The following is a 57,323-nucleotide window of genomic DNA, read 5'->3' as shown; positions in this document are numbered from 1 at the left end:
GCGATCGTGCTGGCGGCGCAGACCCACGTCACGACGACGGGACAGCCCGGCCGCGGCCGTGGGATCAGCGAGGTCGTCGGCATCACCGGCACGCACGGCGGCACCGTGACGCTGGCCAGCGGCAGGGCGCGCGGGGTCTTCACCCGGGGGGATCTGCGCCCGCGACTGGAGGACCACATCCCGGCCCAGCCGGGTACGCTCGCGCACGTTCGACTCGGCCTGGAGGAGGCGCGCGGATGACCTCGGTACTCCCTCCGATCGCCGTCCCCCAGCTCAGCGGCGGACGTGAGCGCGCACGGGCCCTGCTGCGGGACGTCGCCGGGCGGCTCGCCGGGGCCACCGTCGTGGTGGACTTCCGGCAGATGGTCGCCGGCACCCCCTCCTTCGCCGACGAGCTCGTGGCGCGGGTGCTCGTCGCCGGCGGCGCCCGGCAGCTGCTCGCCGAGCACGTGAGCGCCGACTTCGGCGACTACCTGCTGCGGGCGGCGAAGGACCACGGCGTGTCCGAGCGCCTGTCACTCGGCTGACCGGCGCTCAGTCCGTCGCCCGCACCGCCAGCCCCACGGCCTCGACGGCCGCCGTCCAGGTCGTCGCCTCCCGGGCCGCGGTGCCGGCGTCGTCGTCCTGGAACCACCGCAGCGCCTCGACCTCCCACTGCTGCACCGCCGACCGGGCCGGCTCGTCCGACACCCGGTGCACCAGCGCCTCGTACTCGATCCGCGCCAGCGCCAGGGCGGTGTCGGACCGCCTCGACGGCAGCAGCTGCTCCCGGTCGCGTTCCAGCGCCTGCCGGTAGACCTTCATCGCGTCGGTCAGGGCCACCAGCGTCGCGCGCTGGTGCTCGCGCGCCAGCTGAGCCCTGCGCTCGTGCTGCTGCCGGGTGACCACCCGCGCCTTGATGAGCTCGGCGGTGGCCTGCCCGCCGATCGTCAGCACCCCGCCGACGACGACCCCCAGGAAGCCCCACCACCCCGCGTCCACGCCGCCTCCCCCTCGCCTCCCGCGAGGCTAGGCGAGGCGACCGACAGAGCCAGGCAGTGGCCGGCAGTGGCCGGCAGTGGCCGCGGACGGCGGGCCACCCGGGTCGGAGGGCCCTGGCCTTCCGACCCGGCCCGTGCCAGGGTCGGGCTCCGTCGCCGGTGCACCGCCCGGTCCGGGCCCGTCGTCGGCGCGACCGCCGGAGGTGGGCGATGGGATCGGTCGTGGTGTGCGGTGGCGGCGTCATCGGCCTGTCGGTCGCGATGATGCTGGCCCGGGACGGGCACGACGTCACCGTGCTGGAGGCCGACCCGGCGGGGGCTCCGCCGACCCCCGCGGAGGCGTGGACGTCGTGGCACCGCAAGGGCGTGCGGCAGTTCCGCCAGCCGCACACCCTGCTCTCGCGCTTCCGCGAGGTCTGCGACGCCGAGCTGCCGGGTCTCACCGGGCGGCTGGAGGACGGCGGCTGCGTGTGGGGGGACCCGCTGGCCACGCTGCCCCCGGGGATCACCGACCGGGAGCCGCGCCCGGGTGACGACCGGCTGCGGTTCGTCACCGGCCGGCGCCCCGTCGTCGAGGCCGTGGTCGCCGCCGCCGCCGAGGAGCAGCCCGGCGTGACGGTGCGCCGCGGGGTGCGGATCACCGGGCTGACGACCGGGGCACCGGCGGTCCCCGGCGTCCCGCACGTGACCGGCGTGCGGACCGACGCGGACGAGGAGATCCCGGCCGACCTCGTGGTGGACGCCCTGGGTCGCCACACGAGGACGCCGGACTGGCTGTCCGAGCTGGGGGCGCGCCCGCCGCTGCTGGAGGCAGAGGACGCCGGCTTCGTCTACTACACGCAGTACTTCACCGGGCCGGCCCGTCCGCGCGGGCTCGGCCCGAGGCTGATGCCGCTGGGCAGCTTCTCCGTCCTCACGCTGGACAGTGACAACGACACCTGGTCGGTGACCCTGTTCGGCCGGAGCACCGACGCGCCGCTCAAGGCACTGCGCGACGCCGGCACCTTCGCCCGGGTGGTGGGCGCCTGCCCGCTGCAGGCGCACTGGCTGGACGGCCGGCCGCTCACCGACGTCCTGCCCATGGCGGGGATCCTGGACTGCCACCGGCGCTACGTCGCCGACGGGCGACCGGTGGTCACCGGACTGGTCGCCGTCGGCGACGCCTGGGCGTGCACCAACCCCTCGGCGGGCCGCGGCCTGAGCATCGGGATGATCCACGCCCAGCTGCTGCGGGCGGTGGTGGCCGCCTCCCTGGACGACCCGGCCCAGCTGGCCGGCGCCTGGGACGAGCGCACCGAGCAGGTCGTGGGGCCCTACTACCGCAACCAGGTCGGCGCCGACCGGATCCGGTTCGCCGAGATGCGCGCGGCGGCCGACGGGGGCGAGCCGCCGCCCGCCGATCCGCTGATGTCCGGGCTGTTCGCCGCCGCGATGCACGACCCGGAGGTCTTCCGCGGGATGATCGAGGCGGTGGCCTGCCTCGCCCTGCCGCAGGAGGTGTTCAGCCGGCCCGGCATGCGCGAGCGGATCGAGGAGCACAGCGGCGCCGGTCCCCGCCCGGCTCCCGGCCCGGACCGCGCGCAGCTGCTCCAGCTGCTCGACGCCTGACGCGCTCGGCGGGCGGGCCGCAGCGCCCGCTAGCGTCCGGCGCATGACCTGGCCGACGGACCGCGGTGTGCTCGAGCTCGGCGACCTGCCGGTGGAGCGGGGCGGGACCATCCGGGACGCCCGGCTGTCCTGGCAGACGCACGGCACGCTGAACGCGGCCCGGGACAACGTGGTCGTGTACCCGTGCAGCTTCGGCGCGACCTCCGACGACCTCGCCTGGCTGATCGGCCCCGACGGGGTGCTGGACCCGACCCGCTGGTTCGTCGTCGTCCCGGACATGTTCTCCAACGGCCGCTCCAGCAGCGCCTCGCAGGCCGAGGACTTCCCCGCCGTCGTGACGGTCGCCGACAACGTGCGCGCCCAGCACCGGCTGCTCACCGAGCACTTCGGCGTCCCCTCGGTGGCCGCCGTCTACGGCTTCTCGATGGGCGGTCTGCAGGCCTATCAGTGGGCCGCGCTGTACCCCGACGAGGTGCAGCGGGCGATCGTCGTGTGCGGCAGCGCGCGCACGGCCGAGCACAACAAGGTCTTCCTCTCCGGCCTGCTGCGCGTCCTGGAGGCCGCACCCGAGCACCGGGGCCGCGGCCGCTTCTCCGCCGAGCCGCAGGCCGCGCTGCGCGCCTTCGCCCACGTGTACGCCGGCTGGGGATTGAGCCAGGACTTCTACCGGGAGGGGCTGCACCGCACCGCGCTGGGCGCCCCGGACCTGGAGACCTTCCTGCGGACCGACTGGGAGGGCCGGTTCACCCTGGCCGCGGCCGACCTGTACGCCGAGCTGCAGACCTGGACGCACGCCGACATCAGCGCCGGCGGCGACCTGGCCCGCGCGCTGCAGGCCATCCGCGCCCGCGTGCTGCTGCTGCCGGGCGAGACCGACCTGTACTTCCGGGTCGCCGACAACGCCGCCGAGCTGCCGCACCTCGCCGCGGCCGAGCTGCGCCCCATCCCCAGCGTGTGGGGGCACCGCGCGGGCAACCCGAGCACCAACCCGGCCGATCTGGCCTTCCTGCGCGCCGCCGTCCGGGAGTGGCTGGACAGCTGACCGGGGACCACCCGGACGGGTGAGCCGGGGTCAGGCCCGCGGCCGGGGGCGTCGACATCAGCACCAGTGCCGGCGGTCCGCCGGCCGTCGACGAGGGAGAGCCGATCGTGGCCAAGGTGCTGGTGGTGGAGGACGAGGACATCACCCGTCTCATGCTGGAGTCGCGGCTGCACATCGCCGGCCACAAAGTGCGCGCCGCCGCCTCGATGGACGAGGCGCAGGCCGTGCTGGAGCACACCTTCACCCCCGACGTGCTGGTGACCGACATGTTCATGCCCGGCGGCAGCGGCCTCTCCCTGGCCTCCGCCGTCCGGGACGACCCGCTGCACACGCACCTGCCGGTCATCTTCCTCAGCGGCCGGGCCCTGCCCGGCGACGTCGCCGCCGGCACCGCGCTGAACGCCACCTACCTGGCCAAGCCGGTCTCCATGCACGACCTCACCGAGGCCATCGACGCCGTCCTCGAGGAGCTGGCCGCCACCCGCGACGAGGCCGTCCGCGAGCACGCCGACACGCTGTGGGACACCGAGGACGACGCCCAGCGGGAGCTCTACGCCCGGCTGCTCACCGCCTTCGTGGAGTCCGCCCCCGACCTGCTGGCCGAGGTGTCCGGGTCGCTGACCGCGGACGCCCCGCTCGAGGTGGAGGCGGCCGCGCACAAGCTCGGTGGCGCCGCCGCCACGCTCGGCGCCGGCCCGCTGGCCGAGCTGTGCCGCCGTCTCGAGGACGCCGCCCGGGCCGAGCAGCTGCCGGCGCCGGCGCCGGTGCTCGCCGCCCTGCAGCGCGAGCTGGAGCTCACCGGCAAGGTCTTCACCGAGCTGGCCGCCGAGCTCGCCGCCTGAGCTGCCTCAGGAGGGTGCGCAGCCGTACCGGAACTGCGTAGTCTGTTTCCCACGTCACATCCGTCACCGAGCAGCGGGCGGACGACCCGGTTCCCTTCGAGCCGTCCGGTCGACCCCCGCCAGGAACGCCGCCCCGGACGCACCGAGGACGCCAGCCGTCCGGGATCCGCGGGGGGCAGCGCATGAGCGATCCCAGGGCAGCCGGCCGGACCGCGCCGACGGAGCTCGGCCCCCTACGCGCCGTGCCTGCCTGGGCACGATGGGCGCTCCTGCTGGTGCTCGTCCTCGTCGCCGCGTCGTCCTGGGTGCTCACCCGCCCCGACCGGTCGCCGGCCGCCGCGCCGTCCGGGCCCGGCGCTGCTCCCCAGCCGGTCAGCGAGGACCCCGGGCTCCCACCGGGACCCCTGGTGTCCCTGACCTTCGACAACGGCCTGGCCAGCCAGTACGCCTTCGCCCGGCCGCTCCTGCGCGACCACGGCGTGAACGGCACCTTCTACCTGGTCCCGGACCGGCTGCAGGCCGGCGAGTCGTGCTGTCTCAGCTGGGTGCAGGCGCAGCAGCTCTACCGCGAGGGCGACGAGATCGGCAGCTACTCCGCCGACGGTGTCGACCTCACCGTCCCCTGGTCCGCCGACCCCGCCGAGGACCACGCCCGCAAGCGCGAGCAGGTGTGCGCAGCCCATGACACCCTCGCCCGGTTGCAGCTGGACCCGCGCAGCTTCGCCTACCCGGCCGGCAAGCACACGTACGAGTTCCCCACCCTGGACCGCTCGCTGACCGACCTGGTGGCGTCCTGCGGGTACTCCTCCGGCCGCATCATCGGCGGGCTGGCGGGTGACGGCGCGCCGGTACCGGCGGCGTCCATCGCGCTGCCCCCTCCCGATCCGTTCGCCCTGCCGACCCCGGCCGAGGTGGACACCGCACCGATCACCCTGCCGCAGCTGCAGCAGCCGGTGACGGACGCCGGCGGCGCCGGCCACTGGGTCCCCCTGGTCTTCGGCGAGGTCTGCTCTGCCGCCGACCCCTCGTACGCGACGTGCATGGACTCGAGGAGACCCGTCGACGCCGCCGTCCTGTCCGAGTTCCTCACCTGGCTCGACGCGGCCGGGCAGCCCGGCGGGGCTCCCGCGGGCACGACCGTGCGGACGGTGCGGGACGTGGTGGGGGCGCCGCCGGCACCCCCTCTCCCCCCGGCCCGGACCATCGTGTCGCTGACGTTCGACGACGGCGACGCCACCCAGGCCCTGGCCGGGGACGTCCTCCGCGACCACGGGATGCTGGGCACCTTCTACGTGAACACGGGCTACATCGATGCCGAGGACCCCCGCCACCTGACCTGGGCACAGGTCCTCCGCCTCCGTCGGGACGGCAACGACATCGGCGGCCACACGGCCAGCCACATCGACCTCACCGACCCCACGATCCCGGAGCCGGTCAAACGCGACGAGGTCTGCCGGGACCGGACGCGCCTGCGGCAGATGGGGCTGGACCCCAGGAGCTTCGCCTATCCGTTCGGGGCGCTGGACGCCGCGGCGAAGGAGGTCGCGCGGTCCTGTGGCTACGAGTCGGCCCGGTCGGCCGGCAGCGTCTCACCCGACGGCCCGGTGTTCGCCGAGACGGTGCCGCCGCTGGACCCCTTCGACACCATGGCGCTCGACGGACCCGGTGGCGCCGAGGCCGAGTCGGCCAACAGCACGCCCCTGACCCTCGACTACCTCCAGCGTGCCGTCCGCGCGGCGTCGGAGAACGGCGGCGGGTGGGTACAGGTGGTCCTCCACCACGTGTGCACCTCGGGTGACCCGGAGCTGGCCGCCTGCACGTCCAGCACGGCACCCATCATGGACACCACCCTCGCCGAGTTCCTGGACTGGCTCCAGGACGGCGCCCCAGCCGGCACGACGGTGCGCACCGTGGCGCAGGTCATGGACGACGCCCGGTGAGCCGGACCCGCCCGCACCGGCCCGGACGCAGGGGACCGGTGTCCGCCACCTCCTCGGCCGCCCGCTGGGTCGTCGCCGCCTCGGTCCTGGTGACCGGCGTGGCACTCCTGGGACTCGGCCTCGCCCTGACCCGGACACCCGGGGACGGCTCGCCGGCAGAGCCTCCGGGGTCGGCGCAGGGTCCCACCCCGGCCGACCCGGACACCGGTGGAGGGCCCATCACGGCGCTGAGCGTCCAGGGCAACCAGGTCATCGACCAGGACGGCGACCCCGTCCGGCTGCTCGGCTTCAACGTGTCCGGCACCGAGTACGCCTGCATCGAGGGATGGGGGATCTTCGACGGGCCCGACTCCCGGGGCACCCGCGGGCTCCCGGCCATGGTCGACCGGATGGCCCGGTGGACCGGCGCCAACACCGTCCGCGTCCCCCTCAACGAGCAGTGCTGGCTGGGGATCGGCGTGCGGCAGGCGAACGGCGGGGCGCGGTACCAGGCCGCGATCCGCAACTACGTGCAGCTGCTCCGGGACCGCGGCTTCGTCGTCGTCCTCGACCTGCACCGCTCGGCCCCCGGCACGGCGCGCTCGGTGCAGCAGGAGCAGATGCCGGACCGGGACCACAGCCTGGACTTCTGGCGCGAGGTGGCCACCGCCTACCGCGAGGACACCGGCGTGGTCTTCGACGCGTTCAACGAGCCGTGGCCGTTCGGGGAGTCGAGCAGCCAACGGGCGTGGGAGTGCTGGCGTGACGGGGGCTGCGAGCTGACCTCCCAGAACGGTGGGCAGACCTACACCGCCGCCGGCATGGACGAGATCGTCCGGACGATCCGCAGCACCGGGGCGGCCAACGTCATCGCCCTGGGCGGCATCCACTGGGCGGAGGTGCTGGACCGGTGGCTGGAGTTCGTGCCCGACGACCCACGGGGCAACCTCATCGCCTCCTTCCACAACTACTCGTACAACCGCTACTGCAGGGACCTGGCGTGCTACGACACCGTGCTGGCCGAGGTGGTGGCGGAGGTCCCGCTCTTCGCCGGTGAGGTCGGCCCGGACACCGGGGACCGGGTCCGAGAGCCGGGTGAGGAGTGCCCGGCGGACGACATCCAGGGCACTGAGTTCTCCGACGAGATCCTGGACTGGCTGGACGCCCATGGCGCCGGCTACGCGGCCTGGTCCTGGAACGCCTGGGGGGACTGCTACGCGCTCATCTCCGACGCCCAGGGCACGCCCACCGCGATCTGGGGCGAGCAGGTGCAGGCCAGGCTCCGGCGCAACGGCCCCTGAGGGCCGCCGTCCCCCGTCTCACGCGCCGCGACGTCCCGTGGCCGCCCCGGAGGGCGTGGCCTCCGGCGCGGGCTGCGGCCGGCGGGCGTCCCTCCGCCGGCGTCCGCGGTCCCGGGCGCGGTCCCGCGCGCGGTCCACGACCGCCAGGTACCTCGTGGCCTGGTGCTCCCAGGCCAGCTCGTCCCGCACCCGTTCCCGCCCGGTCCGCGCCAGGGCGGCCCGGCGCTCCGGGTCGCCGAGCAGCGAGACCAGTGCCCGCGCCAGCGCGGCGACGTCCCCCGGGGGGACGAGGACGCCGGCACCGGCTCCGATCGCCGCGGTCTCCACCAGGTCGAACGACACGAAGGGGACGCCGAAGGCCATGTACTCCAGCACCTTGACCGGGGAGACCTCCTGCTGGAGCGAGGCGTCGATCCCGACGTCCGCCGTGGCCAGGTGCGTGAACACGTCGCGCTCGGGCAGCCAGCCGGGGAAGGACAGCCACGGGTCCAGCCCGCGCCCGGTCGCGGCACTGCGGGCCTCCTCCAGGCACTCCCCGTCGCCCAGGACGACGAACCGGACGTCGCGGACCCCCATCTGGTGGACGACGTGGTCCACCACGTCGACCACCAGGTCCAGCCGGTCCTGCCGGCCCATCTTCCCCACCCAGCAGCACAGGTGCGTGGCCCCGCCCCGCAGCGACCCGTCCGGGACGGCCGCGCGCACCCGGGCGAGGACGGGCCCGTTCCGCACGATCGTCACCCGCTCGGGACGGCCGCCGGCCCCGACCAACCGGTCGCGCAGGTAGTCGTTCACGCAGATGGTCTCCTCCGCCACCCGCTGGGTCCGTCGCTCCAGCCAGCGGAGGACGGCGGCCACCACGGGCAGGCTGCGTTCCACCCGCTTGCCCAGGAGCTCGGGCATCAGGTCCCGCTGGTCGACCACGACCGCCGCACCGAGGAGCTGGAGCAGCCGGGCCAGCGGGAAGTAGACGTCCGGCGGCTGGCAGAGCTGCAGCACGTCGACCGGGCCGCGCAGCCGGACCCGCAGCGAGTGGGCCGTGGCCCAGGCGAGGGACACCCCGTACTCCCGGACGTACCCGAGGAGCCCGCGGGGCTCGGCCGGGGACGGGTAGTCGTGGACCCGCAGCCCGGCCAGGCGCCGGTACTCCTCGTTCTCCGGGGCCGACCGGGTGATGACGGAGACCCGGTAGCCGGCGTCGAGCAGGTCCCGGACCTGCTTGCGGACCCGGATGTCGATGCCGAGGGCGACGTTCTCGACCACCACCAGCACGTGCGGAGCGGGGTCGCCGGCCGGCACGTCCGTGCTCACGACACCGCTCCCGGGACCCGCAGCGAGGCGCCGGGCACGGTGAGGCGGACCGTGGCGTCCGGCGCGGCCGGCCCGTCGACCCGCCAGCCGCTGCCGTCCGCGCGGACCGACGACGCGGCCCGCCGCCGCCACCAGTCGACGACCTCGCGCGGGAGGGCGTGCCACATCGTCGCGTCGTCCCGGAACTCCTCGAGGAGGGCGCACCAGGCGGACAGGACCCGCGGGTCCGACGCGTAGTCGGGATGGGCCAGGACGAGCGCCATCCCTCCCCGGTCGCGCAGGTGCCGGGCCTTGTCCAGCCACACCCGGCCGTCGGCGTGCTGGAGGACGGCGAAGAGGGTGTGGTCCTGCGGCAGGGTGATCGGCAGCTCGACCTGGTCCCCGTTGGGGAACGGGAGGTGGCTGCAGCAGCCGCCCGGCTGGGGCTCGTAGGGGTCGGTGTCGGTGTAGGAGGAGTCGTAGTCGAACCCCAGCCGGGGCATCCACTCCCAGACGCGCTGGGTGGCCGGGGAGCGGAACCCGACCGCCTGCCATCGGTCGGCGTACGAGCGGATGGCCGGCAGCCGTTGCTGCAACAACGTCTCCGACCCGAGGTCGCGCCCGTCGTGGCGCAGGCCGTGGACGCCCACCTCACACCCCTCGTCCCGGAGCCGCTGCAGCACGGACGGGTCGACGTCGTAGCGCTCGGGGACGAAGTTCCACGAGGAGCGGAACCCGGCCGCCCGCTCCGGGTCGCGCAGCAGGTGCAGAGTCCGGTACCCGGTCTCGGTCTCCACGTCGTGGGTGAGGACCAGCGCCCAGGACCGGCCGCCCGGCCACGGCGCGAGGGACGGGAGCGGAGCGCCGGAGACGTCGGCCAGGACGGAGAGCAGCCAGTCGTAGAGGTCGTGCAGGCTGTCCTCCACGGGCCACCGCGGGAAGTCCGCCTGCTCCTGGACCCGGGTGAAACCCCGCCGGAGGGCGAGCTGCGTCGAACGCGGGACCACCGGCTTGACCAGGTAGTACCCCCGCAGCAGCGCGGCCCTGGCCCCGGCTGCCGCGCGTGACCGCTCGACCTCCCGGTAGCGCTCGGACCACAGGGTCAGCATCACCTCGTCGATGTCGAAGGGGAGGAAGACGCTGCCGGTCTCGTCCCGCCACACCGAGGAGACGTGCGCTCCGCGGGGGTCGCGCACCTGGTGGACGGGTCGCCAGCCGCGGCCGATCCGCGCCAGCCAGCGGACAGCGGCGGCCTCGGGGACGACGTGGCCCACGAGCCACGAGTTCCCCAGGCGGTGTCTGCCCAGACGGGCCGTGCCGCGGAACTGGTCCTGGGCGTCGGCCCGGGGCCAGACGAGCGCCGGGGTGCCGTCGGCCGCACCGGCCGCCGCGGTCAGCCGCCCGAGGAAGGGCAGGGAGGCCGCCGTCGGCCCGACGGGGCCGGCCGACACCCGGTAGGGCACCCGGTGGTAGTCGAGGAAGAGGGAGCGGTGCGAGGCGTGCAGCACGGCGGACCTCCCGGCCGTCGGTGGTGATCGGTCACAGTCCCCGTCGGAGGGCCAGGTAGGGCAGCAGCGCCAGCTCGTGCAGGGCGGGCAGTGGGTCGCGCAGCGACAGGACGGCCTCGACGTCCACCCCGCGCAGGGAGGACAGGTACTGCCGCAGGTCGAGCCGCCCCCGCCGCAGGTCACGGACGGCGTTGGGCACGTCGGTCACCAGCCGGATCCACCGGACGCCTTCCCGGGCCCGGACGGGGGCCACCTGGTGCCCGAGCTGGTCCTGGTGGAGCAGGTACGGGAAGTCCACGCCCGCCGCCTGCCCCAGCGTGTGGTACCCCCACGTCCTGGCGTTGACGTCGAGGAGCTTGGGGACGCCGTCGCGCGGGTCGACCTTGTACTCGACCTCCACCAGCCCGTAGTAGCCGATGTGCGCGAGCAGCCGCACCGACGGCTCCGCCAGCTCCGGCGCGTCGACGGTCTCGACGTAGGTGCTGGCCCGGCCGAGGTCGCTCGGGTGCTGCCGGTGCCGTGCGACCGTCATGCTCGCCACCGCGGCACCGTCCTTGAAGAAGGCGCAGAACGCCCGCTGGCCGGCGTCGCCGGGGACCATCTCCTGGACCAGGAGCTCGCCGTCCGCGCCGACCACGGAGGTGCCGCGCCGGAAGGCGTCGACCAGTTCGGCCCGGCTGCCGACCCGCCACCCCTTCACGCCGGTGCTGTAGAAGAAGTGCTCCTTGATCGCCGGCTTCACCACCAGCGGCACGGTCGTGTCGACCTCCGCCAGGTCGGCCTCCGTGGCCGGGCACCAGGTGCGCGGGGCCGGGATCGACAGCTCCTGGGCGAGGCGGTGGGTGCGGCGCTTGTCCCAGGCCTGCTGGATGCAGGCCCACGGCGGCGTGGGCACCCGGAACCACCGGGCGAGCTCCTCGCGGTGGGCGGCGAGCGCGGCGACGGTCTCGTCCCGTGTCGGGTAGAGGACCCAGCCCTCCAGGCCGAACCGGTGCCGCGCCACCTCCAGCGCCTCGAGGGTCGCCTCGGGGGTGCGCAGGTCGTCCACCCGCACCCGGTGCGAGGTGTACCGGGAGCTCGTGGCGATGGACGGTTCGTCGTCGACCACGCACACCGGCACCCCGTGCCGCCCCAGGCTGCGGGCGACGCCGAGCCCCTGGTGGTCGCCGCCGATGACGACGGCCCCGGACCCGGGCGGGCGTCCCCCCGCCCTGCGCGGGGTGGCCGCTCGCCGGGCCAGGGCCGAGGTCACGGTCACGCCGCCTGGGTGCGGGCCGGAGGCCGCGTCGCGCGGACCGGCCGGCGCCCCCGGGTGTCCAGCTCGGTGACCCGGCGCGTCACGGCCTGCGCGCCGTACCACCCGCCGGCCACGAACCGCATGATCGGCCCGAAGCTCCAGGCGGCCGGCGCCCCGACGACGTGCAGCCGGGGCACCGACGACTCCAGCCCCCGGCGCAGCACCGGGTACCCGCCGACGCGCTCGAGCCGCTCCGCCAGGGCCGGGGCGAGGAAGGGGTAGCGGGTCACGTCGACCCGGTAGCCGGTGCCGAAGAGGACGTGGTCGACCGTCGGCCGGTCACCGGTGGACAGGTGCGCGCGCACCCGGTCCCCGACCGGGGTCAGCTCCTCCACGGTGGTGGACAGGCGGATCGGCACGTCCCGGAGCCGGGGCAGGAGCCAGGCGGCGCCCGCTGGACGGATCGCCCGGTGGGCGGCCGGGTCCTGGACCGACCGGGGCAGCCGGCGGAACAGGTCGGGGACGGCCACGACCCGGGACAGCCCCATCGGGCCGACGTCCGTCGGCGCGTAGACCAGCTTGGCCCCGCGGCCCAGCATGCGGTGGTACTTGCCGCCGTGCAGCCAGGTCAGGTGGTCCCGGCGGACGGCGACCTCGACGTCGGCTCCCGCCTCGTGCAGGAGGGCGGCGGACTCCAGCGCGCTCTGGCCGCCGCCCACCACCAGCACCCGGCGCCCGGCGAACCGGGACAGGTCCCGGTGGTCGGCGGTGTGCGACACCAGGTCCGCCGGCAGACCGTCGGCCACGGCCGGCCGGTGGACGAACGGCGCGATGCCGGCGGCGACCACCACCCGGCGGGCGCGGACCGGGTCACCCTCGGACGGGTGCAGCACGAACCCGTCGCCGTCGGGCTCGAGCCGCTGCACGACCCGGTCGTCGACGTCCGGGGCGACCTGCTGCTGCACCCAGACGCCGTAGTCCAGGAACTCCTGCAGCGGGACAGGGGTGCCGAACGAGGCGCCGGTGGCCGCGCAGTAGGAGTCCAGCGACAGCGGTCCCTGGTACTCGGCGATGCACGTCGCCGTCCAGTTGGAGCGCAGCACCATCCCCGCCGGCATCGTGCGCCAGAACGACATCGGGTCGCCCACGACGTGGACGTCGACCCCCGCGCGTCGCAGGTGTGCCGTCGCCGCCAGGCCGTGTGGCCCCGCGCCGAGCACCGCGACATCGACATCTGACATGGCTCTCTCTCCTGTTCGTGGTCGATCGTCGGACGGGATCAGTCACCCGAGGTCGCGACGGCCCCGGGGGCGGACTGGCGGTCACGCCGGGAGGGGCCCGGCAGCGGTGTGGACGGGCGCTCGCCGTCCGGGACGGCGGACCCCTCTCGCGGGTGGTCGACCGCCCCGGCCGGGACCCCGGGAGGCCGCCCGTCGCGGCCCCCGTCCCGTCGGGACCCGGGGACGGAGAGCACGGCACCCAGCACCGGGGCCCCGGCGTCCCGGAGCTCGTCCACCGCGGCGCGGAGGTCCCGGCGCCTGGTGCGCCCCGCGGTGGCCGCCACCACGACCCGGTGGGCGTGGTCGGCCATCGTCGCGGTCTCGGCGGCGGTCAGCAGGGGAGGTGTCCGGACGAGGACGTGCCCGACGTCGGGGGGGACCCGGTCGAGCAGCTCCCGCAGGGGGCGCTCGGTGAGGACGTCACCCGGGGCCTGCGCCAGGGCCTCCCCCGCCGGCAGCAGCCGCAGGCCCGGGACCGGTGTCCCCTGCACCGCATCGCCCAGCGGGACCGCCCCGGTCAGGACGCCGCCGAGGCCGGCGCCCGGTGCGACGTCGAGGAGCTCGGCCAGCCGCGGGTCGCGGAGGTCGCCGTCGACCAGCAGGACCGCCGTTCCGCCGAGCGCCAGGGCGATGCCGGTGCCGGCGACCACGGCCGCGGCGCCGTCGTCGCCGACGGCGCTGGTCACGACCGTGACCGAGGGAGCCCGGTGCTGGGGACCGGCCGCGCGGCTGAGCTTCCGGCCCAGCAGCCGGTACGCCTCGGCGCCCGGCGGGTCGGGGTGGTCGAGGACCGGGAGCCGCCCGCCGCCGGGACCCGGCGCCACGGGGACGGGGGCCAGCAACGCGAGACCCGCGTCGGCCAGGTCCCGTGTCCCGCGGACGGTGTCGTCGAGGCGGTCGCGCAGCAGCGCACTACCCAGGCCGACCAGCAGCCCGACCACGAGCCCGGCGCCGCCGTTGAGCAGGTAGTCCGGCCCGACCGCGGAGCGGGGCAGCGACGCGGGGCTGAGCAGGGCCGCCTGTGGGGCGCGGAAGGCGAGGTAGGCGTCGGCGACCGCCTGCGCCCGGTCCCGGGCCGTCTCGGCCGTGTCGTCGGTGTACTCCAGCACCAGCACCGTGCTGTCCGCCGGGACCGAGGTGCTCAGCCGCCGCTCGAGGTACCGGGGCGTCGTCCCCGTCCCCCCGGCCGCCTCGCCGGTGACCGCACGGGAGACGGCCACCTCGCGTTCGGTCTCCATGTCCGGCGGCAGGGGTGCCCCACCGGGGGTGAGGGCTGCGTTGACCAGCACCCGGGCCTCGGACCGGTAGACGGGGTCCGTGAGCGCCCACGACAGCGCGCACGCGCTCAGGACGGCCACCATCGTGACCGTGAGGACCCAGCGTGCGTGCACCGCCAGCAGGGAGCGGTCGTGCGGCGCCCCGAGCGGGGCGGGGTACGTCGGCACCTTCACATCAGCTCCTCACCCTGGGACTTCCGGAGACCCGCCGGGCACCGGCGACGCGGCCGGCCTGCGGCGGTGAGCGCGATCAACGCGAAGAACGCGTCGGCCGACCCGCGGTAGGTCACGTGCGGGTCGAAGGCCATCAGCAGGGCGATCACGACGACCCCGACGAAGACCGCGGTCGCGGCCGCGCCGACGGCGTCCGGGCGCGCCCGGGCGACCGTCCAGGCGCGCCGGACGACCACCCAGGTCAGGAACAGGAAGCTCCCGAGCAGCGGGACGCCGCCGCCCCACAGCAGCCAGGTGTAGCCGCTCTCGATCCACACCCAGCCGGTCGCCTGGCCCGCCACGGGCACCCGCGCACTCGGCCGGACCCCCAGCAGGACGTTGCCCGGCGAGGCCAGCTGGGGCCAGAAGTACGTCTCGAGGTTGTGCAGCCGGCCCACCCAGCTGGCCGGCATCCCCGAGGCGTGCGAGAAGCCCTCCAGCCGCTCGGCGATCACCGGCCACACCAGGACCGCCCCGGTCGCCACGAGCAGGCCGAAGAAGCCCAGCAGCGCGAGCGAGCCGGTGACGAGCGCCAGCGCGACCATGCCCACCACCAGGCCGATGGCGCTGGAGAACTCACCGGCCGCCAGGGTCCCCACCACGTACAGGCCCACGACGGCGCCGAACAGCAGGGGAGAGCGCCGCTCCCGGAGCCAGAGCGCCGTGACCACCGCCAGGTTCAGCACCATGAGGTCCGCGGTCGCGGCCGGCAGGGAGAGCGTGGACCCGCCGCGCGGGACGGCGATGATCGCCGCCGCGTCACCGAACGGGGCGTAGTACTCGGCCAGGAAGCCCCGGACGCCGAGCAGGTCCAGGCCCTGCAGGACGCCCACGACCGCGACCACGCAGGCGGCGCCGGCGGACACCAGCAGGCAGGTGCGGACCTCCCGCTCCCCCCGGACGGCGATCCGGACGACGAGGTAGACGCCGAGGAGCTTCCACAGCACCAGGCTGTGGAACAGGTCGTCGGCGGTGATGGTCTGCCCCCGGAGCGCCATGGTCGCCAGCGGGGTGACCGAGCTGGTGACGGCCAGCAGCAGGAGGGCCAGCTCGACGGTGTCCGGCCGCGCGGGCCGCACCTGCCCGGACCGGAGCCGGACCAGCCAGCGCAGCGCCAGGGTGGCGCCCAGGACCAGCTCCAGCGCCTCGTTGGGCCGCAGGAACGGGACGGCCACGCCCCGGTCGATGCCGGCGACCAGCGGGGTGACGCCGATGAGCAGGTACGCGGCCAGCGCCGGGCGCGCCCAGACCAGGGCGGCGAGCCCGGTCACCAGGCAGCCGGCCAGCACCGGGACCGGTCGGTACACCGCCGCCGCCCCCGCCAGGCCGGCCGCCACGAGGACGCCGGGCTCCACGGTGGCGCGCCACGGGGACCGGCCGGTCAGGACCCCGACATCCCACCCGCCGTCGGGCGGAGTGGCCGGTGCCACCAGCAGGCGCGACGTCACGGCGCACCGCCGATCGTCGCCGTCCGGCGCCGCGGGCCGAGCGTCCCCCGGGTCACCCAGGCCAGCTCGGGGGCCCGCCACCAGCCCTGCAGGAGCAGGAAGACGGCGGCGCCCAGGGTGGCCGCCGCGGCCGCGGCGAGCAGCGAACCGGCCCGACCGTCGACCCACCGCGGCACCAGCGTGGCGGCCGCCCACACCGGGGCGGCCATCAGCGCGGTGGCGGCGAGGACCCGCCGCAGGCAGGCGGACGGCTGCCCGCCCAGCGTCCCCAGCTCCCGCCGCAGGGCCAGGGCGAGGTGTCCCGCACCGACCAGGTGGGCCACCGCGAACGACGCACCCAGCACCAGCGGCACCCGTGGCGGGCCGACGACCAGGACGCTGCTGGCCAGGGTGAGGAAGGTGCCGGCCTGGACCACCATGGCCCGCAGCGGCGCCCGGGTGTCCCCGCGGGCGTAGCTGGCGAACGAGAGCACCTGGAAGAGGCCCTCGCCGACCGTGCCGGCCGCCAGGGCCGCCACGGTCGTCGCCACGAGCGCGACGGCGGCGGCCGAGCCCATCCGGCCCACCGCCAGCAGCTCGGCCAGGGGGCGGGCGAGCAGCGCACAGCCGGCCGCCGCGGGCACGGTCACGAACAGCACCAGGGCGACGCCGCGCCCCAGGACCTCCCGGAACGACTCCGCCGACGACAGCCGGCTCAGCCGTGGCAGCAGGGAGAGGGCGACCGGGGTCGCGCCGAGGGCGATGACGAAGTAGTGGACGTTCAGCGCCAGCTGGACCGCCACGACACCGCCGGCCACCCGGTTGGCCAGGACCAGCACGGTGAGCAGCTGCAGCGCCCCGACGGCGGCCAGGGCGATGGCCGGCAGCGCCCGGCGGACGAGGGCCGTCACGGCGGGGTCCCGCCACCCGGCCCGGGGCCGGAGGGTGGTGCCCGCCCGCCGGGCTCCCCACCACTGGACCCCGGCGTGCAGGGCGACGGCCGCCGTCGTCCCGGCGCCCAGCAGCACCAGCAGCGGACCGGGGACGGCACCGATGTCGCGCACCGCCGGGAACAGGAGCGCCGTCGCCCCCAGCACGGCCAGGATGCCCAGGTTCTCCAGGGCCGGGGCCGCGGCGGCCAGGGCGAAGCGCCGCCGGGCGTTCATGACCGCGGTGGAGGCGCCGATCAGCGCGTAGAGCACCACCTGCGGGATCAGCAGCAGGAGCAGCAGGCGCCCGACCCGCTCCTGCGCGGCGCCCACCGCCTCGGCCTGCGTCCCGAGTGCGCCCAGCCGCAGGAGCAGCGGGCCGGCCAGCACCGCCGCGCAGGCGGCCATCCCCACGGCTGCGACGGTGACGCCGAGGAAGGCACCGGCGATCCGCTCGGAGGCGAGCCGGTCACCGCTGTCCATCGGCCCGACCAGGGCGGGTACCAGGAGCGAGGACAGGAGCGAACCGGCCAGGAAGCCGTAGTAGACGAGGTTGGGCAGCGCGTTGGTGAACAGGAAGGTGTTGCCCAGCAGGGTCGGCCCCAGGACCGCACCGATGGCCGCGACCCGGAGCACGCCGGTGACGCGGCTGACCAGCGTCCACCCGGCGATCCGGAGGGAGTCCCGGGCCGCTCCGGCGGCCGGCTCCTCCCCGTCGTCCCGGTCCGGCGCCGCGGGGCCGGCGCGTCCGACGGGGCTCACCGGACGCCCTCCCGTCCCAGCACCACCGGGATCGTGCGCAGCAGGATCGCCAGGTCCGTGAGCAGCGACCGTCGCTGGACGTACGCGACGTCGAGGTCCAGGGCCTCGGTCATGCTCAACCGGTTGCGGCCGCTGGTCTGCCACAGCCCGGTGATCCCGGGACGCACCCGGAACCGGGTGCTGTGCCGGGGACTGAAGAGCGCGGCCTCCCAGGGCAGCACCGGCCTGGGCCCGACCAGGGACATGTCCCCCCGCAGCACGTTGAACAGCTGCGGCAGCTCGTCGAGGCTGGAGGTGCGCAGCCAGCGGCCCACTGGCGTGATGCGCGGGTCGTCCACCAGCTTGTAGAGCCCGTCGGGGCCGCGTCCGGCCACTGCCGGCTCGGTCAGCAGCCCGCGCACGTACTCGCGGTGCAGCCGGTCGTCCGCGTCGACGTGCATGGTCCGGAACTTGAGCATCACGAAGGGCCGCCCGTGCTGCCCGAGGCGCACCTGCCGGAACAGCGCCGGGCCACGCGAGGTGCACCGGACGAGGACGGCGATGGCCGCCATCCCCGGTGCGAGCAGGACGACCAGCAGGCCCCCCACCAGCAGGTCGAGCGCGCGCCGGACGGCCCGCTGCCAGGGGCCGTCGACGGCCGCGGTGGCCGCCGCCGGGCCCGCGGCGCGCGGGTGCCCGGCGAGGCGGACGACCCCGGCCGGCGGCAGGTCCGGGAGGTGCAGGGTCACCGTCGACCCCGGGCCAGGCGGAAGCGGGCGGCGGAGGTCCCGTCGGCCTCCACGCGGGACTCCACCGCCGCCAGCTGGTCGACCCAGCTGCGGACGGTCGCCGGGTTGCCAAAGGCGACGCAGCGTTCGGGCAGGTCACGGGTGACGGTGGCACCGGCGCCCACGAGCGCCCCGGCACCGATGCGGACGAACGGCAGGATGGTCACGTTCACCCCGATGTGCGCTCCGGCGCCGATGTGCGGCCCGGACATGACCTCCTCCGAGGCCGCGGAGCCGGGATAGAGGTCGTTGGCGATCGTGACCCCGGGGGCGAGGAACGCCCCGTCGCCGATCTCGGTGAACTGTGCGACGTAGCAGTTGGCGTGGATCTTGACCGAGTTCCCGATGCGGCAGCCGTAGTCGATGACCGAGCCGCTCCAGACCGACACGTCGTCCCCGATCCGGCACTGCTCGCGGACGACGACGTTGTGCCCGGTCTCGAACCGCGCGCCGATGCAGGACCCCCGGTAGACGACGCTGCCGCTGCGCAGGCGGGCGTCCGGGCCCAGGACCAGCCGCTCGGCGACCGGCCGGCCCGGGGCGTAACCCAGGAGGACGTGCGGATCGGCCTCCAGTCCCGGGCCGACGTCGGCCTCAGGCGACATGGTCGGCCACCTCTCCGGCGACGACGGCGCCGAGCACGTCGCAGACCCGGGTGACCTGTGCCGTCGTCAGGTGCGGGTACATCGGGAGGGAGAGGATCTGCGCCGCCGCCGCCTCGGTCACCGGCAGGGGCCCGTCCGCCCATCCGGCGTAGGGCGGCTGCAGGTGGCTCGGCGTCGGGTAGTGCAACGACGTCTCGATGCCGGCCGCGGCGAGCGCCGCCCGCACCCGGTCCCGGGCGGCCACCCGGGCGACCAGCAGGTGGTACACGTGCCCACCCCCGGAGAGGTCGTCGACGAGCCGCACCGGTCCCCCGGCGAGCTCCCTCCGGTACTGCTCCGCGCGGGCCCGCCGGGCTGCCGTCCAGCCCGCCAGCCGCGGCAGCTTCACGGAGAGGACAGCCGCCTGAAGGGCGTCCATCCGGCTGTTCGTCCCGGGCAACGGGTGCTCGTAGTGGGAACCGGGGGCGCGGCCGTGGTCACGCATGGACCGGATCCGGCGGGCCAGGTGCTCGTCGTCGGTGACGACGGCACCGGCGTCCCCGAAGGCGCCGAGGTTCTTGCCGGGGTAGAAGCTGAAGCACCCGGCGTGGCCCAGTGACCCGGCGGGCCGGCCGCGCCACGTCGCGCCGTGGGCCTGGGCCGCGTCCTCGACGACGACGAGCCCGGAGGCCGCGGCCACCCGTCCGACGGCGTCCATGTCGGCGACCTGGCCGTACAGGTGCACCACGATGACGGCGCGGGTCCGCGGGGTGAGCGCGGCCTCCAGCGTGGCCGCGCTCATCAGCAGGCTGTCCGGGGCGACGTCGGCGAAGCGCGGGGTCGCCCCGGCCAGCACCACCGCCTCCACGGTCGCCACGAAGCTGTTCGCGGGGACCACCACCTCGTCCCCCGGGCCGATCCCCAGGCCGCGGAGGGCGAGCTGCAGGGCGTCGGTCCCGTTGCCCACGCCCACCGCCTGGCGTGTCCGGCAGTAGGCGGCCCAGTCGTGCTCGAACCGCTCGACGACCTCGCCACCGATGAAGCGCCCGGAGTCGAGCACGCGTGCGAAGGAGGCCTCCACCTCCTGACGCACCTCCTGGGTCATCGGGGCCAGGTCGGCGAAGGGGACCCGGTGGACCGACGCCGGCCGCGGGGTCACCACCCGGCTCCGCGCACCCGGCGGGGCGGGCTCCCCGAGGTCGGCTCCCCGGGTGGGTGCCGTCCCGGCCCCGCCGTCCTCCGTGGGTGTCCTCATGACGGCCGCCCTCACACCGCGATCGCCTGGCGCGGACCCGGGACCGCCGGTGCCCGCTCCACCAGGGACGTCGGCCGGCCGCTGACCAGGGACGCCTGTGCGGCCTCGAGGACCCGCACGACCGCCAGACCGCTGTGCCCGTCCGAACGGCTGCGGGTGCCGCTCCGGATGCAGTCGACGAAGTGGCCGTCCTGCACGGCGAGCGGCTCGGCGTCGGGGACGTAGGGGGACGTGATGTCGCCGTACCGGTAGGACATCGGGGGCTGGGTCAGGTCCGGGTCACCGACCGGGCAGCTCACGCTCTTGTCGTGGACGCGGATCCGCTCCTCGGCGGCCAGGTCGTTGTAGACGGCCATCTTCCGGCTGCCGACGACCGTCACCCGGCGCACCTTGCACGGGTCCAGCCAGCTGACGTGGACGTGCGCCGACAGGCCGATGTCGTCGTAGGTCAGCCGCAGGTACGCGACGTCCTCGAACCTGTGGTGTGCGTGCCGGGAGCCCCACGCCTGCACGGCGGACGGCGGCCGCTCCATCAGCAGGTTGATGATCGAGATGTCGTGCGGGGCCAGGTCCCAGATGACGTTGACGTCGTTCTGGTACAGGCCGAGGTTCAGGCGGCAGCTGTCGATGTAGAAGAGGTCCCCGAGCTCGCCGCTCTGCACCAGCTCACGCAGCCGCAGGACCGCGGTGTTGTACTCGAACGTGTGCCCGACCATGAGCACGACGCCCTGCCGGTCGGCCTCGTCGACCAGCTGCTGGCCCGCGGCGCTGCTCGTCGCCAGGGGCTTCTCGACCAGCACGTGCTTGCCGGCGGCCAGTGCCTCGAGCGCGATGGGGAGATGGGTGCTCGGGGGCGTGGAGACGACGACGGCGTCGACGTCCGGGAGGGCGGCCTCGAGGCTGGGGTAGGGACGGACGGAGGGAAAGCTGCGCACCAGGGGCCGGAGGCGGTCCTCCCGGGTGTCGATGACGGCGACGGACTCCACGTGGTCGAGGGTCTGCAGCACACGGACGTGTTTGGGCCCCCAGTAGCCGACGCCCACGACGCCGACACGAGGGGCAGGACAGCTCTTCATCACGGTCCTCGCAGCACATGAGATGCGGATGTGTCGTGCTGGCACGCCGGACACCCGTCACCAGGCGTGAGCGCGCCAACCACAGTGATGTCTGCAGAGCGTCCCTCGCGAGCACGTCGCTCGCCCCGGACTCGTCCCCCCCGTCACTGACCGTCCCCCTACGCCGCGGGACCTCTGCCAGGCAGGACACAGCTTGGAACGCGGGCGGGCCGCTGTCCAGACCTCACGTCCTGTTTAGTTCCGGAATTCTCTGGTCCGCTCCACCCGTGCGCCGGTTCGCCCACGGCTGATGACGCAGCGTCACCGATTGCCCGGCATCGATCGGCGGACGCCCCCACGGGACGAGGAGCCGCCCACCGGACGACGGACGCCCCCCTCCCGCGGATGCGGGAGGGGGGCGTCGTCGTCGGGGATCAGCGCTCGGCGTCGCCGACCAGCACGTCCTCGTGCCGGGGCCGGGGCGCCGGCACCGGCGGGCGCCCGCTCCGGCGGCCCTCGGCGACCGGCCGGCCGGAGGCCATCAGGCGCTCCAGCTCGCCGGTGTCCACCCGGAAGTCGAGCTCGTCGGCCGGCTGCTCGGTCCGGACCGCGACCCGGGAGGGTCGCAGGGCGTCCATCGCCCGGCCGGCCCGCCTGCGCAGGAACCGGGCCACCGGTCCCTCCTGGGCCCGGCGGGCCGCGACACGCGCCGCCTCGTCGCGGGCGGCGATCTCCCGGTCGAGGATCTCCCGGGCCATCCGGTCGGTCTCGGCCGCCACCACCAGGTCGGCCCGCGCCTGCTGCGCCCGGCGCCGTCCCTCCCGGCGGATCTGCTCCCCGTCGACCTCCTCCTCGTCGCGCAGCAGCACCAGCCGGTCGTAGGCGGTGGGCGCGGCGAAGTTCAGCATCACCTTCATCAGCACCGGCAGGATCTCGATGCTGAGGAAGAGCAGGAAGAGCATCAGGTGCGCGGTGCCCAGCAGCGGGCGGTCGTCGGAGAGCCGGCTCATCGCCTCCAGCCGGGCGAGGATCCCGGTGCTCTCGGCGTTCTGCACCTCGAACGCGGCCTGCTCGGCGTTGCGCGCCTCGGTCAGCCGGGCCAGCTCCGCGGAGTCGGTGACCAGGTCGGCCTCGGCCTGGGCGACGCTGCGCCGGTCGGCGTCCGCGGCGGCCGCACCGGCCGTCGTCCGCGCCTGGGCCAGCTCCGCCTCGGCGGCGTCCAGGTCGGCCTTCGCCGCGTCCCGCACGCCCGCCTGGTCGGCGGCGGCGGCCGCGGCGGCCACGTACGCGTCGCCGACCCCGGCGTCGCCGGACCCGCAGCTGCCGTCGAGCTCGCACTGGGCCCGGGCGTCCAGCTCCGCGGAACGTGCCTGCGCCGCCTCGTACGCGGCCTGCTTGCCGTCCCGCTCGGCCTGCGCCGCGGCGACCCGTGGATCGGCGTTCGGGTCGGCGCTGCCCCCGCCGGCGATCACGACCTGCTCGTCGGCGACCTGCTGGCGCAGCGTCGGGATCCGGGTGTACCGGGCGTCGGCGTCCAGCTCGGCGGTGAACTCCTGCGCGGCCTCGGCCTGCAGGGTCACCATCGTCGCCTCGATCTCCCTGTCGAAGACCTGCAGCGTCAGCGGCGTGGAGATGACCGTGCCGAGCACGGCCGCGAGGGCGATCCGCGGCACGGCCAGGGCGGCGTTCCGCACCCACGACGGGTCGTGCGCCATGCCGACCAGCAGCATCCGGTCCAGGTTGACGATGACGACGCCCCAGCCCAGGCCGATCAGCCAGGCCACCGGCCAGGGCGCGCCCAGCGCCACGTGCACGGCGAACGCCGCGGACAGCGCCGCCAGCGCTCCGGTGCTCAGCAGCACGCCGCCGAGCGCGACGAACTTGGCGCGCGCGCCGGGCGCCACACCGAGCAGGTCGAGCCGGGCGCCGGCGAGCACCGCCAGCCGGTCGCCCGAGGAACGGGTGCGGGCCCTCATGCGTACGTCCTCTCGCTGGGTCGGTCAGCTCAGCCATCGGCTGCCGGGGCCCGCGGCGGTACCGCCCCGGGCGCGACCCGTCCGGCCGGAGCCGTACCGGCCACACAAGCTGCCAACCCCATCCGTCACACCCGTCACAACACGCTGCGTGCGGGCGGGACCGAAACGCGGCGGGCGGAGCGAGGGTGACGAGGACCGCACCGCACCACCTCGGGAGCTCCCATGCGTCCTCGCACCACCGCAGCAGCCGGCGTCCTGTTCGCCGCCGGGCTGTCCCTCGGCATCCCCGGCACGGCCACCGCGGCCGACCTGGACTGCGCGGACTTCGCCACCCAGGCCGACGCCCAGGCCGCCTTGGCCGCGACGCCGGGCGACCCGAACGACCTCGACTCCGACGACGACGGCGTCGCCTGCGAGACCCTGCCCGGCGGGGGCGCCACCGCCACCACCGAGGACAACACGGTGCTCGGGACGGCGCAGGTGTCCACCCGCCCGGTCGGGGCCGTGGCCGCCGGCGACGGCAGCGCGGCGACCGACGACGGCGTGCTGCCCTACGCCCTCGGCGGCCTGGCCCTGGCCGGTGCCGCCGGCGCCGCGGTGGCCGCCCGCCGCAGCTCGCGCGCCTGACGCCGACCCCCGTGCAGCACCGCGCACCCGGGACCACCCGCCCCGGTCCCCTCGCCGGGACCCCGGCGGGTGGTCCCGTGCGCATCACCGGGGCCTATCCCCCGCCCCCGCCGCCGCCCTCCGGTCGGCCCGCCCCGGTCCCGCCCGGGGTGGAGCTGCCGGGCCCGGACCGGCCGCGGGTCACCCGCTACGACCGGTCCCGGGGGCGGTCCCCGCGCGCGGCCACCGGCCGGACCGCCGCCCCGCGCCCGGCGGCGCCCGCCCGGCACCGGTCCCAGGCGCCCCGGACACCCCGGCCGCACGCCGCCCGCGCCTGGGCCGCCACCTCGGGGCTGCTCGCGGCCGCGGGGGTGGCGTCGGTCGTCGTCCTCCCGGGGGACGGCTCGGCGCCGGTCCGGCTCGACGTGCCGGTCGTGGTGGTCGCCGCACCCGCCACCGTCCCGCCGGCCGCCGTCCCGCCCGCCCCGGGGCCGGTACCCGCGCCGGCGCCCCCGCTGCTGCTGCCCGCCGCCGACCCGGTCCGGGTGCGGGTCCCCGCGCTCGGCGCCACCTCCGAGGTGGTGCACCTGGGCCTGCGGGACGACGGGACGATGGAGGTGCCCTCCGGTGCCGAGGCGGTGGGCTGGTACGACCGCAGCCCCACCCCGGGCCAGCTCGGGCCGGCCGTGCTGGCCGGGCACGTCGACTGGGACGGCGAGGCCGGCGCCTTCGCCGGGCTGGACGAGCTGCTGCCCGGCGACCAGGTGGTCGTCGAGCGGGCCGACGGCGCCGTGGCCACGTTCGCCGTGGAGCGGGTCGAGGAGCACGACAAGGACGCCTTCCCGGCCGACGCGGTCTACGGCGACCTCGACCACGCCGGGCTGCGGCTGATCACCTGCGGTGGCGGGTTCGACGAGGACACCGGCGACTACGAGCTGAACGTCGTCGTCTTCGCCCGGCTGGTGGCCACCGCCTGACCGACCGTGGGTCCCGGTGACGCAGCGTCGCCCCGCGACCGGTCGGCGCCGGAGGGTGCTCGGCGGCCTGCGCCGCGTCCGAACGCGCCATCCCCGCCGCCGACCGGGGCAGCGGGGCAGCTGGGGACCCGGCCGGGCGAGGACGATCGGCGGTCGCGGCGACGCCGCCGGGGCGCCGCCAGGGAGGAGCACTGGCATGTACGCCAGGACCACCACCGTGCGCGGCGACCCGCGGGCCGTCGAGGAGGGCATCGCCCACGTGCGCGACACCGTCTGGCCGACGCTGCAGCGGATGAGCGGCTGCGTCGGGATGTCGATGCTCGCCGACCGGGACGCCGGGCGGTGCATCGTGACCGCCGCCTGGGCCACCGACGAGGCGATGCGCGCCGCCGCGGAGGACGTCAAGGACCTGCGGCGCGGAGCGGCCGAGGCCCTGCGCGCCGAGGCCGTCGACGTCGCCGAGTGGGAGATCGCGGTGCTGCACCGCGCCCACCACGCCGGCGACGGCGCCGCCGCCCGGGTGATCTGGACCGACGCCGCCCCCGAACGGATGGGCGACATCGTCGACGCCTTCCGGATGTCCCTGCTGCCGCGGATGGACGAGCTGCCGGGCTTCTGCAGCGTCAGCCTCCTGGTCGACCGGCAGATGGGCAAGGCCGTGACGGCGGTGACCTACGACGACCGCGACGCCCTGCAGCGGTCCCGCGACCCGGGCCGGGCGATGCGGGACGAGTTCACCCGGGCGATGGACTCCGAGATCACCGAGCTCGCCGAGTTCGACCTGGTGATCCACCACCTGCGGGTGCCCGAGATGGCGTGAGGCGCCACCCCGGCCGGCGCGCGCCCGGCGTGCCGGCCGGCCCGCCCGGTCACCCACCGACCCGTCCGGGTGACCGACCCCGGCCAGGGCGTGTGCCGGGGCCGCAGCCGGCCGCACTGTGGGACCCGTCACACGAGACGGGGGATCCGGTGGACTGGTGGATGTGGGCGTTGACGGTGTGGGCCCTGCTGGCGTCGCTCGCCGTGGTCGTGTTGAGCGCCAAGCTGTGGCGGTACGTCGAACTGCGTGAGCAGGAGGCGGTCGACCAGCCCGGCTGGCCCACCGGACTGCCCACCGGCTGAGCGGCGGTCCGGCCGGTCGGCGGCGCCTCGGCAAGCGCCGGCGCGACGACAGCCGACAGCGGAACAGGAGCGAGCGCGGATTTCTCACCCGCCACGTGGTACCGGTCGGGGTCCGGCCTGCCGAGAAGTCAGCCGTGACCACTCTCCGGTTGAACGAGGACGTCTCGGTCGAGGACCGGGCCGCCGAGTGCCTGATCGCCATCACGGCCATCTACGACGACGGCATGGCCCACGTGGCCTTCCTGTCCCAGGCCTGGTCGACGCCGCCGGTGCCGTCCGCGCCGACCCTGTTGGCCGCGGCGCTCGCCGAGCCGGTCGGCACCGCCGTGCCGGCTCCTGAGCCCGTGCTCGCCGTCGCGGCCGCCGAGCCGGTCGAGGTACCGGTCGACGAGCCCGCCGTCGCCGAGCCCGCCGTCGTCCTGCCGGACGACGAGCGGGCGATGCTGCCGACGGACGTCGTCGCCGAGGCCCCGACCGCCACCGAGCTGCCCGTCGCCACCTTCGAGGAGCCGGGCACCGAGCTGCTCCAGGTCGGCGACCGCGAGGTGCTCGACGAGGGCCGCGTGCTGGTCCTGGCCGACGCCGTCACCGCCGAGATCCCCGTCCAGAAGGCCGCCTGACCCCACCCGTCACCCCCCGGGGTGTCGGCTCGGCTGCCCGCCCGTCGCCCTGATGGGATGGTGGACCGAACCGGACGGCGCTCTGCCGGCCCGAGGTCAGGAGGACGTCGTGGAGCCGAAGGGCCGCACCTTCGGCGGTCGCTACGACCTGGTCTCCCTGATCGCCACCGGCGGCATGGGCCAGGTCTGGCGGGCCCGGGACACCCGGCTGCACCGCGACGTCGCGGTCAAGGTGCTGCGCAGCGAGTACACCGGGGACCCCGACTTCCTCGCCCGCTTCCGCGCCGAGGCCCAGCACACCGCCCAGCTGCACCACCCGAACATCGCCACGCTGTTCGACTACGGCGAGGTGCTGCCCGCCGAGTCCGACACCGGTGAGCACCTGGCCTACCTGGTGATGGAGCTGGTGGACGGCGAGACGCTGTCCGCCCTGCTCGGCCGCGAGCGCCGGCTGCGCCCCGAGCGCGCCCTGGACGTGCTGCAGCAGGCCGCCGCCGGGCTGGCCGCCGCGCACGCGATCGGCGTGGTGCACCGCGACATCAAGCCCGGCAACCTGCTGGTCGCCCGGGACGGCCGGGTGAAGATCACCGACTTCGGTGCCGCCTGGTCGGCGTCCAGCGTGCCGCTCACCCAGACCGGGCAGGTCATCGGGACGGCGCAGTACCTCTCCCCCGAGCAGGCGCAGGGCGTCCGCGCCAACGCGGCCAGCGACGTGTACTCCCTGGGCGTCGTCGCCTACGAGTGCCTGGCCGGCCGCCGGGCCTTCAGCGGCGACAACTCGGTGCAGATCGCGCTCAAGCAGATCAGCGAGTCCCCTGAACCGCTGCCCGACGACGTCCCCGCCGGCGTGCGGCAGCTGGTCGAGCGGGCCATGGCCAAGGACCCGGCACAGCGCTTCCCCGACGGCGCCGCCTTCCGCGCCGCGATCGAGGACACCCGCGCCGGCCGGCCGCCCGCCGCTCCGCCGGTGCCCCTCCCCGTGGCCGCGCCGCCCCCCGCGCCGCCCACCGTGCCGCCCACCGCGCCGCCCACCGTGCCGCCGGCAGCGGCGACTCGGGTGGCGGCGACCAGCGCGCTGCCCGCGGCCGCCCCGGCGATGCCGGCGACCGCGCTGCTGCCCGTGCAGCCGACCGACCGGCCGGCCGGGGGGCGGCCCGGCCCGCCGGTCGGCCCGCCGGACGACGAGGTCCCGGCCGAGGACCCCGGCGAGCGCTCCCGCCGCCGGCTGCTGCTGCCGCTGATCGCGGTGCTCGCGGTCGCGGCCATCGTCTTCGGGGTGGTGCGGACCTTCGGAGCCGCCGACCCCGCCTCCGACGCGACGGCCGTGACGACGACTGCGCCGACCACCGCGCCGACGACCACCGCCGTCCCGCGGGTGCTCGTCGTCGCCGGCAACTACGTCGGCCGGCCGGTGTCGGTGGTGCAGTCCGAGCTGTCGGTGTTCGGGCTGGCGGTCACGCTGCGCCCGCTGCAGACCGGCGACGTCCCGGACGGCCAGGTCATCGCCGTCGACCCGGTCGGGGAGCTGGCGCCGGGAAGCCCGATCACCGTCACGCACGCCGTCGCGCCGCCGCCCCCGCCACCGCCCCCCACGCCGGAGCCGACGCCCGAGCCGACCGCGGAGCCGACCGAGGAGCCCGAGCCGACCGAGGACCAGCAGACCGAGGAGGAGCGGAAGCAGGAGGAGAAGGAGAAGAAGAAGGAGGAGCAGCGGAAGCGCGACAAGGACGACGACTGACCGCGGCGCTGCTGGGCGGCTGAACGGAACGGGACCGGCTGGAGCTGCGGGCACCGCGCCGTCCGCGCAGACTCCTGGTGACCGTCGACGCGACGCCCCGGGGAGTCACCATGACCGCGCGCGAACCACAGGAGATGGCCCAGGTCGCCGTCCAGACCGGCGCGAAGAAGACCCACCGGAGCTGGGACCGGGTGCTGGTCAGCTCCTTCCTCGCCGGTGCCTACATCTCCTTCGGCGCCCTCGTCGCCATCACCGTCTCCTCCGGCCTGGAACCCGCCACCTGGGGCACGCTGCCCACGCTGTTCATGGGCGCGGCCTTCACCCTCGGCCTGGTGCTGGTGCTCATCGCCGGCTCGGACCTGGCCACCGGCAACATGATGCTGGTCCCGCTCGGCGCCATGCGCGGCAAGATCACGCTGGGCGACGTCGGCAAGAACCTCACCCTGGTGCTGATCGGCAACCTGCTGGGCGCGCTCTTCGTCGCCTTCTTCCTCGCCGTCCAGACCGGCGTCATCGGGCACGCCGGCGAGGTCGGCAGCCCCGGGTTGACGTTCGAGCGGTTGACCGCGATCGCCGGGGCCAAGGCCACGGGTGAGACCCACTGGCAGGTCTTCCTGCGCGGCGTCGGCTGCAACTGGCTGGTCTGCCTGGCGGTGTGGATGTCCCTGGCCTCCACGAGCGTCTCGGGCAAGATCCTGGCGATCTTCTTCCCGATCATGGCGTTCGTGGCGATGGGCTTCGACCACGTCGTGGCCAACATGTTCTTCCTGCCGGCGGCCATGTTCGCCGGCGTCCCGGACATCACCTGGGGCGACACCCTGCTGAACTGGCTCTTCGCCGGGCTGGGCAACCTGGTGGGCGCCGTCGTCTTCGTCGCGACGTCCTACTGGTACCTGTTCCTGAAGGACCAGCCGGACTCCGAGGCAGCGAAGCAGGCCGAGCCCGCCGAGCGCGCCTGACCGGGGTCAGCCGGCCTGCTGCGCCGTCGGGTCCGCCACCGGCCGGCTGGAGTTCCAGATGTCCACGTCGAACCGCCACGACCCGTCGTCCTGGCGGCGGTGCACCACGACGTACTTCCCGTGGTCGACCACCTCCCCGCCGACCTGCATGGTGTAGGTGCCCTCCTCGACCGCGACGTCGCCGTGCTCCTCGAACGACACGGTGTCCAGCGACCCGTCGGTCAGCCCGGAGTCCACGGCGCCCTGCCAGAACTGCTCGATCGCCGGACCGGTGAGGGTGTCCATGCCCGGCGGCATCAGGCGCGCACCGGGGCCGTAGACCGACGCCACCATCGCGGCGTCGCCCTTCTGCAACCCCTGCACGAACGTGGCGTTGAGGGCGTCGACGTCGCTGCGGCTCATCATGGCCTCCCCAGGCTGCGCGGATGGTCCAGCGTCGCGCCGCCGGACCGGCGCGGTCAAGCACTCCAGGGCCACCCGGGGTCCACGCAGCGTCGGCCGGCGTCCGGCTGCTCCGCCGGGTCACCACCCTGGTGCGGCGGGTCCGGACCCGCCGCCCGGCGAGGGCTTGCTGCCGGTCCTCCACAGCGCGCACAGTGGTCCGCACGGCGACGCCGCCGGGGGTGCCGCCCGCTGGGGGAGGAGCCGGCATGTACGCCAGGACCACCACCGTCCGGGGCGCTCCGCACGCGGTGGACGACGGCATCGCCCGGGTGCGCGACGACGTCTGGCCGGCGCTGCGGGACGCCCGGGGGTGCATCGGGCTGTCCATGCTCGCCGACCGGGACACCGGCCGGTGCATCGTCACCACCGCCTGGACCGGGGAGGAGGCGGGACACCGGGCGGACGACGACGGCGTCAGCGCGCTGCCCGACCGGGTCGCCGAGGTGCTCGGCGGCTCCCCCGACGTCTCCTGCTGGGAGATCGCCCGGGTGCACCGGACCCGGCCGACCGGGGACGGCGCCTGCGCGCGGGTCACCTGGGGCCTGACGTCGCCCGAGCACCTGGACCGCGACCTCGACGTCTTCACCTACAGCATGGTCCCGGAGCTGGAGGACGTGCCCGGCTTCTGCAGCGTCAGCCAGCTCGTCGACCGGGCCACCGGCCGGTCCGCCACCGCGGTGGGCTACAGCAGCCGCGCGGCCATGACCCGGTCGAGCCGGCAGGTCGCCGCCATGCGGCAGGAGTACGCGCACATGACCGGCGTGCAGGTCCTCGAGGTCGCCGAGTTCGACCTGGTGCTGGCCCACCTGCGGGTGCCCGAGATGGCCTGACCCCGGGCCCCGCCACCGACCGGGACGGCGGCACAGGCGCGCCCGACCCGCGACCCGCCGGAGGGGCCTGACCGACGACCGGACCGCCGACGGGCAAGCTGGGGCCGTGGGCTACTTCGGCACCTTCATCTTCCGCGACGGCCAGTGGCAGCAGCGCAGCAGCGGCGCGGGCCCCGAACTGGTGGTCGACGTGCACGACAGCGACATCGCCACCATCGACTACCGCCCCGCGCCGCCCGGGCTGGGCCGCTTCTACCTCGGGCACCAGCCGCGCGACTTCTTCGCCGACCCCGAGGCCAGCCAGCCGGTGGACGTGCCCGCGGAGGTCGACGCGTTCGTCGGCTGGGCGGCGCAGACGCTGGGGCGGGCCCCCGAGGCCGACGAGCTCCGGCCGCTGGTCGCCGAGGAGGGCGCCGGCGAGCCCGAGGACGAGGTCGTGGAGGACACCGTCGTCCGGCTGCTGGACCTGCTCGGCCTGCCCGTCCCGGAGGAGCTCGCCGAGGCCGGCTGACCGCCGGCCTCCCGCAGGACGAGGTCAGCCGGCGGGGCGGACCGGCACCCGGACCAGCCCGGCGGCCACCGCGAACGCCGCGGCGGCGGCCCGGTTGCCGACGCCCAGCTTTCCCAGCAGGTGCTCGACGTGCGTGGCCACCGTGCGCTCGGTGACCCCGAGCTGCCGGGCGGCCATCCGGTTGGTCGCCCCCTCCGCCACCACGCACAGCACCTCGAGCTCGCGCAGCGACAGTCCCGCCGGCGCGGGCACCGGCCGGTGCTCGACGACCACCCACCGTCCGGCCGGCCGGGCCTCCACGGCCAGCAGCTCGGTACCGCGCAGCACGAGCAGGTGCCGGCCCAGCCGGGACGGCCAGGACGACGGCGCCAGCAGCGCGGCCAGCGGCGAGCCGGTGGCCAGCAGCTCCGGGCGGGCCGCGGGGGTCAGCGCCCGGCACCGGCCGGTCCCCGGCGCCCACGCCAGCGCCTCGCCGTCCGCGCCGGGCGCCACCGCCGGCAACCCGCCCAGCGGGTCGAGCAGGCAGGCCAAGTCGGCCGACAGCAGCCGCAGCAGCGACACCGACTCGTCGTCCACCCCGTCCCGGACGGTGCTGGCGTGCAGCGACCCGACGTACCGGCCACCGGCGGACAGGCAGACCGTCACCCCGTCGGTGAACCGCAGCGGCAGGATGACCCGGTCGAACATCGGACCGCGCCGGTCGGCCGGGTGGATGTCGCACACCCGCAGCGGCCGGCCCCGGTCCCGGACGACGGGGAACAACGGGTCCTCGTGGAAGGCCGACTCCAGAGCGACCAGCGCCTCGTCGACGTAACCGGCGCTGGCCAGCGTCTCGTGGACCCCGCGCACCGGGTCCCAGCGCTCCACGGCCGCGGCGGCGCAGGGCAGCAGCGACTCCAGCGCGGCGAGCACCGTCTCCGCGCGGCCCGGCTCACCGGGGCCCTCACCCCGGGCCACCGACTCGGCGGCCTCCCGCAGCGACAACGCCACCGAGAGCCGCCCGGCCGTCCGCCCCGACGTCATGCCGGAGGATGTCACGGCATCGTCCCGGCGCAGGGACCTCCGGCGCGTCCGTAGTTCGACCGATGCGGCGCGTCCCGGCCGGCCGCAGGATGCCGGGGAGCGCGGGCGGCCGGCCCGCCGGGGACCGAGGAGCGCGCCGTGGACGTCGCCGAGTACACCGAGCACGACGCCGTCGGCCTGGCCGAGCTGGTCCGCGCCGGCACGGTCTCCGCCGCCGAGGTGCAGGAGGCCGCGCGGACGGCGGTGGCCGCGGTGGACGGCGAGCTCAACGCCCTCGTCGGCGAGCTGTTCGACCAGCCGCTCGGCTGCGACGCCGACGGCCCCTTCGCCGGGGTGCCCTTCGCGATCAAGGACCTCGTCCTGCACGCCGAGGGCGTGCCGCAGCGCGACGGCAGCCGGCTCCTCGGACCCGGCATCGCCTTCCCGTACGACACCGCGCTGATGACCCGCTTCCGCGCCGCCGGGCTCGCCGCCGTCGGCGTGACCGCGACGCCGGAGTTCGGGTTCAACGCCGCCACCGAGTCGGTGGCCAACGGCCCGACCCGCAGCCCGTGGGACACCTCCCGGTCCCCCGGCGGCTCCAGCGGCGGCTCGGCGGCGCTCGTCGCCGCCCGGGCCCTGCCGGTCGCCCACGCCAACGACGGCGGCGGCTCGATCCGCATCCCCGCCGCCGCCTGCGGGCTGGTCGGGCTCAAGCCCAGCCGCGGCCGGGTCAGCGTGGCCCCCGACTTCTCCGATCCGCTGCTCGGGCTCGGCGTCGAGTTCGCCGTCACCCGGACCGTCCGGGACTGCGCGGCCCTGCTCGACGCGGTACACGGGTCCGAGCCCGGTGACCGGTACCTGCTGCCCGGCCCGGCCACCAGCTACGCCGACGCGGCCCGCCCGCCGGCCGGCCCGCTGCGGATCGCCGTCACCACCACCGCGCCGAGCGGCGTGCCCGTCGACCCGGCCTGCGTCGCCGCGGTGCACGCGGTCGCCGGGGTGCTCACCGACGCCGGGCACACGGTCGAGGAGGCCGCGCCCGAGTACGACGTGGCCGCCTTCGACCAGGCCAACCTGGCCGCCTGGTGCAGCTTCCTGGCCGACGGGGCGTACGGGGCCGCCGCCGCGCTCGGCGTCGAGCTGTCCACCGAGGTGCTCGAGCACACCACGCTGGCCTGCGCGGAGTACGGCCGGACCCTGACGGCCCTGGACGTGTACGCCGCCGACCGCACCTTCAACGCGGTCACCCGGGCGGTGGCCGCCTTCCACGGCCGCTACGACGTCCTCCTCACCCCCACCACCGCGGCGCCCAACACCGCCATCGGGCACCTGGACGCCGACGACCCTTCCCTGGATGCCCGCGGCTGGTACGACCGGATCTTCGAGTTCGCGCCGTTCACCGCGCTGTCCAACGTCACCGGGGCGCCGGCGGTCAGCGTGCCCGGCCCGCCCAGCCCCGAGGGCTGGCCGGTGGGCGTGCAGCTCGTCGGCCGGTACGCCGGCGAGGAGACCCTGCTCGGGCTGGCCGCCCTGATCGAGGAGGCCCTGCCCTGGGCCGCCCGGCGCCCGGCGGTGCTCGCCCGCTGAGCGCAGCCGCTGCGCCGCCCTGCGCGCCCGGCACCGGTCGGGAAGGGTGGGCCGGGTGAGCAACGACAGCACTGGCAGCGGGTACGTCGAGCCCGGCCAGGACTTCCAGCGGGACCAGAACTACATCTCCGACCGGATCACCGCCGACGGGGCCGACGGCTGGCCGGTCGAGCCCGACCGCTACCGGCTGGTCGTCGCCCGGGCCTGCCCCTGGGCCAACCGGGCGGTGATCGTGCGTCGGCTGCTCGGCCTGGAGCCGGTCATCTCGCTGGGCATCTGCGGCCCCACGCACGACGAGCGCAGCTGGACCTTCGACGAGGACCCGGGCGGCCGCGACCCGGTGCTGGGCTACGAGCGCCTGCAGGAGGCCTTCCTCGCCCGCGACCCGGAGTACTCCCGGGGCATCACGGTGCCGGCGATGGTCGACGTCCCCACCAGGTCGGTGGTCACCAACGACTTCAAGCAGATGACCCTGGACTTCTCCACCGAGTGGACGGCCCACCACCGCGAGGGCGCGCCGGACCTGTGGCCCGAGGCGCTCCGCGACGAGATGACCGGGGTCATGGAGCGGGTGTTCACCGAGGTGAACAACGGCGTCTACCGGTGCGGGTTCGCCGGCTCGCAACGCGCCTACGACCGCGCCTACGACCGGCTGTTCACCGCGCTGGACTGGCTGGAGGAGCGGCTGGAGCACCAGCGCTTCCTGATGGGCGGCACGATCACCGAGGCCGACGTCCGGCTGTTCACCACGCTGGCGCGCTTCGACGCCGTCTACCACGGCCACTTCAAGTGCAACCGGCAGAAGCTGGCGGAGTTCCCGGCGCTGTGGGCCTACGCCCGCGACCTGTTCCAGACCCCGGGGTTCGGCGACACCACCGACTTCCCCTCGATCAAGCAGCACTACTACGTGGTGCACGCCGACATCAACCCGACGCAGATCGTGCCGCTGGGCCCGGACACCTCCCACTGGCTGATGCCGCACAACCGCGAGCAGCTCGGCGACCGCCCCTTCGGCGACGGGACCCCGCCCGGGCCGGTGGCCGCCGGGGAGGAGGTCCCGGCCGACCACGGTCCCGGCGGGATCGGCCGGCTGGCCGACCGGTGAGCGTGGGTCGCGCCGACGTCCGGACGGCGGCCCGGCGGATCGCGCCGTACGTGCGCCGCACCCCGGTGGTGGTGCTCGACGGCGCCCGGGTGGGGCTGCCGCACGACGTCGTCCTCAAGCTGGAGAGCATGCAGCACTCCGGGTCGTTCAAGGTGCGAGGCGCCTTCAACACGCTGCTGTCCGCGCCGGTCCCCGCGGCCGGGGTGATCGCCGCCTCCGGTGGCAACCACGGCGCGGCGGTGGCCTACGCGGCCTCGGCGCTGGGCCACCGGGCGGAGGTCTTCGTGCCGGCCGCCGCCCCGGCGGCCAAGCTGGAGCGGATCCGCCGGTACGGCGCCCAGGTGACCGCCGTCGGCGCCGACTACGCCGAGGCCTTCGCGGCCAGCGTCGAGCAGGGCGAGGCCACCGGGGCGCTGCGGGTGCACGCCTACGACCAGCCCGAGGTGGTCGCGGGGCAGGGCACCGCCGCCGTGGAGCTCGGCCAGCAGCGGCCCGACCTGGACGTGCTGCTGGTCGCCGTCGGCGGCGGCGGGCTGATCGCCGGGTGCGCGGCCTGGTACACCGACAGCCTGACCGTCGTGGCGGTGGAGCCGGTGGCCGCGCCCACGCTGCACGCGGCCCGGCAGGCCGGGGAACCGGTCGACGTCGAGGTGGGCGGCCTGGCCGCGGACGCCCTCGGCGCCCGGCGGCTGGGCTCCATCGCCGCCGAGGTGGCCGGCCGGCACGTCGACGAGGCGGTGCTCGTCCCGGACGAGGCGATCCGCGAGGCCCAGCGGGTGCTCTGGGAGGAGCTGCGGGTGCTCGCCGAACCCGGCGGGGCCACCGCGCTGGCCGCCCTGCTGTGCGGCGCCTACGTCGCGCCGGCCGGGTCGGCGGTGGGGGCGCTGGTCTGCGGCGCCAACCTGGACCCGGCGTCCTGGTCGGTGCTGCCCGAGACGGGGGTCTGACCCCGGTGGGCGGCGAGCCCCGCCCGGGCAGTGTCGTGCTGCGCGGGCACGTGGTGCCGGTGGCCGGCGAGCCGCTGCGCGACGGCACGGTGGTCGTCGAGGACGGCCGGATCAGCTACGTCGGCCCCACCGCGCGGGCGCCCCGGGTCGACCCCGCCGTGCCGGAGGTGGACGTCGGCGACGGCACGGTGCTGCCGGGGATGGTGGACGCGCACGTGCACCTGGTCGCCGACGGCTCCCCCGACTTCATGGGGTCGGTCGTCCGGTCCGACCCGGAGCAGCTCGCCGCGGTCGCCCGGGCCAACAGCCGGCGCACCCTGCGGGCCGGGACGGTCGCCGTCCGCGACCTCGGCGCCCCGGGCGGCATCGCGATCGACGTCGGCCGGGAGACCGCCGCGGGCCGGCTGGCCGGCCCGGAGGTGGCCGCCGCCGGGCGGGCGATCACCGCACCCGGCGGCCACATCCCCTACCTGGGCGTCGAGGTGCGGGGCGAGGCGGCGATGGCCGACACCGCCCGCGCCGAGCTGGCCCGCGGCGCCGACGGGATCAAGCTGGTCGCCACCGGCGGCGTCCTCACCCCTGCCGTCGCCATCGGCGACGCCCCCTACGAGGAGTCCGAGCTGGCCGCGGCGGCCGCGGTCGCCCGGGCCGCCGGCCGGTGGGTCGCCGCGCACGCCATCGGCGCCGAGGGCACCAAGCGCGCGCTGCGGGCCGGCGCCACCACGATCGAGCACGGAGTCCACCTCGACGACGAGGCGGTCGCGCTGATGGCCTCGACCGGGGCGGTGCTGGTGACCACCCGGATCGCGGTGGTGCGGATGCTCGCGCACGCCGACGCCATCGAGGCGGCGGTGGTCGCGAAGGCCGAGGAGATCCAGCACGACAACATCGAGTCGCTGCGGCGGGCGGCCCGGGCCGGCATCCCGATCGCCGGCGCCAGCGACGCCGGCACCCCGTTCAACCCGCACGGCGGGGTCGCCGAGGAGGCGGTCCTGCTGGTCCGGGACATCGGACTGTCCACCGTCGACGCGGTGCGCGCGGTCACCGCCACCGCGGCCCGGTGCCTGCTGCGCGACGACCTCGGGCACCTCTCCCCCGGCGCCGCCGGGCACCTGGTGGTCACCGCCGGAGACCCGCTGGACGACGTCCGCGCGCTCCTCGACGTCCGGTCGGTGGTGCTCGCCGGCCGGGTCGTCCCCCTGACCGACCCGCCCGCACCAGCTCCCAGGAGGAACCCGTGAGCGCCGTCCACGTCGACCAGCAGCTGCTGGACACCTACGTCACCGAGCTCGGCGCCATCGGCGAGACCCCGGACGGCATGTACCGGTTCATGTACGACGACGCCTGGCAGCGCGCCCGCGACGCCCTGCTGGGCTGGATCACCGACGCCGGCCTGGAGGCCCGGGTGGACGCGGTCGGCAACGTGTTCGGCCGGCTGCCCGGGCGCGGGGACGGCGTGATCCTGACCGGCTCGCACGTGGACACCGTGCCATCGGGCGGCAAGTACGACGGCGCCCTCGGCGTGGTCGGCGGGCTGGCCGCCCTGGCGGCGCTGCGCGAGCTGGGCACGCCGGAGACCACCCTCGAGGTGGTCTCGCTGTGCGAGGAGGAGAGCAGCCGCTTCCCGGCCAACTTCTTCGGCACCCGGGCGATGCTCGGGCTGGTCGGCGCCGACGAGCCCGAGCGCCTGCTGGACCGGGAGGGGACGACGCTGGCGGAGGCCATGCGCGCGGCCGGCCTGGACCCCGGCGCGGTCGCCGACGCCGAGCGGCACGACCTGCGGACCTTCCTCGAGCTGCACATCGAGCAGGGCCGGGTGCTGACCGACGACGGCGTGGACGTGGGCCTGGTCGAGGTCATCCCCGGGATCACCTGGGAGACGATCACCGTCCTCGGCCGGCAGGACCACGCCGGCGCGACCCCGATGGACCTGCGCAAGGACGCCCTGCAGGCGGCGGCGCAGATGGCCCGGGAGATCACCACGGCGGTGGAGCGCGAGGGGCGGCCGGCAGTGGTCACCACCGGCCGGTGGACCGTCGAGCCCGGGCAGCCCAGCGTGATCCCGGGCCTGGCCCGGTTCTCCCTGGACCTGCGGCACCCCGACGCCGCCGTCCGGGACCGGCTGCTCGACGAGGTGCACCGGATCTGCGCCACGGTCGCCGAGCGGCACGGCGTCGAGGTGGACGTCGTCCGGGACAAGGACGAGGAGCCGGCGACGATGGACGAGAGCCTGCTCGAGGTCCTGCGTGGGTCCGCCGAGGCGTGCGGCGCGAGCTGGCGGCGGATGCCCAGCGGCGCGGGGCACGACAGCCAGCTGATGGCCTCGCGGGTGCCGACGGCGATGGTCTTCGTGCCCAGCGTGGAGGGCCGCTCGCACACCCCGGCCGAGTACACCTCGCCGGAGGACTGTGCCCGCGGCGCCTCGGTGCTGGCCACCGCCCTGCACCACCTCGCCTTCTGAGGAAGGACCTCACGCCCCCCACCGAAGGGCCATTGCAGTGGGACGCGGGGGGCCCGTCGGCCCTCCTGCAGGGGCCCGCCGCGAGCTTGCGAGTGGTGGGGGGCAGGAGGGTCCTTCTTCAGGCGGCCTTGGGGACGGCGGCGCCGGTGCCGGTCAGGTCGTCGCGGTGCACCACGCCGTCCTTGACCACCAGCACGACCCGGCCGGTGGCGGTGACGTCCTGCACCGGGTCGCCGTCCACCAGCACCAGGTCGGCGAGCTTGCCGACCTCCAGGGTGCCGATGTCGTGCGCCATGCCCAGGTTCTCGGCCGCGCCCCGGGTGGCCGCGACGAGCGTCTGCATCGGCGTCAGCCCGTTGTCCACCATCAGCGCCAGCTCGCGGGCCAGGTCGCCGTGCCGGTTGAACGGCGTCCCGGCGTCGGTGCCCGCGGCGATCCGCATGCCCGAGCTGACCGCCGCGGCGAAGCTCTGCCGCTGCTGGGCCGCCTCCGCCTCGGCCTTCTCGACCACCCAGGCCGGGATCCCGGCGGCCTGGCCGTTCCGCACGATGCCGTCGACGGCGAGGATCGTGGGGACGAGGAACGTGCCCTGGTCGACGGCGAGCTCCAGCAGCTCGTCGTCGAGGTAGAAGCCGTGCTCGATGGAGTCGATGCCGGACACCAGCGCGTTGTGGATGCCGGCCCGCCCGATGGCGTGGGTGGTGACCCGGCGGCCGGAGTTGTGCGCCTCCTGCGCCACCACCGCGAGCTCCTCGGGCAGCAGCGCGGTCTGGGTGGGCGAGACGCCGGGGGTGAGCACCCCGCCGGTGGCCATCACCTTGATCACCGCGGCGCCGGACTTGATCTCCGCGCGGGTGGCCCGGCGGACCTCGTCGGGGCCGTCGGCCTCCCGGCCGATGAAGTGCCCGTGCCCGCCGGTCATGGTGATCACCCGGCCGGCGGCCTGCACCCGCGGCCCGGGGGCCAGCCCCTGCGCGATGGCCTTGGCCAGCTCGACGACCACGTCGTCGGCGGCCCCGCAGTCGCGCACCGTGGTCACTCCGGACTGCAGGGTCTCCACCGCGCTCCGCGCCGCCCGCAGCGTGGCCAGCGGGACGGTGTCCCCGGCGGCCTGGGCGAAGAGGTCCGGCGCACCGTCGGCGGTCAGGTGCACGTGGCAGTTGATCAGCCCGGGCAGCACCGTCCGGCCGCCGCCGTCCACGACGTTCTCCGGCGCGGTGCCCGGCGCCGAGCCCGTCGGCCCGATCCAGGCGATCCGGCGGCCCTCGACCACCAGGGACTGGCCGGGCACGGGCGCGGCGCCGGTGCCGTCGACGACGGTGACGTCGCGGAGCAGGAAGCTGGTGGTCATCGGGCCTCTCCATCGGGGGTGTCGGACGGATCGAGGCGCCCGTAGAGCGCCAGGTCGACGTTGCCGCCGCTGGCGACGGACACGACGCGGGTGCCCGGGGCCAGGTCGAGGGCACCGGTCATCAGTGCGGCCAGCGGCGCGGCGGCCGAGGGCTCCAGGACCAGCTTGGTCCGGGACACCGCCAGCGGCAGCGCCCGCAGGATGTCCGCGTCGCTGACCCGGACCACCCGCTCGACGTGTGCCCGCACGTGGTCCACGGTGACCTGGCCGCTCATCGGCGCGGCCAGGCCGTCGGCCACGCTGCGCGCCCCCGGGAGCCGGACCGGCCCGCCGGCGGCCAGGCTGCGGGACATCACGTCGGCGCCCTCCGGCTCCACGCCGATCACCCGGGTGCCCGGGGACAGGGCGGCCAGCGCCGCGGCGATCCCGGAGATCAGCCCGCCGCCGCCGACCGGGACCAGGACCACCTCGGCGTCGGGCACGTCCTCGGCGATCTCCAGCCCGACGGTGCCGGTGCCGGCGACCACCGCGGGGTCGTCGAAGGGGTGCACCGGCACCCGGCCGGTCTCGGCCACGGTGGCCAGGTAGGTGTCCACCAGGTCGCCCTCGGTGAGCACCACGTCGGCGCCGTACGCGCGGCAGGCGGCCACCTTGGCCGGGACCGCCGTCGCCGGCATCACCACGGTCCCGGGGACGCCGACGCTGGCGGCCGCGTAGGCGACCGCCGCGCCGGCGTTCCCGGCGGACAGGGTGATCACGCCCCGCGCCCGCTCGTCGGCCGGCAGCGAGAGCACCTTGTTCAGCGCCCCCCGGGCCTTGAAGCTCCCGGTCCGCTGGAACACCTCGGCCTTGAGGTCCAGCCGGACGCCCCAGAGCTCGCCGAGGGTGGTGGAGCGCAGCACCGGGGTGCGGTGCACCCGCCCGGCGAGCCGGTCGGCCGCCGTCCGTACGTCGTCGAGGGTGACCAGCCCCGTCACCCGGCCGGCCCGTCGACGGTCCGCATCCGCGGGTCCAGGGCGTCCCGCAGGCCGTCGCCGAGCAGGTTGAAGGCGAGGATGGCCAGGAAGATCGCGATGCCGGGGAAGGTGGTGAGGTGCGGGGCGCTGAAGATGAACTGCCGCCCCTCGCCCAGCATCGTGCCCCACTCCGCGGTGGGTGACTGCACCCCGAGCCCGAGGAAGCCGAGGCCGGCGGCGAGCAGGATGCTGACCCCGATGCTGAGCGTGCCGTGCACCAGCACCGGGGTCAGGGAGTTGCGGAACACGTGCCGGGTGATGATCCGCAGGTTGCTCGCGCCCAGCGCCCGCGCCGCCTCGACGTAGGGCTCCTCCCGCAGGCTGAGCACCGAGGAGCGCACCAGCCGGATGATCACCGGGACGACGCTGATCCCGACCGCGATGATCACGTTCTGCAGGCTCACCCCGAGCACCGCGACCAGGGTGAGGGCCAGCAGGATGGACGTGAAGGCGAACATCATGTCCGCGAACCGGGAGATGGCCAGGTCCGCCCACCCGCCGTAGTAGCCGGCGATCATGCCCAGCGGCACGCCGATGACCAGGCCGATGCTCACGGCGAGCACGCCGATCAGCAGCGAGATGCGGGCGCCGTACATCAGCCGGGTGGCGATGTCGCGGCCCAGCTGGTCGGTGCCCAGCCAGTGGTCCGCCGAGGGACCCTTGATGGCCGCGGCGATGTCCTGGGCGTTGGGGTCGTACGGCGAGATCACCGGCGCGGCGACCGCCAGCACGACGAACGTCAGGATGATCCCCAGGCCGATCAGCGCCGGGGGGTGGTGGCGGAAGCGCCGCCATGCCCTCATCGGTTGCCCCTCTCCCGGCTCAGTACCGGATCCGCGGGTCGACGACGACGTAGAGGACGTCGACGATCACGTTCAGCAGGATGAAGGCGGCGGCGTAGACCAGCACGATGCCCTGGACGACGGCGAAGTCGCGTGCGCCGATGGAGTCGACCAGCAGCCGCCCGATGCCGGGCCAGCCGAAGACCGTCTCGGTGAGCACCGCGCCGCCCAGCAGGGCCCCGAACTGCAGGCTGATGACGGTCAGGATCGGGATGAAGGCGTTCCGCAGACCGTGCCGGATGATCACCGTCTTCGGCGGCGCGCCCTTGGCCTCGGCGGTGCGGATGTAGTCCTGCCCCATCACCTCGAGCATGCTGGCCCGGGTCATCCGGGAGATCAGCGCGGTGGAGAACGCCGCCAGCGTCACCGCCGGCAGCACGATGCTCAGCGGCTCCCCGCTCCCGGCCGCCGGGAGCCAGCCCAGCGTCACGGCGAACAGCAGGATGAGCAGCAGGCCCAGCCAGTAGACCGGCATGGACACGCCCATCATCGCCACGCTGGAGATGACGTGGTCGACGATCGAGTTGCGCCGCACCGCGGCCACCACGCCGGCGGTGATCCCGACGATCGAGCCGACGATGGTGGCGACCACCGCCAGGATCACCGTGGCGGGCAGCCGGACGGCGATCTCCGAGGTCACCGGCCGCGAGGTGCGGGCCGACTGCCCGAGGTCGCCCTGCAGGACCCCGGTGATGAACTGCCAGTACTGGGCGAGCAGCGAGTCGTCCAGCCCGAGCTCCTCCCGCAGCCGGGCCACCTGCTCCTCGCTGGCGTTTAGGCCGGCGAGCACCCGGGCCGGGTCACCGGGCAGCACCCGGAGCATCAGGAAGATCAGCACCGACACCCCGAAGAGGGTGATCAGCGACAACAGCAGGGTGCGCACGATGTGCGCGGCGGTGCCCTTCACGAGCGGCCTCCCTTGCCCGCGGTGGACCGGGGGCCGCCCCTGCCCGGGGGCAGGGGCGGCCGGACGGTGGTGGTCAGCTGGCCGGCCGTGCGTAGATCGCGTCGAACTTCTCGGTCGGCGTGGAGCCGATGCCGGTCACGTCGACGGAGTGCACGATCGGGAACGACTGGGTCCACAGGAAGATCCACGGCGCGTCGTCCCAGATGATCTCCGAGGCGTCGCAGTAGAGCTGCTCACGGGTGTCGGCGTCGATCTCCACGTCGGCCTGGGCGAGCAGCTCCTCGACCTGCGGGTTGGTGTAGAACGACGTCGCCAGGCCCGCCGGCGGGTGGGTCGCCTGCCGGAACATCTGCATCTGGAAGTCCGCGTCCAGGAACGGCGGGGCCCAGCCCAGCAGGTGCATGTCCACCGTCTGCTCCGAGTGCGGCGCGTTGACCCGGGCGAGGAACGACGGGAAGTCGCTGGTGGTGACGTTCACCGTCAGACCCACCTCCCGCAGGTACCCGGCGATGGCCTCGGCGGCCTGGGCGTCCTGCACGTAGCGGCCGCTGGGGGTCAGCAGGTCCAGCGTCGCCCCGGCCGCACCGGACTGCTCCAGCAGCTCGCGCGCCCGGTCCGGGTCGTAGTCGTAGGAGCCGGTCTCGCAGTAGCCGAACAGGCTGGGCGCCATCGGGGCGTTCATCACCTCGGCGGCACCGAAGAGCACGTTGTCGACGATGGCCTGCTTGTCGACGGCGTAGTTCAACGCCTGGCGGGCCTCCTTGGTGCTCAGCAGCGGGTCCTGGAAGTCCAGCGAGATGAAGATCGAGCGGTCGCTCTCGGCGAGCAGCACCTCGACGTCGTCGTTGTTCTGCAGGGCCTCGATGTCCGACACCGGCGGCAGGATGATCATGTCCACCTGGCCGGCGAGCAGCAGGCTCTCCCGGGTGGCCGCCTCGGGCACGATCCGGAAGTTGACCGTGTCGTAGGTGGGCTCCTCGCCCCAGTAGTCGGCGTACTTCTCGACCGTCACGGTCTCACCGGCGGTGTACTCACCGAAGGTGTAGGGCCCGGTGCCGACCGGGTTCTGGTAGTTGTCGTTGGTGTTGCCCTCGGCGGTGACCGACTGCGGGGAGATCATCGCCGCCGTCGTCACCGACAGCGCGCTGAGGAAGCCCGGCGACGGGCGGGACAGCGCGATCTCCACGGTGGACTCGTCGACCGCGGTGACCGACTCGATGACCTTGAACGGCGAGCCGAGCGGGACCGTCAGGTTCGGGTCGATGATCCGCTCGAGGTTGAACTTGACCGCCTCGGCGTCGAACGGCGCCCCGTCGTGGAAGGTCACGCCCTCCACGAGCTGGAGGGTGACCGTACGGCCGTCCTCGGAGGTCTCGAAGGACTCGGCGAGCTTGCCGACGAGCTCCCCCTCCTCGTCGAACACGACCAGCGTCTCGACGACGTAGTCGACGATGTTCTGCACCGTGGTGGTGGTCTGGCCGGCCGGGTCGAAGGTGTCCGGGTCGATGCCGACGGCGATGGAGAAGGTGCCGCCGCCCTCACCCCCGCCGCCGCCCCCGTCCGCGGGCGCCTCCGGGTCGCTCACGGTGCAGGCGGACAGCAGCAGGCCCAGCGCCGCGGCGGCGGCGAGGGACCTGAGCCCGGGGGTGCGGCGTCGTGGTGGTGTCGTGTTCATGGCTCCCGCTCTGACGAGGTGGCACGCGGCTGGACGGATCCGGACAGGAGGAACGACGTCGTCGGGGACGACGGGTCTGGGGAGGGGCGGCGTCGCCGCGGTCACGTCGGGATCACCGGCCGGACCTCGGCGAAGTGGCAGGCGCTGGGGTGGCCGTGCCCGAAACGGTCGACCAGCGCCGGCTCCTCCTCGGCGCAGATCGGCTGCGCCTTGGGGCACCGGGTGCGGAAGTTGCAGCCCGTGGGCGGGTTGGCCGGGCTGGGCACGTCGCCGGTGAGGATGATCCGTTCCCGGGTGCCCCGCTTGGTCGGGTCCGGGATCGGCACCGCGGACAGCAGCGCCTGGGTGTAGGGGTGGGTGGGCCGCTCGTAGATGTCGGCCCGGTCCCCGATCTCCACGATCTTCCCCAGGTACATGACCGCCACCCGGGCGGAGATGTGCCGGACGACGGAGAGGTCGTGGGCGATGAACACGAACGCCAGACCTAGCCGCGCCTGCAGCTCCTGCAGCAGGTTGACCACCTGCGCCTGGATGGACACGTCCAGGGCGGACACCGGCTCGTCGAGCACCAGCACCTGGGGGTCCAGCGCCAGCGCCCGGGCGATGCCGATCCGCTGGCGCTGCCCGCCGGAGAACTCGTGCGGGTACCGGTTGGCCTGCTCGACGCTGAGCCCGACCGAGGCCAGCAGCTCGTCGACCCGGGCGCGCAGCTCGCTGCCCGAGGCCAGGCCGTGGATCTGCAGCGCCTCCCCGACGATCGCCCGCACGGTCATCCGCGGGTTCAGCGAGGTGTAGGGGTCCTGGAAGACGAACTGCATCTCCCGGCGGATCGCCTTCATCTTCCGGCGGTCGAAGCCGGTGATGTCGGTGCCCTTGAACAGCACCCGCCCCGAGGTCGGCTCCAGCAGCTTGACCAGCGTGCGGCCGGTGGTGGTCTTGCCGCAGCCGGACTCCCCCACCAGCCCGAGGGTCTCCCCGGCGTTCAGCGTGAAGCTGACGCCGTCCACCGCGTAGACCGTCCCGACCTGGCGCCGGGTCACCCCGCCGCGGATCGGGAAGTGGGTCTTGAGGTCCTCGACCCGCAGGATCTCCTCGCCGTGCCCGGCCCGGTCGTGCAGGTCCGGCCGGACGGCGGTGGTCGTGTCGCCGGCGGTCGTGTGGGCGGTGCTCATGAGCCGCTGCTCCCCAGGTCGGCACCCATCTCACGGGACACCACGGCCATCTCGGCGGGGACCTCCTCGGAGAAGTGGCAGGCCGAGCGCTGCCCGCCGCCGACCTCGTAGAGCGGGGGCACCTCGGTGCGGCAGACCTCCCGGCCCCGGGACACCCGGCACCGCGGGTGGAACGAGCAGCCGGGTGGCAGGTCGATCAGGCTCGGCGGGGTGCCGGGGATCGGGTCCAGCCGCTCCAGCTCGACGTCGAGCCGGGGCAGGCTGCTCATCAGGCCGAGCGTGTAGGGGTGCCGCGGCGCGGCGAAGATCGACTGGACGTCGGCGACCTCGACGACCTTGCCGCCGTACATCACCACCACGCGGTCGGCGTGCTCGGCGATGACGCCCAGGTCGTGGGTGATCAGGATGGTGGCCGCGTTCGTCCGCTGCTGCGCGGTCCGCAGCACTTCCAGGACCTGGGCCTGGATGGTCACGTCCAGCGCGGTCGTCGGCTCGTCGGCGATCAGCACCGTGGGCTCGTTGGCCATCGCCATGGCGATCATGGCGCGCTGGCGCATGCCGCCGGAGTGCTCGTGCGGGTACTGGTCGAACCGGCCGGCGGGGTTGGGGACGCCGACCAGCGTGAGCAGCTCGACGGCCCGGGCCTTCGCCTGCTCCCGGCTCATCCCGCGGTCGTGCAGCCGCAGCGCCTCGGAGATCTGCTGGCCCACGGTGAGCACCGGGTTCAGGCTGGTCATCGGGTCCTGGAAGATCATCCCGATCCGGCTGCCGCGCAACTGCCGCAGCTCCTTGTCGGGCATGGTCAGCAGGTCCCGGCCGTCGAAGATGATCTCCCCCGCGACGATGCGTCCCGGCGGGCTCTGCACCAGCCCGAGGATCGACATGGCGGTGACGCTCTTGCCGGAGCCGGACTCACCGACCACCCCGAGCGTCTCGCCGGGGTACAGGTCCCAGCTGACGTCGTTGACGGCCTTGACCACTCCGGCCGGGGTGACGAATTCCGTCGTCAGTCCCCGGATGGAGAGAACGGGACTGCTCACGAACAGCGCCTCCTCGACCGATCCGTGGCTGAAACCTAGGCCCTCATGACGTCCGCCGGGTGACGTCCCCATAACGTCGGTGCGTCCTGACCGTCCGTGACCGGCGTCACACCCCATCGTGCAGCACCCGCGGTCATCTCGGCACCGGTTCCCGCCAGACGTCCATCGCCACGGTGCCGGTGGCCCGGCCGTCGGGGTCCAGCAGGCGGCCCATCCGCTTCACGGTGCGCAGCACGACCAGCCGGTCGACGACGTCGGCCTGCGGGACCTGGTGCACCAGGTCCTGCTCGAAGCGGTGCACCTCCTCCAGCGAGGACAGCCAGGCGATCACCAGCAGGCTCGGCGTGCCGGCGAGGGTGGCCGACAGCCGGACCTGCCGGAGCCGGCCCAGCCGCGCGGCCACGTCGTCCAGCCGCCCGGCCGGCGCGTCGGCCGAGAGCACCACCATCACCGGCAGCCCGGCCAGCGGGGCGGCCACGTCGGTGCGCAGCAGGACCGCACCGGAGCTGACCAGGCGGTCCACGCGGCGCCGGGCGGTCGGCTGGCTGATGCCGGTGGCCTGGGCCAGCGTGGCGAACGAGGCGCGGCCGTCCTCGCCCAGTGCCGACATCAGCTCCCGGTCCACGTCGTCCAGCACGGCCGGGCGGATCGCCGGCATCGCGCCGGACGCACCGGCCGGGGGCAGCACACCCAGCCGCCAGGTGCTGCCCTCGGCGTAGAGCCGGGTGGCGATCCGGGCCCGGGTGGCGGTCACGCCGGGCACCCGGTCCAGCCGCTCGAGCAGGTAGCGCCCCAGCGTGGGCAGGTCGACCGCCGCCACGGTCAGCAGCAGGTCCCGGCCGCCCGCGGTGATGTCCACCGACAGCGCGTGCGCGTCGGCTGCCAGCTGCTGCGCCACCCGGGTCTTCAGGCTCGGCAGGCAGGTGACCTCGACGTAGGCCAGCACCTGGGCATGGTGCGACCCCGGGCCCGGCGTGCCGGTGACCCAGGCGGCGCCGGAGGAGCGCAGCCGCTCCCACCGCCGCGACGCGGTGACCGCGTTGGTGCCGACGAGGTCGGCCACGGTGGTCCAGGGAGCCCGGGGGTCGCGCTGCAGCGCCTCGACCAGAGCGAGGTCGTCTTCGTCCAGCGCAACCGATCCGGTCATTGACGCACCCTCCCATGACCGATGCGTGCAAATCACCGCCGAGTCGATGGCGGACTCCTACGGTCGCGGCAGTCGAACCAGGAGGAGGGCACGTGATCCGGTCAGAGGCACTGCGCGAGGACGCCCGGGCCATGCAGGGCGAGCTGGTGGAGCTGCGGCACCGGCTGCACCGCCGTCCGGAGGTGGGGCTGCAGCTCCCCTGGACGCAGGAGACGGTGCTGACCGCGCTGGACGGCCTGGGCCTGGAGGTGTCGACCGGCACGACCACCACGTCGGTGACGGCGGTGCTGCGCGGCGGCCGGCCCGGCCCGGCGGTGCTGCTGCGCGGCGACATGGACGCGCTGCCGGTGCAGGAGGAGACCGGGCTGGACTTCGCCAGCGAGGTCGAGGGCGCGATGCACGCCTGCGGCCACGACCTGCACACCGCGATGCTGGTGGGAGCGGCCCGGCTGCTGCACGCGCACCGCGAGGGCCTGGCCGGGGACGTCGTCCTAATGTTCCAGCCCGGCGAGGAGGGCTGGGACGGCGCCGGCCACATGCTGCGGGAGGGCGTCCTGGACGCGGCGGGCTCGCGGGTGTCGTCGGCGTACGGCATGCACGTCATGTCCGCGATGAACCCCCGGGGTCAGTTCACCACCCGGCCCGGCACGCTCATGGCGGCCAGCGACGAGCTGCGGGTGACCGTGCGCGGCGAGGGCGGCCACGGCTCGGCGCCGCACCTGGCCAAGGACCCGGTGACCGTCGCCGCCCAGCTGGTCGGGGACCTGCAGACGATGGTCACCCGCACCTTCGACGTCTTCGACCCGGTGATCGTCACCGTGGGCCTGTTCCAGGCCGGGACCAAGCGCAACATCATCCCGGACGAGGCGACCTTCCAGGCGACGGTCCGGACCTTCTCCGCCGGGGCCCGGGAGCGGATGCGCCAGGCGTCGGTCCGGCTGTGCGAGTCGGTGGCCGCCGGCTACGGCTTGGAGGCCGACGCGCAGTACCTCGAGGAGTACCCGGTGACGGTCAACGACCCCGCCCACGCCGCGTTCGCGGCCGAGGTGGCGACGGAGGTGTTCGGCGAGGAGCGCTACGCCCCGAAGGTGTACCCGCAGTCGGGCTCCGAGGACTTCTCCCGGGTGCTCGAGGAGGTCCCCGGCTGCTACCTGTTCCTCGGCGCCGCGGTCGGCGAGGACTTCGCCGGCGCACCCAACAACCACAGCCCGCGGGCGCAGTTCAGCGACGACGTGCTGTCCGACGGCGTGCTGCTGCACGCCGAGCTGGCCGCCCGGGCGCTGGAGCGGGACGCGGCCGGCTGACCTCCCGGTCCCGGACCGTCCGGACCCGGGGCGGTCCGGACCCGGGGTGGTCCGGCCTGGGGGCTGTCCGGCCCGGCGCCGGGCTGGTCGGCCCGGCGGCGGGCTGGTTTGGTGGTGGGGGACGCCCGGGGCGGCAGGCCCCGGGCAGGACGGAGGCAGCGCAGTGGTGCACAGACTCGTCGTCGAGTACGGCCAGCCGACCGACCCGGCAGCGTTCGACCGGCACTACCGGGAGGTCCACGTCGGCCTGGCCCGGGCCATCCCCGGCGTCCAGCGGTTCACCCTCGGGCACGCCGCGCCGCTGGACCCGAGCGCGACGGCGCCCTACCTGGTGGCGTCCCTGGAGTTCGAGTCGGCCGAGGCGATGGGCGCGGGGCTGACCTCGGACGCCGGCGCGGCCGCGGCGGCCGACGTGGGCACCTTCGCGACCGGCGGGGCGACCATCTTCAGCCACGACGTCGAGGACGTCACGGCCGGCTGATCCGGCGCGCCCGGGGGCAGGGACCGACCGTCCCTGCCCGCGGGCCGGCGCACGACGGAGCAGACTCCGGGGCACGGCCGAGCCAGGGCCGGGCACTCCGGAGAGGACGACGTCATGACCGATGCCGTGCGCGACCGTGACCTCGTCCCGGCGACCGGCGACGGGACAGGCGCCCGCGGCGTCGACCGTCCGGACCTCGACCTGCCCAGCGCCGGGCCCGACCCGCTGCCCTGGGACACCGCGCTGGCCGCGGTGCTCGGCTACGCCCGCGGCCGGCGGCCGCTGCGCTTCCGCTCCCCCGACCACCCCGAGGGCCGCTGGTACTCGGTGCTGGCCTTCGGCTTCGAGCGCTTCGACACCCAGCGGGTGACCGCCGGCGACCCCGGCGACGGCGACGTGCTGATCGCGGAGGGGCTGCACGGCCGGCTCGACCCGGCCGGGTGGGCCGCCGTCCGGCGGGCCCTGGACGACGTCCGCCCGCTCGCCGACGCCGCCGCCGCCCGGGCCGCGGGCCGGCCGTTCTGGGCGCTGCCGGACGACGAGTTCTGCGTCCTGGACGAGCCGGGCACCGTCGGGGCGGCGCTGCGGGAGATCTGGCTGCGCAGCGCCGCGGCTCCCGGCGTCCGCCCGGAGCACGTCTCCGCGGCCCTGCACCGGCGGCACCCGGCGCTGGTCCCGCACGTCAGCCCGACCACCCGCCGGCAGCTGTGGCCGCACCTGCGGGAGGGCGACAGCGGCGTGGAGGCCGTGGTGCACCGCGAGCTGCGGGCCAACGCCGCCGCGTTCGCGGCACTGGAGTCGACGGTCACGGGCCTGCTCGCACCGGACGGCGGTCCCGCCGCGCCGCTCACCCGGCTGCGGCTGCACGACGTGCTGCTCTGGCTGGTGGGCAGCCTGCGGTGCGCGCACGCGGTGGCGCTGGGCAAGGCGTCGCCCGAGTGGCAGGCGCACCGTTCGGCACCTCTGCCCTGAGGCCCCGGTGCGTCGGACCGGAGCGGACCCGGTCAGGCCGGCGGGCGCTCCGCCAGGTCCAGCCCGAGCAGCAGCGGGTCGTGGTCGCTGGAGCGGTACGGGTCCGCCGCGTAGAGCCCTGGGGCGCCGGTGTACTGGTAGGCCGAGGACTCGACCGAGTTGACGTGCCAGTGCACCAGGCCGGTGACCTTCCCGGTCAGCTCCGGGGTGGCCAGCGCGTGGTCCAGCGAACCGGACAGCCCGTCGAACACGTAGCTGTACCCGCCCTCGTCGAACACCGGGCCGAGGTCGGTGAAGCCGGCCGTGCGCAGCGCCTCGATCGGGTCCTCGCGGGTGTAGGCGTTGAAGTCGCCCATCAGCAGCACGTCCGGGTCCCCGGTCTGCTCGCGCAGCCGGGCGGCGAACGCGGCGACCGACTGCGCCTGCCGCACCCGGTCGCCGTTGAACGAGCCCTGGCCGGTGTCGGCGTTGTCCCCGGTGCCGGTGCCGCCCTTGGACTTGAGGTGGTCGGCCACCACGGTGAACGCGTCGCCGTCCCGGGTGAAGGTCTGGGCGATCGGCTCCCGGGCGTTGGCCCACACCGCCTCGTCGACCAGCCCCACCGGCGCACCGACCGGCTGCACCCGGGCCGGCCGGTAGACGATCGCGTTGCGGATCACGTCGCGCTCCACGGCGTACATCTCGGCCGGCATCGGCACGTACGCCCAGGTGCCGGCCCCGGCCGCGGCGTTCAGCCGGTCCACCAGGTCGGCGAGGGCGGCGTCCGCGTCGCCGGGCCGGAGGCCGGTGGAGTCGGTGTCCTCGACCTCCATCAGGGTCACCACGTCGGCGTCCAGCGCCTGGACGGCCGGGACGAGCTTGCCGGCCTGCTCCTCCAGCTCGGCCGCGCTGGTGGCACCGCGGCCCACCCCGCCGAGGGTGAGGAACCAGTTGAGCACGTTGAACGCGCCGATCCGGACGTCGCCGCCGACGTCCCCCGGCGCCGCCGGCCGGCTGTTCCCGGGGGCGAAGGTGCCCTCGGCGCTGCCGTCGGCGGGCTGCAGCCGCCAGCTGCCGAAGCCGTAGCCGAGGACGACGGGCGCGGTGAACACCAGCTCGTCCCCGACCCGCACCGGCGTGCCGGGCGACAGGTACGGCGCGGTGGCCGGGGTGAGCCGCGCGCCGGCCCCGTCGTCGAGGACGATGCTGCGCAGCCGGTTGCCGGCCGCGATCGCTGCGGCCTCCGCGGTCCCGGGACGAGCCAGCTCGGTCGGCTGCACGAGGAGTCCGTCCGCGGACAGCGTGAGCTCGCCGAAGCTGGTGAGGTCGAAGACGTCGCTCACCGTCAGCGGGGTCGCCGGGGCGACGAGCATGCCCTCGAGCCGCTCGCGGGCGGCGTCGTCGGCCGGCAGGTCCAGCGCCGCCGGAGCCGGCAGCCCGCCGGCTCCGGCGCAGACCTCCACGCCCGAGCCGGCCCGGAGCTGGGTCGAGCCGAAGGACTCCTCGGCTCCCCCGCTGACCGCGACGGTGTCGCCGAGGCCGACCGGCACCTCGCTCGCGACGAACACCGCGTCGGACGTGGCCGGGTCACCGTCGCCGTCGGCGTCCTGGAGGGAGAAGCCGCCCAGCCCGGGGAGGTCGCCGACCACGACGCCGCGCACGGTGACCTGCTGGCCGGCCAGCGGGGTGGTGTCCCCGGCGCCCTGGACCGAGCCGATCTCGACGGTCGGGTCGACCGAGCAGAGCGCGACCGGGTCGGCGAGGACGGGGGTCGCGGCCGCGGGCAGGCCGGCGACGGCCAGGGAGGCGCCCAGCAGGCCGGCGGCGGCCCGCCGGCCGGGGGTGCGGGGGCCGCGGGGAGGCAGCACGGACGGGTCCTTCCGGAGCGGGACACGGTCGGTCGCTCGTCGGTCCCGAGCCGGGCTCGGCGCCGATGGATCGACGGTACGTGCCCTCGGCATGACCCTGCGCGGTGGACCGGGGGCGTCAGCCGGGCGGCCGTGGGCGTCAGCCGGGCGGCGACCAACCCGGGTCGCGGCCGGTGACACCGAGCAGCCGGTGCAGGAGAGGAGCGTCGGCCGGCACCGGCACGGCAGGGCCGAACAGCCCGGGAGGGGCCTCCCGGCCCTCCCCGTTGACCTGCGTGGCGAAGCCCAGGCACGCCCGCACCTCCGCGTCCTCCACGCGGTACGGCCGGCCGGTGGCGACGGCGAAGTCCCAGCCGTGCACGACCAGCTCGTCCAGCGCCACGACCGCCATGTCCGGTGCCGGCAGGGTGACCCCGCCGACCTCGACGTCGCCCTCCCACGCCGAGGGCTCCCGCCAGGCGGCGGCGAGCTCGTCGAGCTGCCGGGGCAGCCGCTCCCGCCAGTCCGGCGCGAGGGTCTCGGCGGCCGCCGACGGGCCGCCGCGCTGCGGCTGCTTCCCCGCGGCGAGCCGGAACGCCAGGGTCAGCCCGACCAGGTGGTCGAGCAGCGCGGCGACCGGCATGCCCGGGCACGGCGTGGGGTCGGTCAGCTGGTCGTCGCGGACCGCGGCCACCACCCGGGCCACCTCGGCGGCCTGCGGAGCGAGGTCGAGCGTCGTCGTCGTCATGCGGGTCAGACCGCCGCGGGCGGCGGAAGTCATCGCGGCTGGTCGGCGCGGAGGCCGGCGAGCACGTCGGCCGCCCGCCCAGCGAGCTCGGCCCGCAGCTCCGCGGGCTCGAGCACCGTGGCGTCGGCGGCCAGCCCCCACAGCACGCCGACGGCGTGGGTGCGGTCGGCGAACGTCGCCCGGACGGTCCGCCAGCCCTCCGGTCCGCCCGCCGGGTCGTCCGTCACCGCCAGCGCGGCCGCGGCCAGGGCGGCCCGCCGGCCGTCGCGGACCCGGGCGAGCACCGGGTACTGCGGCATGCCGGCCCAGAACTCCCGGCGGCGCCGCTGCCACAGCTCGGCCAGCGGGAGCTGAGGGCGCGGGGCGGCCGGCTCGTCGAGGACCGTCGCCGCCCGCACGCGGGACACCCGGTAGGTCCGGTCGGCGCCGCGGTGGGTGGCCAGCAGGTACCAGCGCCGGTCGGCGTGCACCAGGCCGACCGGGTCCACGGTGCGCCAGCCGTCCGCGCCGTCCCGGCCGGCGTACCGCAGCCGGAGCCGCCGGTCCCCGAACACCGCGCGCTGCACGATCGGCAGCTGGTCCTCCGGCTCGGGGTCGCCGAGCCAGCCGTCGGTCGTGACCAGGACCCGTTCCGCGCCGCGCTCGGCGGACGTCCGCTGCGCCTCGGGCATGCCGGCGACCAGCTTGCGCATCGCCGAGCTCAGCGCCGGTCCCATGCCCAGCGCCTGCGAGGTGGACCGGGAGCCGGCCGTCGCGAGCGCCAGGGCCTCGGCCGAGGTCAGCCCGGTGAGGTCCGTCGTCCACCCCGGCAGCAGCACGATCCCGCCGCCCCGCCCGCGCTCGCAGTAGACCGGCACGCCCGCGGCGGACAGCGCCTCGACGTCCCGCAGCACCGTCCGCACCGACACCTCGAGCTCGCCGGCCACCTGCCCGGCGGTGAGCCGGCCCCGACGGCGCAGCAGGAAGAGGAGGGAGAGCAACCGGTCGGCACGCACGTCGTCAGCACAGCACGGAAAGACGACAGGAGATGTCATGTACACCCGCGAGGGTGGGTCCATGACGACGACCGAGCAGTCCCCCACCCCCACGCTCCCCGACGCCGACCCCCGGCCGCTGTACCGCGCGGCCCAGCGGTGGGTGCACGACCTGATGACCGGGGTGCGTCCCGAGCAGCTGGACGCGCCGACCGGCTGCCCGGAGTTCGACGTCCGGGCGCTGCTCGGGCACCTGGTGGCCACCGCCCGGCGGGCCCGGGTGATCGGTGCCGGCGGCGACCCGTCCGAGGTCCCGCTGGTGGTCCGCGGGATCCCGGACGACGGCTGGGCCGATGCGTTCGCGGCCGCGGCGGCCGAGGTCTGGACGGTCTGGGACGACGACGCCCGGCTGAGCGCGCCGGTGACCGCCCCGTGGGGCACCGTGCCGGGCGCGGCCGCGGTGTGGGGCTACCTCAACGAGGCGCTGGTGCACGGCTTCGACCTGGCCGTGGCCACCGGGCAGCCGGCGGAGGCCGACCCCGCGGTCGCCGCCCCGGTGCTCCTCCGGATGGCGGAGGTGCTGCCCGCCGGGTTCCGCGGCGGCCCGGTGCCCTTCGCCGCCGTGGTCGAGCCCGCGGCCGACGCCGGCCCCACCGAGCGACTGGCCAACTGGAGCGGCCGGGCCACCCGGCCGGTCCGGGCCTGAGCGTCGCGGGCCCTCAGATGGACCGGACCATGCCGCCGTCGACGAGGAAGTGCTGACCGGTGGTGTAGGTGTTGGCGCCCGAGGCGAGGAAGGCGACCACCTTCCCGAACTCCTCGGCGGTCCCGTACCGGCCCAGCGGGATGGTCTTCTCCGCCTGCGCCCGGACCTCCTCGACCGAGAGGCCCGCCTTCTCCGCCCGGCCGGCGTCCAGGCCGGCGACCCGGTCGGTGGCGATGCGGCCGGGGCCGACGGTGTTGACCAGGACGCCGTCCGGCGCGAACTCCACCGCCAGGCTCTTGGCGAGCCCCAGGACCGCGACCCGGTAGGTGTTGGACAGCAGCAGGTTCTCGATCGGCTGCTTGATCGACGACGACGCGATGGTGACGATCCGGCCCCAGCCCTGCCGGCGCATGTGCGGCAGCACCCCGCGGACCAGCCGGACGCCGCTCATCAGGTTCAGCTGGTGCGCCAGCTCCCAGGCGTCGTCGTCGAGGGCGTCGAAGCCGCCGGGCGGTGGCCCGCCGGCGTTGTTGACCAGCACGTCGACCCCGCCCAGCCGCCGCTCGGTCTCCTGCAGCAGCCGGGTGACGTCGGCGGCGTCGGAGACGTCGGCGGCGCAGTGCTCGACGCGGGCGCCGGTGGCCTCGGCGATCTCGGCCGCCGTCCGGGCGAGCTGCTCCTCGCCGCGGCTGGAGATCATCACCGAGGCGCCCTCGGCGGCCAGCTGGGTGGCCGAGGCACGGCCCAGCCCCTTGCTCGCCGCGGTGACGAGGGCGACCCTGCCGGTCAGTTCCAGGTCCATCGTGATCACTCCACCGGGCGTGAGGTCGCGGCGGCCCGCGATCGAGCACCGTCTCGACGATGACCGGGGCCGGGTGGACGCGCGGTCACGCGTGAGACCGTAGTGCCCGCCGCGGGGACGCTCGGAGGACCTCCGGCGGTCCGGGTCAGCTGCCGACGGGAGGGCGATGACCGTCTCGCGCTACGCCGTGGTGGGCGGCGGCATCATCGGGACGGCGGTCGCCCGCCGGCTCCTGGAGCTGCGCCCGGACGCCGAGGTCACCCTGCTGGAGAAGGAGGACCGGCTGGCCGCGCACCAGACCGGCCGCAACAGCGGGGTGGTGCACGCCGGCCTGTACTACCAGCCCGGCTCCCTCAAGGCGCGGCTGTGCCGGCGCGGCGTCGGCCTGCTGCAGGAGTACTGCGCGGACAAGGGGCTGGGGTACGCCGAGATCGGCAAGGTCCTCGTCGCGCTGGACGACGAGGAGCGGCGGCGGCTGGACGACATCGCAGGGCGCGCCCGCGCCAACGGCGTGCCCGGCATCCGGCTCGTCGACCGGGAGCAGCTGCGCGAGCTGGAGCCGCACGTCACCGGCGTTGCCGGGCTGCACTCCCCGACCACCGCGATCGTCGACTACGTCGGGATCACCCGGCGGCTGGCCGCGGACGCCGAGGCCGCCGGCGCCACCGTCCGCACCGGGTTCCCCGTCACCGCCCTGGACCACACGGGCGGGGAGGTGGTGGTCCGCGGCGGGACCGGCGAGGAGGTCGTCGTCGACCGGGTGGTGCTCTGCGCCGGCCTGCAGGTCGACCGGCTCGCCGAGCTGGCCGGTGACGCGCACGTGCCGCGGATCGTGCCGTTCCGCGGCGAGTACTTCGCGCTGGTCCCGGAGAAGCGCTCGCTGGTCAACGGCCTGGTCTACCCGGTGCCCGACCCGCGGTACCCGTTCCTGGGGGTCCACCTGACGCCGCGGTTCGACGGCGAGGTGCTGGTCGGGCCGAACGCCGTCCTGGCGCTGGCCCGGGAGGGCTACCGGCGGCACGACGTCTCACCGCGGGAACTGGCCGAGATCGTGCGCTACGCCGGGTTCCGCCGGTTCGCCGCCCGGCACTGGCGGACCGGGCTCGGGGAGATGCGCGGGTCGCTGAGCAAGCGGGTCTTCACCGGCGCGGCGCAGCGCTACGTCCCCGAGCTGACCGCGGCGGACCTGGTGCCCGCGGCCGCCGGGATCCGCGCCCAGGCGGTGGACCGCGACGGCAGCCTGGTCGACGACTTCCGGATCACCCGCACGGGCAGCGTCGTCGCCGTCCGCAACGCCCCGTCGCCGGCCGCCACGTCCTCCCTGGCGATCGCCGAGCACGTCGTGGACGCCCTGCTCGACCGCCCCACGGCCTGACCCTCAGAGGGTCCGGGTCAGCGCCGGCCAGAGCCCGTCGGGATCGGCGAGCAGGCCCTCGCTGAGCACCCGCGACCAGGTGAGCTCGGTGCCGCCCTCGTCCCGCCAGGACCAGCAGCGCCTGGTCAGGTGGTGCAGCTTGTGCTCCTGGGTGAACCCGATCGCCCCGTGCACCTGGTGGGCCAGCCGGGCGACCACCTCGACCGCCGCCCCGGCGCGCACCTTGGCCGCGGCGGCGGCCAGCACCAGGGACTCCCCGCGGTCCACCGCCTGCACCGCCGCGTCGACCAGGGCGGTCACCGCGGTGACCTCGCCGGCCATCTCGGCGAGCTCCATCTGGATCGCCTGGAACTTCCCCAGCGGGCGGCCGAACTGGTGCCGTTCCCCGGCGTACTGCACCGTCCAGGCCAGCACCTGGTCCAGCGCCGCGGACAGCTGCACCGCGCGGGCCAGCGCGCAGCGGGCCCGCAGCTGCTCGGCCTGCGGACCGGTCAGCAGCGAGCCGGTGGCGGCGACCCCGTCGAAGACCAGCGAGCCGCGCGGCTCACCGGCCAGGTTCGCCGCGCGGGTGGCCTCCCGGCCGGCCACGTGCACCAGCGCCATCACCGGGCCGACCGCGCTGTCGGCCAGCACCAGCAGGTGCTGCGCGACGCCGGCCCAGGGCACGTCGGTCGCTGTCCCGGTCAGCGTCCAGCGCCCGGGACCGTCGCCGTCGTCGGAGGCCGCCGCGGTGACCGCGCCGTCCACCGCGACGGTCAGCGGCTCGTCGACCGGCGGCAGCGTGAGCCCGGCGGCCAGCACCGCCGGACCGGCCACCAGCA

General features: G+C 75.5%; 54 protein-coding genes (2 of these 54 only partly in view). 26 read left to right on the top strand and 28 right to left on the bottom strand.

Features of this window, described 5'->3' with window-relative positions; genetic code table 11:
- Window positions 1–240 carry the end of an ATP-binding protein gene (locus tag ACWIX6_RS07285; RefSeq protein ID WP_448616175.1) on the top strand. Its footprint begins 507 nt before the window's first position, so only the last 240 of its 747 coding nucleotides appear in the window; its start codon lies off the left edge, out of view; the stop codon is at window positions 238–240.
- Window positions 237–527 (top strand): hypothetical protein, encoded by a 291-nt coding sequence (locus ACWIX6_RS07280; protein ID WP_448616174.1) that lies wholly within the window; start codon window positions 237–239, stop codon window positions 525–527. The genes ACWIX6_RS07285 and ACWIX6_RS07280 overlap by 4 nt, the downstream gene beginning before the upstream one ends.
- 7 nt (window positions 528–534) lie before the next feature.
- On the opposite strand, the gene ACWIX6_RS07275 is transcribed toward ACWIX6_RS07280, so the two are convergent.
- Window positions 535–981, bottom strand: a complete 447-nt coding sequence (locus ACWIX6_RS07275) for a hypothetical protein (RefSeq protein WP_448616173.1) — start codon at window positions 979–981, stop codon at window positions 535–537.
- Between the two features lie 56 nt (window positions 982–1,037).
- On the opposite strand from ACWIX6_RS07275, the gene ACWIX6_RS07270 reads away from it, so the two are divergent.
- The 5 genes from ACWIX6_RS07270 to ACWIX6_RS07250 all read left to right on the top strand — a co-directional run bounded on the left by ACWIX6_RS07270 (window position 1,038) and on the right by ACWIX6_RS07250 (window position 7,692).
- The gene (locus ACWIX6_RS07270; protein WP_448616172.1) at window positions 1,038–2,588 is read left to right on the top strand and encodes an NAD(P)/FAD-dependent oxidoreductase; all 1,551 of its coding nucleotides are present in this window, start codon (window positions 1,038–1,040) and stop codon (window positions 2,586–2,588) included.
- A 43-nt stretch (window positions 2,589–2,631) separates the two neighbouring features.
- Window positions 2,632–3,630, top strand: a complete 999-nt coding sequence (locus ACWIX6_RS07265) for an alpha/beta fold hydrolase (RefSeq protein WP_448616171.1) — start codon at window positions 2,632–2,634, stop codon at window positions 3,628–3,630.
- 107 nt (window positions 3,631–3,737) lie between these two features.
- On the top strand, window positions 3,738–4,472 hold the full coding sequence (locus tag ACWIX6_RS07260; RefSeq protein ID WP_448616170.1) for an Hpt domain-containing response regulator: 735 nt from the start codon (window positions 3,738–3,740) through the stop codon (window positions 4,470–4,472).
- Between the two features lie 242 nt (window positions 4,473–4,714).
- The gene (locus ACWIX6_RS07255; RefSeq protein WP_448616169.1) at window positions 4,715–6,412 is read left to right on the top strand and encodes a polysaccharide deacetylase family protein; all 1,698 of its coding nucleotides are present in this window, start codon (window positions 4,715–4,717) and stop codon (window positions 6,410–6,412) included.
- A 38-nt stretch (window positions 6,413–6,450) separates the two neighbouring features.
- A complete protein-coding gene (locus ACWIX6_RS07250; protein ID WP_448616168.1) occupies window positions 6,451–7,692 on the top strand; it encodes a glycoside hydrolase family 5 protein in 1,242 nt (413 codons plus the stop codon).
- Between the two features lie 18 nt (window positions 7,693–7,710).
- Here the strand turns inward: ACWIX6_RS07250 and ACWIX6_RS07245 are convergent, their stop codons facing one another.
- From ACWIX6_RS07245 to ACWIX6_RS07190, 12 genes are all read right to left on the bottom strand, one after another.
- Window positions 7,711–9,003, bottom strand: coding sequence for a glycosyltransferase family 4 protein (locus tag ACWIX6_RS07245; RefSeq protein ID WP_448616167.1), 1,293 nt, complete (start codon window positions 9,001–9,003; stop codon window positions 7,711–7,713).
- Complete coding sequence (locus ACWIX6_RS07240; RefSeq protein WP_448616166.1) at window positions 9,000–10,490, bottom strand: hypothetical protein; 1,491 nt, start codon at window positions 10,488–10,490, stop codon at window positions 9,000–9,002. The genes ACWIX6_RS07245 and ACWIX6_RS07240 overlap by 4 nt, the downstream gene beginning before the upstream one ends.
- A gap of 31 nt (window positions 10,491–10,521) precedes the next feature.
- Complete coding sequence (locus tag ACWIX6_RS07235; RefSeq protein WP_448616165.1) at window positions 10,522–11,748, bottom strand: carboxylate--amine ligase; 1,227 nt, start codon at window positions 11,746–11,748, stop codon at window positions 10,522–10,524.
- Window positions 11,745–12,968, bottom strand: coding sequence for an FAD-dependent oxidoreductase (locus tag ACWIX6_RS07230; protein WP_448616164.1), 1,224 nt, complete (start codon window positions 12,966–12,968; stop codon window positions 11,745–11,747). The genes ACWIX6_RS07235 and ACWIX6_RS07230 overlap by 4 nt, the downstream gene beginning before the upstream one ends.
- Window positions 12,969–13,006: 38 nt before the next feature.
- Window positions 13,007–14,452, bottom strand: coding sequence for a hypothetical protein (locus ACWIX6_RS07225; RefSeq protein ID WP_448616163.1), 1,446 nt, complete (start codon window positions 14,450–14,452; stop codon window positions 13,007–13,009).
- A gap of 2 nt (window positions 14,453–14,454) precedes the next feature.
- Entirely contained in the window at window positions 14,455–15,945 is a 1,491-nt protein-coding gene (locus tag ACWIX6_RS07220) for a hypothetical protein (protein WP_448616162.1), read from the bottom strand.
- Complete coding sequence (gene murJ, locus ACWIX6_RS07215; protein WP_448616161.1) at window positions 15,942–17,615, bottom strand: murein biosynthesis integral membrane protein MurJ; 1,674 nt, start codon at window positions 17,613–17,615, stop codon at window positions 15,942–15,944. The genes ACWIX6_RS07220 and murJ overlap by 4 nt, the downstream gene beginning before the upstream one ends.
- On the bottom strand, window positions 17,612–18,343 hold the full coding sequence (locus ACWIX6_RS07210) for a sugar transferase (protein WP_448616160.1): 732 nt from the start codon (window positions 18,341–18,343) through the stop codon (window positions 17,612–17,614). Before ACWIX6_RS07210 ends, murJ begins: the two co-directional genes overlap by 4 nt.
- Complete coding sequence (locus ACWIX6_RS07205; protein ID WP_448616159.1) at window positions 18,340–18,987, bottom strand: DapH/DapD/GlmU-related protein; 648 nt, start codon at window positions 18,985–18,987, stop codon at window positions 18,340–18,342. The genes ACWIX6_RS07210 and ACWIX6_RS07205 overlap by 4 nt, the downstream gene beginning before the upstream one ends.
- The gene (locus tag ACWIX6_RS07200) at window positions 18,977–20,221 is read right to left on the bottom strand and encodes a DegT/DnrJ/EryC1/StrS family aminotransferase (RefSeq protein ID WP_448616158.1); all 1,245 of its coding nucleotides are present in this window, start codon (window positions 20,219–20,221) and stop codon (window positions 18,977–18,979) included. Before ACWIX6_RS07200 ends, ACWIX6_RS07205 begins: the two co-directional genes overlap by 11 nt.
- Before the next feature lie 11 nt (window positions 20,222–20,232).
- A complete protein-coding gene (locus ACWIX6_RS07195) occupies window positions 20,233–21,297 on the bottom strand; it encodes a Gfo/Idh/MocA family protein (protein WP_448616157.1) in 1,065 nt (354 codons plus the stop codon).
- Window positions 21,298–21,710: 413 nt separating this feature from the next.
- On the bottom strand, window positions 21,711–23,252 hold the full coding sequence (locus tag ACWIX6_RS07190) for a DUF4407 domain-containing protein (RefSeq protein ID WP_448616156.1): 1,542 nt from the start codon (window positions 23,250–23,252) through the stop codon (window positions 21,711–21,713).
- A 222-nt stretch (window positions 23,253–23,474) separates the two neighbouring features.
- Between ACWIX6_RS07190 and ACWIX6_RS07185 the strand changes: the two genes are divergently transcribed.
- From ACWIX6_RS07185 to ACWIX6_RS07155, 7 genes are all read left to right on the top strand, one after another.
- Entirely contained in the window at window positions 23,475–23,879 is a 405-nt protein-coding gene (locus ACWIX6_RS07185; RefSeq protein WP_448616155.1) for a hypothetical protein, read from the top strand.
- A 77-nt stretch (window positions 23,880–23,956) separates the two neighbouring features.
- Window positions 23,957–24,835: a class F sortase gene (locus tag ACWIX6_RS07180; RefSeq protein ID WP_448616154.1), complete on the top strand. Its 879-nt coding sequence runs from the start codon at window positions 23,957–23,959 to the stop codon at window positions 24,833–24,835.
- 196 nt (window positions 24,836–25,031) lie between these two features.
- A complete protein-coding gene (locus ACWIX6_RS07175; RefSeq protein WP_448616153.1) occupies window positions 25,032–25,655 on the top strand; it encodes an antibiotic biosynthesis monooxygenase in 624 nt (207 codons plus the stop codon).
- A 161-nt stretch (window positions 25,656–25,816) separates the two neighbouring features.
- The gene (locus ACWIX6_RS07170) at window positions 25,817–25,957 is read left to right on the top strand and encodes a hypothetical protein (RefSeq protein WP_448616152.1); all 141 of its coding nucleotides are present in this window, start codon (window positions 25,817–25,819) and stop codon (window positions 25,955–25,957) included.
- 134 nt (window positions 25,958–26,091) lie between these two features.
- Window positions 26,092–26,577: a hypothetical protein gene (locus ACWIX6_RS07165; protein ID WP_448616151.1), complete on the top strand. Its 486-nt coding sequence runs from the start codon at window positions 26,092–26,094 to the stop codon at window positions 26,575–26,577.
- A gap of 109 nt (window positions 26,578–26,686) precedes the next feature.
- Complete coding sequence (locus ACWIX6_RS07160) at window positions 26,687–28,315, top strand: serine/threonine protein kinase (RefSeq protein ID WP_448616150.1); 1,629 nt, start codon at window positions 26,687–26,689, stop codon at window positions 28,313–28,315.
- A gap of 110 nt (window positions 28,316–28,425) precedes the next feature.
- The gene (locus tag ACWIX6_RS07155) at window positions 28,426–29,274 is read left to right on the top strand and encodes a formate/nitrite transporter family protein (RefSeq protein ID WP_448616149.1); all 849 of its coding nucleotides are present in this window, start codon (window positions 28,426–28,428) and stop codon (window positions 29,272–29,274) included.
- Window positions 29,275–29,280: 6 nt separating this feature from the next.
- On the opposite strand, the gene ACWIX6_RS07150 is transcribed toward ACWIX6_RS07155, so the two are convergent.
- A complete protein-coding gene (locus tag ACWIX6_RS07150) occupies window positions 29,281–29,676 on the bottom strand; it encodes a YybH family protein (RefSeq protein ID WP_448616148.1) in 396 nt (131 codons plus the stop codon).
- Window positions 29,677–29,924: 248 nt separating this feature from the next.
- On the opposite strand from ACWIX6_RS07150, the gene ACWIX6_RS07145 reads away from it, so the two are divergent.
- Both ACWIX6_RS07145 and ACWIX6_RS07140 read left to right on the top strand, forming a co-directional pair.
- A complete protein-coding gene (locus ACWIX6_RS07145; RefSeq protein WP_448616147.1) occupies window positions 29,925–30,548 on the top strand; it encodes a hypothetical protein in 624 nt (207 codons plus the stop codon).
- Window positions 30,549–30,654: 106 nt separating this feature from the next.
- Window positions 30,655–31,059 (top strand): hypothetical protein, encoded by a 405-nt coding sequence (locus ACWIX6_RS07140; RefSeq protein ID WP_448616146.1) that lies wholly within the window; start codon window positions 30,655–30,657, stop codon window positions 31,057–31,059.
- A 24-nt stretch (window positions 31,060–31,083) separates the two neighbouring features.
- Here ACWIX6_RS07140 and ACWIX6_RS07135 read toward each other — a convergent pair whose 3' ends face one another.
- Window positions 31,084–32,097: a helix-turn-helix transcriptional regulator gene (locus ACWIX6_RS07135; protein WP_448616145.1), complete on the bottom strand. Its 1,014-nt coding sequence runs from the start codon at window positions 32,095–32,097 to the stop codon at window positions 31,084–31,086.
- A 123-nt stretch (window positions 32,098–32,220) separates the two neighbouring features.
- On the opposite strand from ACWIX6_RS07135, the gene ACWIX6_RS07130 reads away from it, so the two are divergent.
- From ACWIX6_RS07130 to ACWIX6_RS07110, 5 genes are read left to right on the top strand one after another with little or no spacing between them, the layout of a single operon-like run.
- The gene (locus ACWIX6_RS07130; protein ID WP_448616144.1) at window positions 32,221–33,651 is read left to right on the top strand and encodes an amidase; all 1,431 of its coding nucleotides are present in this window, start codon (window positions 32,221–32,223) and stop codon (window positions 33,649–33,651) included.
- Window positions 33,652–33,706: 55 nt separating this feature from the next.
- Window positions 33,707–34,756 (top strand): glutathione S-transferase family protein, encoded by a 1,050-nt coding sequence (locus ACWIX6_RS07125; RefSeq protein WP_448616143.1) that lies wholly within the window; start codon window positions 33,707–33,709, stop codon window positions 34,754–34,756.
- A complete protein-coding gene (locus tag ACWIX6_RS07120; protein ID WP_448616142.1) occupies window positions 34,753–35,703 on the top strand; it encodes a threonine/serine dehydratase in 951 nt (316 codons plus the stop codon). The genes ACWIX6_RS07125 and ACWIX6_RS07120 overlap by 4 nt, the downstream gene beginning before the upstream one ends.
- 5 nt (window positions 35,704–35,708) lie before the next feature.
- Window positions 35,709–36,944: an amidohydrolase family protein gene (locus tag ACWIX6_RS07115; RefSeq protein WP_448616141.1), complete on the top strand. Its 1,236-nt coding sequence runs from the start codon at window positions 35,709–35,711 to the stop codon at window positions 36,942–36,944.
- Window positions 36,941–38,164: a M20 family metallo-hydrolase gene (locus ACWIX6_RS07110; RefSeq protein WP_448616140.1), complete on the top strand. Its 1,224-nt coding sequence runs from the start codon at window positions 36,941–36,943 to the stop codon at window positions 38,162–38,164. Before ACWIX6_RS07115 ends, ACWIX6_RS07110 begins: the two co-directional genes overlap by 4 nt.
- 118 nt (window positions 38,165–38,282) lie before the next feature.
- Here the strand turns inward: ACWIX6_RS07110 and ACWIX6_RS07105 are convergent, their stop codons facing one another.
- From ACWIX6_RS07105 to ACWIX6_RS07070, 8 genes are all read right to left on the bottom strand, one after another.
- Entirely contained in the window at window positions 38,283–39,515 is a 1,233-nt protein-coding gene (locus ACWIX6_RS07105) for an amidohydrolase family protein (protein WP_448616139.1), read from the bottom strand.
- On the bottom strand, window positions 39,512–40,492 hold the full coding sequence (locus ACWIX6_RS07100) for a threonine/serine dehydratase (protein ID WP_448616138.1): 981 nt from the start codon (window positions 40,490–40,492) through the stop codon (window positions 39,512–39,514). The genes ACWIX6_RS07105 and ACWIX6_RS07100 overlap by 4 nt, the downstream gene beginning before the upstream one ends.
- Window positions 40,489–41,334, bottom strand: coding sequence for an ABC transporter permease (locus ACWIX6_RS07095; protein WP_448616137.1), 846 nt, complete (start codon window positions 41,332–41,334; stop codon window positions 40,489–40,491). The genes ACWIX6_RS07100 and ACWIX6_RS07095 overlap by 4 nt, the downstream gene beginning before the upstream one ends.
- A 19-nt stretch (window positions 41,335–41,353) precedes the next feature.
- Window positions 41,354–42,280 carry an ABC transporter permease gene (locus tag ACWIX6_RS07090; RefSeq protein ID WP_448616136.1) on the bottom strand — a complete coding sequence of 309 codons (927 nt, stop codon included), beginning with the start codon at window positions 42,278–42,280 and terminating at the stop codon, window positions 41,354–41,356.
- A 73-nt stretch (window positions 42,281–42,353) separates the two neighbouring features.
- Entirely contained in the window at window positions 42,354–43,955 is a 1,602-nt protein-coding gene (locus tag ACWIX6_RS07085) for an ABC transporter substrate-binding protein (RefSeq protein WP_448616135.1), read from the bottom strand.
- Window positions 43,956–44,056: 101 nt separating this feature from the next.
- Entirely contained in the window at window positions 44,057–45,127 is a 1,071-nt protein-coding gene (locus ACWIX6_RS07080; protein ID WP_448616134.1) for an ABC transporter ATP-binding protein, read from the bottom strand.
- On the bottom strand, window positions 45,124–46,167 hold the full coding sequence (locus ACWIX6_RS07075) for an ABC transporter ATP-binding protein (protein ID WP_448616133.1): 1,044 nt from the start codon (window positions 46,165–46,167) through the stop codon (window positions 45,124–45,126). Before ACWIX6_RS07075 ends, ACWIX6_RS07080 begins: the two co-directional genes overlap by 4 nt.
- Before the next feature lie 133 nt (window positions 46,168–46,300).
- Entirely contained in the window at window positions 46,301–47,314 is a 1,014-nt protein-coding gene (locus ACWIX6_RS07070) for an Lrp/AsnC family transcriptional regulator (RefSeq protein ID WP_448616132.1), read from the bottom strand.
- Window positions 47,315–47,406: 92 nt separating this feature from the next.
- On the opposite strand from ACWIX6_RS07070, the gene ACWIX6_RS07065 reads away from it, so the two are divergent.
- From ACWIX6_RS07065 to ACWIX6_RS07055, 3 genes are all read left to right on the top strand, one after another.
- Window positions 47,407–48,618: a M20 metallopeptidase family protein gene (locus ACWIX6_RS07065; RefSeq protein ID WP_448616131.1), complete on the top strand. Its 1,212-nt coding sequence runs from the start codon at window positions 47,407–47,409 to the stop codon at window positions 48,616–48,618.
- A gap of 163 nt (window positions 48,619–48,781) precedes the next feature.
- Entirely contained in the window at window positions 48,782–49,099 is a 318-nt protein-coding gene (locus ACWIX6_RS07060; protein ID WP_448616130.1) for an EthD family reductase, read from the top strand.
- 114 nt (window positions 49,100–49,213) lie between these two features.
- Window positions 49,214–50,071 (top strand): hypothetical protein, encoded by an 858-nt coding sequence (locus ACWIX6_RS07055; RefSeq protein ID WP_448616129.1) that lies wholly within the window; start codon window positions 49,214–49,216, stop codon window positions 50,069–50,071.
- 32 nt (window positions 50,072–50,103) lie between these two features.
- On the opposite strand, the gene ACWIX6_RS07050 is transcribed toward ACWIX6_RS07055, so the two are convergent.
- The 3 genes from ACWIX6_RS07050 to ACWIX6_RS07040 form a co-directional block, all read right to left on the bottom strand.
- The gene (locus ACWIX6_RS07050) at window positions 50,104–51,918 is read right to left on the bottom strand and encodes an ExeM/NucH family extracellular endonuclease (RefSeq protein ID WP_448616128.1); all 1,815 of its coding nucleotides are present in this window, start codon (window positions 51,916–51,918) and stop codon (window positions 50,104–50,106) included.
- A gap of 139 nt (window positions 51,919–52,057) precedes the next feature.
- Complete coding sequence (locus ACWIX6_RS07045; RefSeq protein WP_448616127.1) at window positions 52,058–52,645, bottom strand: TIGR03086 family metal-binding protein; 588 nt, start codon at window positions 52,643–52,645, stop codon at window positions 52,058–52,060.
- Window positions 52,646–52,674: 29 nt separating this feature from the next.
- On the bottom strand, window positions 52,675–53,640 hold the full coding sequence (locus ACWIX6_RS07040; RefSeq protein WP_448616126.1) for a helix-turn-helix transcriptional regulator: 966 nt from the start codon (window positions 53,638–53,640) through the stop codon (window positions 52,675–52,677).
- Between the two features lie 37 nt (window positions 53,641–53,677).
- Between ACWIX6_RS07040 and ACWIX6_RS07035 the strand changes: the two genes are divergently transcribed.
- Complete coding sequence (locus ACWIX6_RS07035; RefSeq protein ID WP_448616125.1) at window positions 53,678–54,325, top strand: TIGR03086 family metal-binding protein; 648 nt, start codon at window positions 53,678–53,680, stop codon at window positions 54,323–54,325.
- Between the two features lie 13 nt (window positions 54,326–54,338).
- Here the strand turns inward: ACWIX6_RS07035 and ACWIX6_RS07030 are convergent, their stop codons facing one another.
- A complete protein-coding gene (locus tag ACWIX6_RS07030) occupies window positions 54,339–55,127 on the bottom strand; it encodes an SDR family oxidoreductase (RefSeq protein WP_448616124.1) in 789 nt (262 codons plus the stop codon).
- Window positions 55,128–55,293: 166 nt separating this feature from the next.
- Here ACWIX6_RS07030 and lhgO point away from each other — a divergent pair, with 166 nt between their 5' ends.
- Entirely contained in the window at window positions 55,294–56,502 is a 1,209-nt protein-coding gene (lhgO, locus tag ACWIX6_RS07025) for an L-2-hydroxyglutarate oxidase (protein WP_448616123.1), read from the top strand.
- Between the two features lie 3 nt (window positions 56,503–56,505).
- On the opposite strand, the gene ACWIX6_RS07020 is transcribed toward lhgO, so the two are convergent.
- Window positions 56,506–57,323 carry the 3' portion of an acyl-CoA dehydrogenase family protein gene (locus ACWIX6_RS07020; protein ID WP_448616122.1) on the bottom strand. 241 nt of this gene lie beyond the right edge of the window, so the window shows 818 of its 1,059 coding nt (coding positions 242–1,059); its start codon lies off the right edge, out of view; it ends in the stop codon at window positions 56,506–56,508.

This window comes from Modestobacter sp. URMC 112, assembly GCF_053502575.1.
This window is presented reverse-complemented; position numbering and strand designations above follow the sequence as displayed.

Coding starts and splice junctions, on each gene's coding strand:
- ACWIX6_RS07150 (WP_448616148.1), bottom strand. CDS start 29,676: ATGAGCCGCAGCGACGTCGACGCCCTCAACGCCACGTTCGTGCAGGGG.
- ACWIX6_RS07155 (WP_448616149.1), top strand. CDS start 28,426: ATGACCGCGCGCGAACCACAGGAGATGGCCCAGGTCGCCGTCCAGACC.
- ACWIX6_RS07095 (WP_448616137.1), bottom strand. CDS start 41,334: ATGAGGGCATGGCGGCGCTTCCGCCACCACCCCCCGGCGCTGATCGGC.
- ACWIX6_RS07055 (WP_448616129.1), top strand. CDS start 49,214: ATGACCGATGCCGTGCGCGACCGTGACCTCGTCCCGGCGACCGGCGAC.
- ACWIX6_RS07080 (WP_448616134.1), bottom strand. CDS start 45,127: ATGAGCACCGCCCACACGACCGCCGGCGACACGACCACCGCCGTCCGG.
- ACWIX6_RS07145 (WP_448616147.1), top strand. CDS start 29,925: ATGTACGCCAGGACCACCACCGTCCGGGGCGCTCCGCACGCGGTGGAC.
- ACWIX6_RS07105 (WP_448616139.1), bottom strand. CDS start 39,515: ATGACCACCAGCTTCCTGCTCCGCGACGTCACCGTCGTCGACGGCACC.
- ACWIX6_RS07190 (WP_448616156.1), bottom strand. CDS start 23,252: ATGAGGGCCCGCACCCGTTCCTCGGGCGACCGGCTGGCGGTGCTCGCC.
- ACWIX6_RS07230 (WP_448616164.1), bottom strand. CDS start 12,968: ATGTCAGATGTCGATGTCGCGGTGCTCGGCGCGGGGCCACACGGCCTG.
- ACWIX6_RS07070 (WP_448616132.1), bottom strand. CDS start 47,314: ATGACCGGATCGGTTGCGCTGGACGAAGACGACCTCGCTCTGGTCGAG.
- ACWIX6_RS07280 (WP_448616174.1), top strand. CDS start 237: ATGACCTCGGTACTCCCTCCGATCGCCGTCCCCCAGCTCAGCGGCGGA.
- ACWIX6_RS07045 (WP_448616127.1), bottom strand. CDS start 52,645: ATGACGACGACGACGCTCGACCTCGCTCCGCAGGCCGCCGAGGTGGCC.
- ACWIX6_RS07200 (WP_448616158.1), bottom strand. CDS start 20,221: ATGAGGACACCCACGGAGGACGGCGGGGCCGGGACGGCACCCACCCGG.
- ACWIX6_RS07035 (WP_448616125.1), top strand. CDS start 53,678: ATGTACACCCGCGAGGGTGGGTCCATGACGACGACCGAGCAGTCCCCC.
- ACWIX6_RS07265 (WP_448616171.1), top strand. CDS start 2,632: ATGACCTGGCCGACGGACCGCGGTGTGCTCGAGCTCGGCGACCTGCCG.
- lhgO (WP_448616123.1), top strand. CDS start 55,294: ATGACCGTCTCGCGCTACGCCGTGGTGGGCGGCGGCATCATCGGGACG.
- ACWIX6_RS07170 (WP_448616152.1), top strand. CDS start 25,817: ATGTGGGCGTTGACGGTGTGGGCCCTGCTGGCGTCGCTCGCCGTGGTC.
- ACWIX6_RS07085 (WP_448616135.1), bottom strand. CDS start 43,955: ATGAACACGACACCACCACGACGCCGCACCCCCGGGCTCAGGTCCCTC.
- ACWIX6_RS07030 (WP_448616124.1), bottom strand. CDS start 55,127: ATGGACCTGGAACTGACCGGCAGGGTCGCCCTCGTCACCGCGGCGAGC.
- ACWIX6_RS07175 (WP_448616153.1), top strand. CDS start 25,032: ATGTACGCCAGGACCACCACCGTGCGCGGCGACCCGCGGGCCGTCGAG.
- ACWIX6_RS07205 (WP_448616159.1), bottom strand. CDS start 18,987: ATGTCGCCTGAGGCCGACGTCGGCCCGGGACTGGAGGCCGATCCGCAC.
- ACWIX6_RS07185 (WP_448616155.1), top strand. CDS start 23,475: ATGCGTCCTCGCACCACCGCAGCAGCCGGCGTCCTGTTCGCCGCCGGG.
- ACWIX6_RS07195 (WP_448616157.1), bottom strand. CDS start 21,297: ATGAAGAGCTGTCCTGCCCCTCGTGTCGGCGTCGTGGGCGTCGGCTAC.